Source organism: Hathewaya limosa (genome assembly GCF_030815255.1).
GTDB lineage: Bacteria > Bacillota > Clostridia > Clostridiales > Clostridiaceae > Hathewaya > Hathewaya limosa.
Window position 1 is genome coordinate 115344 of record NZ_JAUSWN010000002.1, and the last position, 57671, is coordinate 173014.

45 protein-coding genes, 13 tRNA genes and 1 other annotated feature (1 of these 59 only partly in view) are annotated in these 57671 nt (G+C 27.6%); of the genes, 15 read left to right on the forward strand and 43 right to left on the reverse strand.

Translation table 11 applies throughout. The annotated features are described in order from the left end of the window. Positions 1 to 1381, forward strand: the 3' portion of a protein-coding gene (locus tag QOZ93_RS01900; RefSeq protein ID WP_307354903.1) for a methyl-accepting chemotaxis protein. The gene continues 623 nt to the left of window position 1, outside the view; only the last 1381 of its 2004 coding nucleotides appear in the window; the start codon falls outside the window, past its left edge; its stop codon occupies positions 1379 to 1381. A gap of 645 nt (positions 1382 to 2026) precedes the next feature. Here QOZ93_RS01900 and QOZ93_RS01910 read toward each other — a convergent pair. Continuing rightward, positions 2027 to 2347 (reverse strand): TfoX/Sxy family protein, encoded by a 321-nt coding sequence (locus QOZ93_RS01910; protein WP_307354904.1) that lies wholly within the window; start codon positions 2345 to 2347, stop codon positions 2027 to 2029. Positions 2348 to 2761: 414 nt separating this feature from the next. Here QOZ93_RS01910 and QOZ93_RS01915 point away from each other — a divergent pair, with 414 nt between their 5' ends. Further along, entirely contained in the window at positions 2762 to 2890 is a 129-nt protein-coding gene (locus QOZ93_RS01915; RefSeq protein WP_307354960.1) for a hypothetical protein, read from the forward strand. Positions 2891 to 3034: 144 nt separating this feature from the next. Here QOZ93_RS01915 and QOZ93_RS01920 read toward each other — a convergent pair whose 3' ends face one another. The 8 genes from QOZ93_RS01920 to QOZ93_RS01955 all read right to left on the reverse strand — a co-directional run bounded on the left by QOZ93_RS01920 (position 3035) and on the right by QOZ93_RS01955 (position 11615). Further along, entirely contained in the window at positions 3035 to 4516 is a 1482-nt protein-coding gene (locus QOZ93_RS01920) for a transposase (RefSeq protein WP_307354905.1), read from the reverse strand. 447 nt (positions 4517 to 4963) lie between these two features. Beyond that, positions 4964 to 6238: a toll/interleukin-1 receptor domain-containing protein gene (locus QOZ93_RS01925; protein ID WP_307354906.1), complete on the reverse strand. Its 1275-nt coding sequence runs from the start codon at positions 6236 to 6238 to the stop codon at positions 4964 to 4966. Next, the gene (locus QOZ93_RS01930) at positions 6195 to 7382 is read right to left on the reverse strand and encodes a hypothetical protein (RefSeq protein WP_307354907.1); all 1188 of its coding nucleotides are present in this window, start codon (positions 7380 to 7382) and stop codon (positions 6195 to 6197) included. Before QOZ93_RS01930 ends, QOZ93_RS01925 begins: the two co-directional genes overlap by 44 nt. Before the next feature lie 266 nt (positions 7383 to 7648). Then, complete coding sequence (gene rlmH, locus QOZ93_RS01935; protein ID WP_307354908.1) at positions 7649 to 8128, reverse strand: 23S rRNA (pseudouridine(1915)-N(3))-methyltransferase RlmH; 480 nt, start codon at positions 8126 to 8128, stop codon at positions 7649 to 7651. A 185-nt stretch (positions 8129 to 8313) separates the two neighbouring features. Beyond that, positions 8314 to 8811 (reverse strand): SEC-C metal-binding domain-containing protein, encoded by a 498-nt coding sequence (locus QOZ93_RS01940; RefSeq protein ID WP_111944247.1) that lies wholly within the window; start codon positions 8809 to 8811, stop codon positions 8314 to 8316. Positions 8812 to 8951: 140 nt separating this feature from the next. After that, complete coding sequence (locus QOZ93_RS01945; protein ID WP_111944248.1) at positions 8952 to 9524, reverse strand: GerMN domain-containing protein; 573 nt, start codon at positions 9522 to 9524, stop codon at positions 8952 to 8954. A 12-nt stretch (positions 9525 to 9536) separates the two neighbouring features. Beyond that, positions 9537 to 10322 (reverse strand): MBL fold metallo-hydrolase, encoded by a 786-nt coding sequence (locus tag QOZ93_RS01950; protein ID WP_307354958.1) that lies wholly within the window; start codon positions 10320 to 10322, stop codon positions 9537 to 9539. Between the two features lie 36 nt (positions 10323 to 10358). Then, complete coding sequence (locus QOZ93_RS01955) at positions 10359 to 11615, reverse strand: UDP-N-acetylglucosamine 1-carboxyvinyltransferase (RefSeq protein WP_111944250.1); 1257 nt, start codon at positions 11613 to 11615, stop codon at positions 10359 to 10361. A 293-nt stretch (positions 11616 to 11908) separates the two neighbouring features. On the opposite strand from QOZ93_RS01955, the gene QOZ93_RS01960 reads away from it, so the two are divergent. Together QOZ93_RS01960 and asnS are read left to right on the forward strand one after the other, a co-directional pair. After that, positions 11909 to 12466, forward strand: a complete 558-nt coding sequence (locus tag QOZ93_RS01960) for a hypothetical protein (protein ID WP_111944251.1) — start codon at positions 11909 to 11911, stop codon at positions 12464 to 12466. A 57-nt stretch (positions 12467 to 12523) separates the two neighbouring features. Further along, positions 12524 to 12765 (forward strand) — a binding site (T-box leader). Positions 12766 to 12856: 91 nt separating this feature from the next. Next, the gene (asnS, locus tag QOZ93_RS01965) at positions 12857 to 14248 is read left to right on the forward strand and encodes an asparagine--tRNA ligase (protein ID WP_307354909.1); all 1392 of its coding nucleotides are present in this window, start codon (positions 12857 to 12859) and stop codon (positions 14246 to 14248) included. Positions 14249 to 14308: 60 nt separating this feature from the next. Here the strand turns inward: asnS and QOZ93_RS01970 are convergent, their stop codons facing one another. Together QOZ93_RS01970 and QOZ93_RS01975 are read right to left on the reverse strand one after the other, a co-directional pair. After that, the gene (locus QOZ93_RS01970) at positions 14309 to 16324 is read right to left on the reverse strand and encodes a methyl-accepting chemotaxis protein (RefSeq protein ID WP_307354910.1); all 2016 of its coding nucleotides are present in this window, start codon (positions 16322 to 16324) and stop codon (positions 14309 to 14311) included. 271 nt (positions 16325 to 16595) lie between these two features. Then, a complete protein-coding gene (locus QOZ93_RS01975; RefSeq protein ID WP_307354911.1) occupies positions 16596 to 18617 on the reverse strand; it encodes a methyl-accepting chemotaxis protein in 2022 nt (673 codons plus the stop codon). Between the two features lie 163 nt (positions 18618 to 18780). On the opposite strand from QOZ93_RS01975, the gene QOZ93_RS01980 reads away from it, so the two are divergent. Next, entirely contained in the window at positions 18781 to 19206 is a 426-nt protein-coding gene (locus tag QOZ93_RS01980) for a DMT family transporter (protein ID WP_307354912.1), read from the forward strand. Positions 19207 to 19356: 150 nt separating this feature from the next. Next, a complete protein-coding gene (locus QOZ93_RS01985; RefSeq protein ID WP_307354913.1) occupies positions 19357 to 20247 on the forward strand; it encodes a selenium metabolism-associated LysR family transcriptional regulator in 891 nt (296 codons plus the stop codon). A gap of 50 nt (positions 20248 to 20297) precedes the next feature. On the opposite strand, the gene QOZ93_RS01990 is transcribed toward QOZ93_RS01985, so the two are convergent. Continuing rightward, on the reverse strand, positions 20298 to 20489 hold the full coding sequence (locus QOZ93_RS01990) for an FmdB family zinc ribbon protein (RefSeq protein WP_111944257.1): 192 nt from the start codon (positions 20487 to 20489) through the stop codon (positions 20298 to 20300). Between the two features lie 229 nt (positions 20490 to 20718). Between QOZ93_RS01990 and QOZ93_RS01995 the strand changes: the two genes are divergently transcribed. Continuing rightward, a complete protein-coding gene (locus QOZ93_RS01995; protein WP_307354914.1) occupies positions 20719 to 21870 on the forward strand; it encodes a S8 family serine peptidase in 1152 nt (383 codons plus the stop codon). 90 nt (positions 21871 to 21960) lie between these two features. On the opposite strand, the gene QOZ93_RS02000 is transcribed toward QOZ93_RS01995, so the two are convergent. From QOZ93_RS02000 to QOZ93_RS02025, 6 genes are all read right to left on the reverse strand, one after another. Further along, positions 21961 to 23199: a competence/damage-inducible protein A gene (locus tag QOZ93_RS02000; protein ID WP_307354915.1), complete on the reverse strand. Its 1239-nt coding sequence runs from the start codon at positions 23197 to 23199 to the stop codon at positions 21961 to 21963. Positions 23200 to 23246: 47 nt separating this feature from the next. After that, positions 23247 to 24089, reverse strand: coding sequence for a hypothetical protein (locus tag QOZ93_RS02005; RefSeq protein ID WP_111944260.1), 843 nt, complete (start codon positions 24087 to 24089; stop codon positions 23247 to 23249). Positions 24090 to 24112: 23 nt separating this feature from the next. Then, complete coding sequence (locus QOZ93_RS02010; protein ID WP_307354916.1) at positions 24113 to 24910, reverse strand: hypothetical protein; 798 nt, start codon at positions 24908 to 24910, stop codon at positions 24113 to 24115. Between the two features lie 3 nt (positions 24911 to 24913). Then, positions 24914 to 25741 (reverse strand): hypothetical protein, encoded by an 828-nt coding sequence (locus QOZ93_RS02015; protein WP_307354917.1) that lies wholly within the window; start codon positions 25739 to 25741, stop codon positions 24914 to 24916. Further along, a complete protein-coding gene (locus QOZ93_RS02020) occupies positions 25741 to 26415 on the reverse strand; it encodes an ABC transporter ATP-binding protein (protein ID WP_307354918.1) in 675 nt (224 codons plus the stop codon). Before QOZ93_RS02020 ends, QOZ93_RS02015 begins: the two co-directional genes overlap by 1 nt. A 112-nt stretch (positions 26416 to 26527) precedes the next feature. After that, entirely contained in the window at positions 26528 to 26905 is a 378-nt protein-coding gene (locus tag QOZ93_RS02025; RefSeq protein ID WP_307354919.1) for a hypothetical protein, read from the reverse strand. A gap of 250 nt (positions 26906 to 27155) precedes the next feature. Here QOZ93_RS02025 and wecB point away from each other — a divergent pair, with 250 nt between their 5' ends. After that, positions 27156 to 28310: a non-hydrolyzing UDP-N-acetylglucosamine 2-epimerase gene (wecB, locus tag QOZ93_RS02030; protein WP_307354920.1), complete on the forward strand. Its 1155-nt coding sequence runs from the start codon at positions 27156 to 27158 to the stop codon at positions 28308 to 28310. Positions 28311 to 28381: 71 nt separating this feature from the next. Here wecB and QOZ93_RS02035 read toward each other — a convergent pair whose 3' ends face one another. After that, positions 28382 to 31306, reverse strand: a complete 2925-nt coding sequence (locus QOZ93_RS02035; RefSeq protein ID WP_307354921.1) for an insulinase family protein — start codon at positions 31304 to 31306, stop codon at positions 28382 to 28384. Between the two features lie 294 nt (positions 31307 to 31600). Here QOZ93_RS02035 and QOZ93_RS02040 point away from each other — a divergent pair, with 294 nt between their 5' ends. Together QOZ93_RS02040 and pgmB are read left to right on the forward strand one after the other, a co-directional pair. Next, entirely contained in the window at positions 31601 to 33928 is a 2328-nt protein-coding gene (locus QOZ93_RS02040; RefSeq protein WP_307354922.1) for a glycoside hydrolase family 65 protein, read from the forward strand. A 13-nt stretch (positions 33929 to 33941) separates the two neighbouring features. Next, positions 33942 to 34592 (forward strand): beta-phosphoglucomutase, encoded by a 651-nt coding sequence (gene pgmB, locus QOZ93_RS02045; RefSeq protein WP_307354923.1) that lies wholly within the window; start codon positions 33942 to 33944, stop codon positions 34590 to 34592. Between the two features lie 39 nt (positions 34593 to 34631). Here the strand turns inward: pgmB and QOZ93_RS02050 are convergent, their stop codons facing one another. The 4 genes from QOZ93_RS02050 to QOZ93_RS02065 form a co-directional block, all read right to left on the reverse strand. Beyond that, complete coding sequence (locus tag QOZ93_RS02050) at positions 34632 to 35939, reverse strand: CehA/McbA family metallohydrolase (RefSeq protein WP_307354924.1); 1308 nt, start codon at positions 35937 to 35939, stop codon at positions 34632 to 34634. Between the two features lie 78 nt (positions 35940 to 36017). Beyond that, positions 36018 to 41366 carry a diguanylate cyclase gene (locus QOZ93_RS02055; RefSeq protein ID WP_307354925.1) on the reverse strand — a complete coding sequence of 1783 codons (5349 nt, stop codon included), beginning with the start codon at positions 41364 to 41366 and terminating at the stop codon, positions 36018 to 36020. Between the two features lie 85 nt (positions 41367 to 41451). Further along, entirely contained in the window at positions 41452 to 42318 is an 867-nt protein-coding gene (locus QOZ93_RS02060; protein ID WP_111944270.1) for a methionyl aminopeptidase, read from the reverse strand. 224 nt (positions 42319 to 42542) lie between these two features. After that, on the reverse strand, positions 42543 to 43403 hold the full coding sequence (locus QOZ93_RS02065) for a DUF6414 family protein (protein ID WP_307354926.1): 861 nt from the start codon (positions 43401 to 43403) through the stop codon (positions 42543 to 42545). A gap of 414 nt (positions 43404 to 43817) precedes the next feature. On the opposite strand from QOZ93_RS02065, the gene QOZ93_RS02070 reads away from it, so the two are divergent. Then, positions 43818 to 44726 carry a DMT family transporter gene (locus QOZ93_RS02070; RefSeq protein ID WP_307354927.1) on the forward strand — a complete coding sequence of 303 codons (909 nt, stop codon included), beginning with the start codon at positions 43818 to 43820 and terminating at the stop codon, positions 44724 to 44726. An 85-nt stretch (positions 44727 to 44811) separates the two neighbouring features. Here QOZ93_RS02070 and QOZ93_RS02075 read toward each other — a convergent pair whose 3' ends face one another. Beyond that, positions 44812 to 45087, reverse strand: coding sequence for a hypothetical protein (locus tag QOZ93_RS02075; protein ID WP_111944273.1), 276 nt, complete (start codon positions 45085 to 45087; stop codon positions 44812 to 44814). A 278-nt stretch (positions 45088 to 45365) separates the two neighbouring features. On the opposite strand from QOZ93_RS02075, the gene QOZ93_RS02080 reads away from it, so the two are divergent. Both QOZ93_RS02080 and QOZ93_RS02085 read left to right on the forward strand, forming a co-directional pair. Beyond that, on the forward strand, positions 45366 to 46340 hold the full coding sequence (locus tag QOZ93_RS02080) for a DnaD domain protein (protein WP_111944274.1): 975 nt from the start codon (positions 45366 to 45368) through the stop codon (positions 46338 to 46340). Further along, positions 46333 to 47322 carry an ATP-binding protein gene (locus QOZ93_RS02085; RefSeq protein WP_307354928.1) on the forward strand — a complete coding sequence of 330 codons (990 nt, stop codon included), beginning with the start codon at positions 46333 to 46335 and terminating at the stop codon, positions 47320 to 47322. The genes QOZ93_RS02080 and QOZ93_RS02085 overlap by 8 nt, the downstream gene beginning before the upstream one ends. Before the next feature lie 94 nt (positions 47323 to 47416). Here QOZ93_RS02085 and QOZ93_RS02090 read toward each other — a convergent pair. The 13 genes from QOZ93_RS02090 to QOZ93_RS02150 all read right to left on the reverse strand — a co-directional run bounded on the left by QOZ93_RS02090 (position 47417) and on the right by QOZ93_RS02150 (position 48686). Further along, a tRNA-Thr gene (locus QOZ93_RS02090) sits at positions 47417 to 47492 on the reverse strand. 6 nt (positions 47493 to 47498) lie between these two features. Next, positions 47499 to 47575: transfer RNA gene (locus QOZ93_RS02095), tRNA-Asp, on the reverse strand. 7 nt (positions 47576 to 47582) lie between these two features. Then, positions 47583 to 47658: transfer RNA gene (locus tag QOZ93_RS02100), tRNA-Val, on the reverse strand. Between the two features lie 11 nt (positions 47659 to 47669). After that, positions 47670 to 47744 (reverse strand) — tRNA-Glu (locus tag QOZ93_RS02105). 53 nt (positions 47745 to 47797) lie between these two features. Continuing rightward, positions 47798 to 47874 (reverse strand) — tRNA-Asp (locus tag QOZ93_RS02110). A 9-nt stretch (positions 47875 to 47883) separates the two neighbouring features. Continuing rightward, positions 47884 to 47959 (reverse strand) — tRNA-Val (locus QOZ93_RS02115). Between the two features lie 11 nt (positions 47960 to 47970). Further along, positions 47971 to 48045, reverse strand: a tRNA-Glu gene (locus tag QOZ93_RS02120). Between the two features lie 54 nt (positions 48046 to 48099). Next, positions 48100 to 48175: transfer RNA gene (locus tag QOZ93_RS02125), tRNA-Thr, on the reverse strand. A gap of 5 nt (positions 48176 to 48180) precedes the next feature. Then, positions 48181 to 48257, reverse strand: a tRNA-Asp gene (locus QOZ93_RS02130). Between the two features lie 7 nt (positions 48258 to 48264). Continuing rightward, a tRNA-Val gene (locus tag QOZ93_RS02135) sits at positions 48265 to 48340 on the reverse strand. Between the two features lie 12 nt (positions 48341 to 48352). Further along, positions 48353 to 48427: transfer RNA gene (locus QOZ93_RS02140), tRNA-Glu, on the reverse strand. Between the two features lie 99 nt (positions 48428 to 48526). After that, positions 48527 to 48602, reverse strand: a tRNA-Val gene (locus QOZ93_RS02145). Between the two features lie 9 nt (positions 48603 to 48611). Next, positions 48612 to 48686, reverse strand: a tRNA-Glu gene (locus tag QOZ93_RS02150). Between the two features lie 385 nt (positions 48687 to 49071). Between QOZ93_RS02150 and QOZ93_RS02155 the strand changes: the two genes are divergently transcribed. Next, positions 49072 to 50316 (forward strand): BaiN/RdsA family NAD(P)/FAD-dependent oxidoreductase, encoded by a 1245-nt coding sequence (locus QOZ93_RS02155; protein WP_307354929.1) that lies wholly within the window; start codon positions 49072 to 49074, stop codon positions 50314 to 50316. Between the two features lie 51 nt (positions 50317 to 50367). On the opposite strand, the gene QOZ93_RS02160 is transcribed toward QOZ93_RS02155, so the two are convergent. The 3 genes from QOZ93_RS02160 to QOZ93_RS02170 all read right to left on the reverse strand — a co-directional run bounded on the left by QOZ93_RS02160 (position 50368) and on the right by QOZ93_RS02170 (position 53639). Then, positions 50368 to 50565: a DUF1858 domain-containing protein gene (locus QOZ93_RS02160; RefSeq protein ID WP_111944277.1), complete on the reverse strand. Its 198-nt coding sequence runs from the start codon at positions 50563 to 50565 to the stop codon at positions 50368 to 50370. A gap of 174 nt (positions 50566 to 50739) precedes the next feature. Beyond that, entirely contained in the window at positions 50740 to 52026 is a 1287-nt protein-coding gene (locus QOZ93_RS02165; RefSeq protein WP_111944278.1) for an adenylosuccinate synthase, read from the reverse strand. A gap of 236 nt (positions 52027 to 52262) precedes the next feature. Then, positions 52263 to 53639: an NAD(P)/FAD-dependent oxidoreductase gene (locus QOZ93_RS02170; protein ID WP_307354930.1), complete on the reverse strand. Its 1377-nt coding sequence runs from the start codon at positions 53637 to 53639 to the stop codon at positions 52263 to 52265. Positions 53640 to 53918: 279 nt separating this feature from the next. Between QOZ93_RS02170 and pgsA the strand changes: the two genes are divergently transcribed. Beyond that, on the forward strand, positions 53919 to 54446 hold the full coding sequence (gene pgsA, locus QOZ93_RS02175; protein ID WP_307354931.1) for a CDP-diacylglycerol--glycerol-3-phosphate 3-phosphatidyltransferase: 528 nt from the start codon (positions 53919 to 53921) through the stop codon (positions 54444 to 54446). Positions 54447 to 54490: 44 nt separating this feature from the next. Here the strand turns inward: pgsA and QOZ93_RS02180 are convergent, their stop codons facing one another. The 3 genes from QOZ93_RS02180 to QOZ93_RS02190 all read right to left on the reverse strand — a co-directional run bounded on the left by QOZ93_RS02180 (position 54491) and on the right by QOZ93_RS02190 (position 57176). Continuing rightward, positions 54491 to 54703, reverse strand: coding sequence for a DUF3006 domain-containing protein (locus tag QOZ93_RS02180; RefSeq protein ID WP_111944281.1), 213 nt, complete (start codon positions 54701 to 54703; stop codon positions 54491 to 54493). A 2-nt stretch (positions 54704 to 54705) separates the two neighbouring features. Further along, positions 54706 to 55677, reverse strand: coding sequence for a 3'-5' exoribonuclease YhaM family protein (locus tag QOZ93_RS02185; protein WP_307354932.1), 972 nt, complete (start codon positions 55675 to 55677; stop codon positions 54706 to 54708). A gap of 134 nt (positions 55678 to 55811) precedes the next feature. After that, on the reverse strand, positions 55812 to 57176 hold the full coding sequence (locus tag QOZ93_RS02190; protein WP_307354933.1) for an LCP family protein: 1365 nt from the start codon (positions 57174 to 57176) through the stop codon (positions 55812 to 55814). Positions 57177 to 57671: the final 495 nt, after the last annotated feature.

Genomic DNA, 57671 nt, shown 5'->3' on the forward strand with positions numbered 1-57671 from the left:
TTCTCTACTTGTAAATTCACTACAAAACGAGAAATCAAATAGTAAAAAAGTCGTTAACTTATCGGAACTTCCTCCTGTAAAAAACTTAATGAATAATCAGTCTGGTAATGGTAAGTTCAAGTTATACGATACTACTGCATTGGTTAATTATAAATCATTTAATAACTCTCAATTAAACTTAATTATAGCAATGCCTTATTCAACTATAACAAACAGCATTTTAAACTACATATTAATTGGTATAGCAATATTATTTTTTATTTTAATAATATCTATAACATTAATAAAAGGTATAACAAATAAAATTACGAATCCAATTACCACATTATCTCAAAACCTTAAGGAGTTATCTGAAGGTAACTTAAACATAAATATTAATGATGATATATTACATACCGGCAATGAATTTTCTGAACTTGGCAAAGGTTTTATAAGCTTCTCATATAAAATCAAACTAATTATAAGTCAATTACAAAAAAACATTAAGGATTTAAATGACTACTCAGGTAAGTTATATTTAATGGTGGATAGTAATCAAGATGCTCAAATATCTATTTCTAATATGATGACTGATGTCAATGATAAAATGAACTCTAACTTAGATTCACTAAGAGAAAATTTAACCATATTAGAAGAGTTCTCTAAAGGTATTGATAATGTATCCGTTAACTTAGAAAGCCTAAATACTATAGTTCATGTTTCAACTACATCTGCAGAACAGGGAGCATCTCATGCTAACAAAACACAAAACATTCTCAATGATTCTGTAAATGATTTATCAACCGTAACTATAAAAATGAAAAAATTAGCTAATATTTCTACTGAAGTTAATTCACTTACTGAAATTATTAATAATATCGCTAAACAAACTAACTTATTAGCTCTTAATGCTGCTATTGAAGCCGCTCATGCTGGAGAATCTGGCAAAGGTTTTTCAGTAGTCGCTGAAGAAATAAAAAAATTAGCCCAGTTAAGTTCATCATCTTCACAGGATATAAACAAACTACTATCTAATATTAAATTAGAGATAACAACTACTTCAGATATTATAAATACTATGAGTGGTAAATTTAAAAACCTTGTGGAAGATACATCACTGACTACTAATCTTATGAATGAAATTAAAGATAAGGCTATAACTTGTCAAAGTTCTGTAGAAGAAATTATAGGCATAATGGAGGAACAAACAGCTGGTATAGAAGAAAGCACTGCATCCTTAAACACGGTCGTTACTTATATACATGAAACTGTGCAATCTTTTGAATGCATGGACAAAAAAATAAAAACTCAATCAGAAAGTTTATCTTCTCTATCTAATTTATCTTCATCGTTAACTGAAATGAGTAATACCATAAAAGAAAATATTGATTACTTTAAATAAACCCGTATAAAAATAAAAAGATAGTAATTTTAGCTACTTGAAATTACTATCTTTTATATTTATTGAAATTAATTATTATAATCTTAAGCTTCTATTAAAACTTCCTTATTATTAATATTAAGTATTGAAATCTTAGCTGTCCCCACTAAGTTCTCCTCTACCATCTTAGCTAAGTCATTTAAAGCATTTTGGAACCTCTTGAATCTTGTTTCATTATATAAAAAATAAACATAACTAATTTGAATAACCTTTCTAGTAAGCTCAACTAAATTGAAATTTCTAAACCATTAACAACTTTATATAGCAAATTAATCTACATAAAAAATACATTCCTATAGTGACAACTAATGTAATCAATCCTGAACAAACTACTAAGAACGCTTTTTGATATGGTCGTTTTCCAGCCTCACATCTCTTTTCAATTTGATCAAGTTTTTTCCCTCGGTAAAAGCTATGATTTCTCTGTATGTTTGAATATCATGAGTTTTCTTTTGCTTTTCAAGGCATTGTGCATAATACATTGTAACTCCAAATAACACTAACTATTAAATCTATTTTACATCCCTACTTTTAGCATGTAGAAGGATTTTTACATGCCACTTTATTGCACTATACGCGTGTATTAAACAAATTGGAATTTGAAAATTACTTTTTCTTTTTTATTTTTGGAGCAGGAAGTTCTTCATACATTTTCGTAATGAGTTGATATAGAAATTCTTTATTATCAACATCTTCAACCCAAAGCATTGGTTTTTCCCCATCATAAGGCAACTCTTCAATTGCTTCTAGCATCAAGTGTCTACTTGCTTTGGTTATCTTAACCAAAAATCTATCATCGTATATTCCACCAAAAATCTTTCCTCGAAAATACAAAATATATTCTCCCATCATTTTTCTAAATGAAATATCATCCAGAGTATCTAATTGTTCAATAATAAAATCTAAATATTCTTGACTAGAAGCCATATCTTATCCCACCTTACAAATTACTATTTGTCTATCACTAAAAAATTATTTTTTTCTTTTATTATAACATATTTTGTTAATTAATCATTACCTATTATACGGTATTTTCACCTATAAAAACAGCCTTAGACAAGTTACATCAATGCCTAAGGCTAAAAACCACATTTACTTATGGTACGGTTCTCCGTATCTATCGTAAGTAAGGTTTTTTCCACTTTATTCCTATGTATATATTGTACATAATTTTGGTATATTTCTAAAGTACAAATATAGAAATTCCGTAGTGGATGGCTACTGGGGTTTTGAACATTTTTTCCCTTGGTATTCCTTATACTGCGCATAAAGATTATTAATCTTTATGTCCCCCTTTGACTATTGGTGGTATTTCATCATAGTTAGAGGGGGATATTGGATATGCTAGAATTAACTATAAAAAGCTTTGTTACTATTTATATTATTAAATTAGTTTTAAAACATAATCTTTTTATTTCTAAATTAGTTATCAAGATTAAATTTCTTGGTATTCATATAGAACTTAATTAGATGATTGCAGAATTGAAAATTAAAAACTGTAGATAATTTTCTACATTATAATTAAAAATGTGAAAAAAAACATCACGACAAAAAGCCTTTTTGGAAAAAGGCATGCGTAGCATTTGAGCTGATATTTAGTTGTGGATATGTTAACTATACTACTATTTTAAGAAATTTGTTTAGACTTCTCATATAAGTAGGTTTATTCATAGCGTAAGCTACGATAACGTTTATAAGTTTAGATATAGCAGTTAAATATAAATCAGCACGCATGGTTATGGTGTTTACTGTTCTAGGTTGTTCAATACATGGGTTAAACTTAAGAGAAGATATACATCTTTCAATAGATGTACGAATTGTATAATTTTCATCCCACTCTTTTGAGTTTCTTTGGACACCGGGATAAAGTCTAAAATCTTTATCAGGATAAACATAAGTCATACGACCACTTTTGTTGTCAGTACAAGGGTTTTCACATGTATGATAACATTTACCTTTTTTATCTCTATGAGATTTTGGACATGTGAATTTAAATCTAAGACTTCTATTTTTACTTTTACAAGATCCTTCGGATTTAAATTCTTCTTTAGTTAGTGGGCAAAGAGGGATACCTTGGGTATTAAATTCTAAATCTCCGATTTTATTATTGGATTGATTACGAGAATTAAGAGGTATAAATACTCGTTTAAATTCTAAATGCTTAAGTAAACCGAAATTATCATAACTATCAAATTCAGAATCACCTAAAAAAGTTTCAAATTTAAAATTAGAATTAGCTTTTAGGTTTTCTAAAAATGGGATAATTACTGGTTTTAGAGAAGCATTATCATAAAAATATTTTTGTTCTTCAGGGGTAATAAAATTTTTTTCATCTAAGGATTTGTAAAAATCTTCATCGAGAAACTTTATATTTAAGGGAATACCCCAGCCATTTGTTAAAAGACCAAATTTGTAAAAGTAGCCGAAATGCCCATTAACAAAATCTAATTTGATATTAGAATTAGCTTGTGCAAATTTAGGCATGTTCTTATATGCGGCAGCATAAGGATTAAAAATTTCTTTCTTTGTAGCTTTAGCATAAGATTTCTGCCTATTGATTTCAGCTACAAGTGTTTTAGGATTATTTTCTTTAACTCTTGGTTTTAAGCCAGAAGTATCGTATATAATCATAGAATTAAGGTTTTTCATAGGTGAATCATTTGGAAGATCATTATTAATGTCTTCACAGATATCAATGACTTTAAGAGCCATTGAGTCAAATAAATTACTAAGATCACTTTCAAATGTAGTTTTAAATCTACTGAAAAATGATTCATCAGGTACTGATTTGTAAAAGCCACAGAATTCTCTTATTTCAGTAGAAAATACAAGGAAAATTGTTAGTAAAACAGTAGTAGGTATATGAAATATTTGCATGATTAGTAGTGCTGATAATACAGAAGAAAGTTCATATTCCCTATCTTTCCCTAAGTCAGAATAATAGTGTTCTTTAAATGAATTAGGAATAAAGGTATTAATATCAAAGTTATGAGCAAGTAACTCAATGAACCCTACGGGTTGTTTAGTAGTCATGTATTTTAATTCAGATACCTGTTCAAAAATATTTAGTTGTTTAATTTTATTAAGACAAAACATGTTTGTTCTCCTTCGCTATGATTTATTATTTTGTGTGGGAACATTTATTATTTCATAGTGGAGGAAAATATAAAAGCCTAACGGCTAAAAAGTTAGGCGAATCAACGATTGTCAAATTTCGCAATCGATTATATAGAACTTAATGGCAAGGAGAAAAAGCACCCATCCGAAAAAGAATAGTGCTTTCATCTCTTAAATTCACATAATAAATTTTATCTAATAGCCCTAAAACAAAATAAATATTCTAAGGATTAGCTTAGTGTTAGCTCACTAAGCTTTTCTTATTTATATTATATGAAATTTTTACAAAAATAAACCTATATGATTTTTTCTATTTAAAAATTTTAATTCTAATAATTTATTTTTCTTTCTTTATTTAATAAAAATAAAAATATGACATTTAGAATTCTATATTATTTATTTTAATATTCAATCAAATGATTCATTTTAAATTTTATTCCATCTACTACTAGTACTATAACTTTTATGGTTTCTAGGATTATATTTTGTATCTTTTAATTCAATAGGAATTTCTTCTCTTCTATTCTCTTGTGAATATATTACTTTGTCTAATAATAATTCTTCTGATAATTCAAAAGAATATTCTATTTTATCTGAATCAATTAATGTTATATCTACTTTAGTAAATTCTACTGGTATTTCTCCATTATTAATAAATCGTGTATATAATGTAATTTCTTGTTTCCCTACAATTTTCTTAACTTTCTCTATTTCCACTTTACATGGAGAATTCTTAAATTTGTCTCTTTCTTTCAACTCTGATACCTTTTTCAAGAATTTATCTCTACTATTTTCCCAAATCGTTGAATTAATTTCTCCAAGATTGAATTTTTCTAGAATTATATCCTTAAGCTCAGTAAGTTTATCCTTATTATCAATTTTAAAACTAATTTTCATTGGATCTATACCTCCCTTAACGCCTGAAAATTCAAAGTCAGGTAATAATAATGTGTAATAATTTTTTGCTCCAATCCATGTTGCTCCCATTTCATTTAGACATGCAGTGCTTTTATAATATTCATTAGATAGAACAAAAAAAACTATTACATCCTCACTTAACTTCTTCTTTAAATAATCATAAATATTCATTCCTAATGGTATGCCATATCCTTCTTTTGAACTGTAAAAAATTTTACTATTTTCACTTTTAGGAATTCCCATATCATGTAATAACTCTACTAAGGGATCTGTATAATCTCTATCTGCATATGCATGACTTATAAATAATCTTTTATCTGTTTTTTCCATTACTATATTCCCCTTGTCTAAATTTTCATTCTTTTTTTTATTTACTATATCACTTAACTCAATAATATTGCTAATATTAAAATTTCCTTCATTATTAAACGGCGAACTTATTTTTCTTTCTTGTTGCATCATAAATTGTTTATTTATTTTATATATGACTGTAGAATGATGTTTAAACTCCTTATAATTAAAAGTAAATTCACATTCTTCACATGTAAACTTGTTCTCATAAATACTTGTATCTATTGTACATTCTTCACCACATTCAGGACATTTTGTTATCTGCTTTTCTATAACAATATCATACTTTTTTAACGCTTTAAAATATTCGCTTGCATGATCATATTCTATTTTAGCAAATCTACTGAATTTTTCACTATCAAGACATTCTAATTCTCTATTCGATAAACTATTTAGCCATTCTTCTAACCTTTGAAATAGCCATTTGTTCATACTCCTTATACTTTCTATATCCATAATTAAAATCCTTTTCTTTAAAATCTCTATAAAAATGCATAAATACATAATCATAACTATTTGTATTGTATTTAACCCTTAAATCTCTATTTTCCAAAATCCAAATAATGTTTATTTCAGATACTTTATTAGAATTTTCAATCGGATCTCTTAGAGCCAAATATGTTTCAGATGCATATATAGAAGCTTTAAAATTTTCTCCCTTAACTTTAGCACTAACATTAGTTCCATCACTAAATCTTAGATATGTTACTATTCCTTCAATATCAGTCATATCTTCACTTTTGAAATTTCTACTACTTAATATATCTGTTATTAACAATTGATCACAATATTTTTTAATAGACTCTTCTATATTAAAAATGTTATTTTTCTTTATTTTAACATCCATATCTTTAATATTTACTTTCTTGCTAACTTCAGTTGAAAAATCTTTTATACTTTTCCCTAAATCTTCACTTCTACTCAATACCATCTTATTATAAAATTGAGTATACAGTGCTTCTGACATATTATATAAAGCTATTTTATGCTTAGTATTATATGATTCAATTTTTATTTCAAATAGTTTTTTTACTATATTTGAATACTTATCATACAAAGTTTCTGGTTTATATTCATCCTTAAATACATTTGTTTTAGGTGAAACCTTAGATATAATAATTTTTCTTACTAAATCTACTTCTATTGGTACATAACTATGTTCTTCTATCATAACTTTCTTATTATTATATATTTGAACCTTGTATGCAAATATCATTTTTATATTATTCACTTCGGAAGTTTCTCTATTATGAGAAATATTACATGCAACTAATTCTAATCTTTCATCTTCATTACTTAAAAGTGTTGTTGCTATTCTATTAAAGTTAGAATTTCCATCATATTTTTTTGAAATAATACTGTCAAGTTTACTTTTGGAAAGTATATCTGAATTAAATGTATATATTTTTTCTACATATACATCCTTCTGTTGACCATAAAAAAGTTCTTCAAATAAATAGTCATTTAATGTTGATTTTTTTAATCTCCTCTGATTAACTAAAGATGCTATATATTCATTTAAATTACTTCCACCTTTATAATCATCTTCTTCTAAATCTTTCACAAATGTTTTCAATGATGATTTAGTAATATTATTAGTTATTAGACCACTTAATACGTAAATAATTTTAATCCCCCCTTAATTTATATCTCAATTTTACCACATAAATCCCATATTAACTATTTTTTCTACATTGGTTATTGCTAAAATTATTCTATCTATACGTAATTATAATAAAAAATTCTTTAAAACACTCACATTCAAGTATTTTAAAGAATTTTTTTTACCTTAATAAAATAATATTAAGTTTATTTTTAACCCAAATTTAGTAAATTCCTCATTTATTTATGGTACGGTTCACCTTTTATTATTCTAAATCCTCTATATATCTGTTCTAATAACATAACTCTAAACAATTGATGTGGAAATGTCATTTTTGAAAAACATAATTTATAATTTGCCCTCTTTAATACCTTTTCAGAGATTCCTAAAGATCCACCTATTACAAATGTTATATTACTTTCACCTTTTACCCCTAACTTTCTTATAAATTCTGCAAATTCTGGTGAAGTTAAATTTTCTCCCTTTAGATCTAATGCCACCACATACATATTATCTTTTATATATTTTAAAATTAAATCTCCTTCTTTTTCTTTAATAGCTAACTCTTCTTTTTCGGATGCATTATCTGGAGTTTTTTCGTCTGGAACTTCTACTATGTTTACTTTGCAATACTTACTCAATCTCTTTGAATACTCTGCTATTGCATCTTTTAGAAACTTTTCTTTTATTTTTCCTACAGTTATTAGTGTTATATTCATTTTTTTAACCTCGTATATATTTTCTGTATATATTTTTTTAATCTTATTTGCTAAATCATTAAGCTAAAAAACACCTAATACATACTATTTGTGTATATATTTTAAATTGAATTCATAGTTAAAAAAGCTCTCTGCAAATTTTCTGCAAAGAGCTTATAAGTATCACATTCAATTAGATGCTTGAATTATTTACCACAGCATTTCTTATATTTTTTACCACTTCCACATGGACATGGATCATTTCTTCCGATTCTAACTTCTTTAACTATTGTCTTAGAATCTCTATATTCTTTTTGGATATCTTTTCTCTTTTCTCTTGAGAAAATACCTTCCCATTGTGGTAATCCAAATAAGTAGTCTGCCTTAGCATCTAACATATTGAAGTATAATTTTTCAAAGTCTATTTCAACGTTTATTTCTGTATCTTTTTCCACGGATTCTAGGTCTAATTCTTTTACAAAGCTTTCATTAAGCCCGTCTAGAATTCCTATAAATTTTATTAATTCTATATCAAATTTAGCAGCTAAATCTTCAACCTTACCTTCTAAAGTTTTAGTATGATTTCCTAATAAATTTGTGTAGAATTTAATTTCTACCTCGCCATATTGCTTCCAAAAAGCGCCTTCTCCTTTAGTCTTTACGAATTCAACTACTGAATCAGTCCATTCTTTATATAAACTCATTCTTTTATACCCCTTTGTTTAGTATTTTTTCAAATATGCTTTATATTAATGAATTATAATAAAAATACATAGTTTTTTCAACCATATATAAATATATTATATACATTTTACATCATATATCTATATTATTCATTAATTATCTATTTACCAATTTTTTTTAGATTAACTTCATTTTTATTAAATGTCTCAGAAATATCAAAATTTCCACCAAGTGTGTCAATGTTTTTATTTTCCACCTGTATCTTTACCTTCTCTACAGACGGAAGTTGAGTTAAGGAACTTGCTATTGCTTTAAGACAAGTCTCCTCTTTCTCAGGTGTCATAGTAACTAAAATTTTATTACTAAAGTTAATAGTTGCTATTTTATCTCTTATAGTAAAACTAATAAGTCTAGTATCTTTAGGTATTACGGGTTTAAGATTGCTCTTTACTGTTGGTCCCTTAATTAATTCTTGAAGGATAACCTCTCCTAATACCTCATCACTATTTAATATTCTATCTTCTTTTGATAGTTCTGATGTTTTTCCATCTTTAGATCCATCAAAATATAATTCTATACCTATTGAGTTTTCTTTTTGCTCCTTTGTTTGTAGTCTTTCTATTTTCTCTTTGGAATTGCTAGCCAGATTATCTTTCTTCTCACATCCACCAAAAATTAATGCAGAAATTATTGATAAAGAGCATACTGACATAACTATCATTTTTTTAGTCATAATTACCTCTCCTTAAAATATTGTTACTTCACTAGGATGATCTCTATGAGTCATGGCTAAAGTTAAGTCTTTACCTATTTTTATCCCATTATCATTTAAAATATTCTCTACAGTTTTATATGCTAAATCAGGATAATTATTAGTTTTACTTAAATGACCTAAAAAAATCTTTTTCATTTTATTTTTTAGTATACTCACTATTGCCTCGCCACAAGCATCATTAGATAAATGTCCTACATCACTAAGAACCCTTCTTTTAAGAGGGTAAGGGTATGGTCCAAATTTCAACATTTCAACATCATGATTGCTTTCTAACAATATTACATCTGCATCTTCAATAGAATTTTTCACGCCATTCGAAAAATATCCTAAATCTGTAGCAATAGAAATCTTTTTATTTTTATTGTATATATTATACCCTACTGGAGATATAGCATCATGAGAAGTTTTATAACTTTGTATACATAGATCTCCTATAGCAACTGAGTCGGTTTCCATAATTTTAACATTCTCTTCTTTAACTTTTCCCAGTTTATCTTTCATACTTTCCCACGTTTCCTTATTGGCAAATATAGGTATGTTGTATTTTCTAGATAATATCCCAGCACCCTTTATATGATCAGAATGCTCATGGGTTATAAATATACCTTTAACATCATTAGTATTTTCTCCAATATATTCTAAAGCACTATCTATCTTTTTACCTGGCAATCCTGCATCTATAAGTATTTTTGTGGTTTCTGAACCAACAAATATGCTGTTTCCACTACTTCCACTATATAAAGGACAAAATATCATAACAAACTCCTTTTCTATTAAACCCTTCAACTGACACTATATATTTTCTCTTCTTATATCTGCTCCAAGGCTTATAAACTTATCTTCTATATGAGGATATCCTCTATCTATATGTTCAATACCAGTAATTTCAGTAATACCGTCAGCGATTAAGCCAGCAACAACCATGGCTGCCCCAGCTCTAAGATCAGTTGCTACTACTTTAGCACCTTTTAATGAAGGCACACCTTCAATAACTGCAGTTCTTCCATTAACATCAACTTTAGCACCCATTTTATTTAATTCTGCTACATGCTTGAATCTTGATTCCCATATACTTTCATTAACTATACTTTTTCCATCAGCAATACAAAGTAAACTACTCATTGGTTGTTGAATATCTGTTGGGAATCCTGGATATGGTAAAGTTTTTACATTTACAGCCTTAAGTCCACAATTTGACTTAACTACTACTGAATCGTCTTCTTCTAATACTTCCACACCCATTTCTACTAATTTTGCAGTTATTGCATCCAAATGTTTTGGAATTACATTTTTAACTCTTACTTCTCCGCCGCATGCCGCAGCTGCGATCATATATGTACCAGCTTCAATTTGATCTGGAATTACACTATAGTTACAACCCTTAAGTTCTTTTACTCCTGTTACTCTTATAACATCAGTTCCTGCACCTTTTATATTGGCACCCATAGAATTTAAATAGTTAGCTAGGTCAACTACATGAGGTTCTTTTGCAACATTCTCCATAACTGTAACACCTTCTGCTAAAGTTGCAGCCATCATTACATTCATTGTTGCTCCTACACTTACAACATCAAAAAATATATTAGTTCCAACTAACTTATCTGCTTTGACCTTAACTGTGCCACCATTAATTTCTACTGTTGCACCTAATGCCTCGAATCCTTTTATATGTTGATCTATAGGTCTTACCCCTATAGGACATCCACCTGGAAGATCTGCACTAGCCTCTTTAAATCTACTTAATAAAGCACCTAATATATAATATGATGCCCTCATTTTACGAACATCTTCAGTGTTTGCATATACTGTTGTAATATTTGTACTATCTATAGTTACTGTATTTTTATTCTTACTAACTTTACATCCTAAACTTTCTAAAATCTTTAAACTACAATGAACATCTTCAATATCTGGAACATTTTCAATTACAGAAACACCTTTGCTGGCAAGTACAGATGAAGGTAGAATAGCAACTGCTGCATTCTTTGCACCACTTATTTCAACATCACCGTAAATCTTTTTACCTCCATTTATAACAAGTTTCTCCATTTCCTAACCATCCTTATCTTATTAATATATTTCTTCTATTTTAAAAAGTATAATTCTCAAATTTTATTCGATATCATAACTTTTATTATATCATAACTTAAGGGATTTTTAATATACTTTTTTATACAACTTTAATTTCATAAATGGTAATTTAATGAAATTTATTATTGAGGATTTTAGTGATAATTATTAATTTTATATCATTTTCATCTTTTTATATTGAAATTCTGTGTAAAAAACCTTATATTAGTATTTAAGTAAGGATATAATTGTATTTATATTTGGAGGTTATAATGAAATATCAATTAGTTGCTCTATTTGATGAGGAATCTCACAATAGAATAGAAAGTATCCAGAAACAGGTATGTAGAAGATATCGCTTATATAAAAGTAATCCTTCTATTTATATTCCTTTAAGTACTATGGTAAATCCAAATCTTGAAAAACTAGATATGGTTGTATCTAAAATACTTAACCCATATAAAAAATTTAAGGTAGAAATAACCAATTCTATATATGTGAATAATGATCATAAACAGGTAGGTCTAATAATAGACGAAAAAGGTTATATATCTAGAATTTCAAGAAACATACTAGAAATATTATCACTTCATGGTTTTAATCTAAACTCCATGACCTGTGAAAATTTAAGTTCTAGTTTAAAAATTCCTATGGCGAACACCAATTATAACGTAAAAAAAGCTTCAAGCCAATCCTTACTTACTGTAAATAAAAATTTACTTCCTGCAGACTATTTAAGTGTCGCAAAAATAAATAGAATAGAGCTTTGGAAGCTAAATGGTAATAAAAAAGATTGCGTTATAAAAAGTTTCCCACTTAAAAACTTTTAGTGTACTTCTTGATTTTTATATATAAAAATGGTTAAAATATAGTTATAATTAATATTTTTAAGAACGATGATGAGAAGAGTAGATATTGGAAGTAGTCAAAGCGAATTAGGGATGGTGTAAGCCTAATACGAAGCCTCTATCGAAGAACATCTCTGAGTTACTAACCGAACTGCTTAATGCATAGTAGGCTTAGTCGGAACCATACCGTTATTTTATGGAAACTGTAATTTTACACAGCATTAAGTGGAGATTTTATCTCAACTTGGGTGGTACCACGGAATATACCTTTCGTCCCATAACTAGGGATTGAAAGGTTTTTTTATTATTAACCACAAAAAATAATTATTAAGAACAATTTATTATTTAAATTATCTATTAGGAGGTAATAATATGGAATCAATATTAGTTAAAAAACTTTATAGAGAAACTGATTCTTATGTAGGCAAAAAGGTTAAAATTTCTGGATGGGTTAGAACAATTAGAGATTCTAAATCATTTGCTTTTATGGAAATAAACGATGGTAGTTTTTTTAAAAACGTTCAAATAGTTATAGATGAAAGCGTATCAAACTTTAAGGAAGTTATAAAACTACCTATATGTTCTTCTTTATCTATAACTGGAACAGTAGTTGAAACACCAGGCTCTAAACAACCTTTTGAAATTAAAGCTGAAGAAATAGTAATCGAAGGTCTTTCTTCTAATGATTATCCACTACAAAAGAAAAGACATTCTGTTGAATACTTAAGAACAATAGCTCATTTAAGACCAAGAACAAATTTGTATTCTGCAGTATTTAGAGTGCGTTCTCTGGCTGCATATGCTATTCATAACTTCTTCTTTGAAAGAGGATTTGTATATGTTAACACTCCACTAATCACTGGTAGTGATTGTGAAGGTGCAGGCGAAATGTTCCAATTAACTACTCTAGATCTTAACAATGTTCCAAAAACAGAAGATGGTAAAGTTGATTATTCTAAGGATTTCTTTGGAAAAGAAGCTAACTTAACAGTAAGTGGACAATTAGAAGGTGAAATCTTTGCCTTATCTCACAGAAACATATATACATTTGGTCCAACTTTTAGAGCTGAAAATTCTAACACAACTAGACATGCAAGTGAGTTCTGGATGATAGAACCTGAAATGGCTTTTGCAGATCTTAAAGATTATATGGATGTTGCAGAAGATATGGTTAAATATATAATTAAATTCGTTATTGAAAATGCTCCCGAAGAAATGGAATTCTTTAACAACTTCGTAGATAAGGGATTATTAGATAGATTAAATCTTGTTTTAAGTTCTGACTTTATTAGAATAAGTTATACAGAAGCTGTTAAATTACTTCAAGAATGTGGTGAAAAATTTGATTATCCAGTAGAATGGGGAATAGATCTTCAAACTGAGCATGAAAGATATTTAACAGAAAAAATATACAAAAAACCAGTATTTGTTACTGACTATCCAAAAGAAATTAAAGCATTCTACATGAGAATGAATGATGATAATAAAACTGTTGCTGCTGCAGACCTATTAGTTCCTGGTATAGGTGAACTTATCGGTGGTAGTCAAAGAGAAGAAAGACTTTCCGTTCTAGAATCAAGAATAGAAGAATTAGGACTTAATAAAGAAGATTATTGGTGGTACTTAGATCTTAGAAAGTATGGAGAAACTAAACATGCTGGATTTGGTCTAGGATTCGAAAGAGCTATTATGTACTTAACTGGTGTAAATAACATCAGAGACGTAATACCATTCCCAAGAACTCCAAAGAACGCCGAGTTCTAATAAAATAATTAATAAATAAAAAGGATATGAATTTTATATAAAAATTCATATCCTTTAATTTTAGTTTAATTTAAACTTGTCTGTCTCTTTTTCTAAAACTATAGATAATTGGGTTAACTTATCTGCAGCATTAGCAATTTGAGAAATAGCTGAACTTTGTTGTTCTATAGATGCTGTAATTTCTTCTGTTGATGATGCTGTTTGCTGAGATACTGCCGAAATATTTTCTATACTATCCAATAGAGTATTTTTAGCCTCATCTAATTCCTGTATACTTCCTGTAACAGCCTTTATTTTAGATGATATCATATCCACTTCTGTTGATATATGTTTGAAAGCTATATTTACATTTTTAACCGAACTATGTTGAATAGAAGATGTTTCTTTTAACTTATCTACAACTTGTACTGTTTTACTACTATTTTGTTGAATACTATTAATAATGTATTTTATATGCTCCGTAGCTTGTTTAGATCCTTCAGCAAGTTTTCTAATTTCATCAGCTACTACAGCAAATCCTTTTCCTGCCTCCCCTGCTCGGGCAGCTTCTATAGATGCATTTAATGCAAGTAAATTAGTTTGTTCTGATATTGAATTGATAGTATCTAATATTTCTCCAATATCGCTTACTTTATTATCTAATCCCTTTATACTAACTCCCACATCATGTATTGTATCTACATTGTCTTCAGTATTTTCTTCTAATATTTTTACAATCTCCATAGTTTCTTTGTTGATATTAACAATCTTTTTAGTATTAATATTGATTTCTTCACTATCTGAAGCTATACAATTTACTTGTGCTCCAAATTCTGTAGCAACTTTTAAAATATTCTCTGTTTCTTCTGCCTGCTCATTTGACCCTTTAGCTATTTCTATAATTGCTCCATTTATTCCGTCTGAAGTAGCATCTGTTTCCTCTGCATTTGAAACTAGAAGACCAGACTTTTCTGCAAGTTGCCCTGATATATCTTTTACTTCTTTAAATAAATTGCCCAAGGATTGTACCATATTGTTGAAATTGTGAGCTATTAACCCAAATTCATCTTCACTTTCAATGTTACATTTTACAGTAAGGTCTCCATTTCCGCCCGCATTAATAGACTCAAGTAATTTATTAATTGTCATATTAAATTTTTTAGAGGCATATACAGCAATGGCAATGGCTACTATTAAACAAATTATGGCTATAATAAAATTTTGAATTAATATTGATCTACTTTGCCTTTGAATTTCATCAAAGTAAACGTTACCTATAAGCGTCCAACCAAGTGATTTTATCTTTGTAAATGTAGCAAGTTTTTCATTAGACCCTATATTATCTTTTAAATTATAAACTATACTTCCTTTATCCTTCGAAGCTATCTCTTTATTAACTTTATCTACATTAAATTTTTTAGATAACATGTCTTTATGTTTATGTGCAATAACAGTATTATCATCACTTAATATAAACGCATAACCTTTTTCGCCTATGTTAATCTTCTGTACAACTGTAGAGATATTTTCCAAACTTAAATCCATAGATACTACACCTAATAATGTGTTCTTACTATCATATATAGGTTTTGATACTGTTATTACATATTGTCCTGTTCCTCTGTCCTTATAAGGTTTAGACCATATAATCTTATTCTCCTTAACAGCTCTTTTATATGATTTTGTTTCTGTTGGTTTATAATCTTGACCTAAATCATCACTCAATGGATAACTGATCATCCTATTATCTTTTGTTCCTATATATAGATAGGTTACATTCTTATGACTTTCTATGTAATTTTGAAAGTCTGCTACTATTGATTTTTCCATATTTTTTTTATTTAGGTTGTTTACAATAAAAGGATCTTTACTAAATTCATCTAAATTTTCTTCATTGGAATTAACAAAATTTTGTATATTATTTTGTAACTGCTCCATTAAAAGAGAATTATCTTTTTTTAGATTCTCTTTTAAAGAAATATTTCCCTTAATGCACGCACTAAAAGTAGAAATAATCAATGGTACAGATATTAGTATAATTGATAGAAATATAATCTTCCTATTCAACGTCCTTTTATACTTTTTCTTACCTTTCATAAAGCTTTCCCCCTTTTGTCCTTATTATTTGTATTGTATTTTGTATTGTATTGTATTGTATTTTTAGATTATTTTAAATTAACTTTATATTTCATTAATTTATTGTAATCTTTTTACATAATAACATTTTGATAATGAATTAACAATAGCATTCTAATCTTTTTTGTTACTTTTCCAACTCATTTGTTTTATATTGTCATAAAAGATTCTTTAGATAAAAATATTCAACAAAAAAGACTATGAACTGAATAAGTTCATAGTCTTTTTTTTGCTAGTCTAGTTTAAATTTATTTATCTCATTCTCTAAATTTTTAGCTAAATTACTTAATTTCTCTGTAGCATTAGCTATTTCTGAAATAGTATAACTTTGTTGTTCAACGGATGCTGTAATCTCTTCTGTAGAAGATGCTGTTTCCTGTGATACTGTTGATATATTTTCCATGCTTTCTAAAATCTCATTTTTAAGTTCTGTGAGTTCCATTATATTTTCGCTAATTACTTTTATTTTACATGAAATAACCTCAACCTCATCAGATATATTATTGAAAGCATCATTTACATTATCCACAGACTTATCTTGAATCGATGATGTTTCACTTAAGGTCTCTACTATTTCCACTGTTTTATTACTTTCTTCCTTAATATTAACTATTATATTTTTTATATTCTCCGTAGCATTTTTAGAACCTTCAGCTAACTTTCTAATTTCATCTGCAACAACAGCAAAGCCCTTTCCAGCTTCTCCTGCTCTTGCTGCCTCTATAGATGCATTTAGCGCAAGTAAATTAGTTTGTTCTGAAATTGAATTAATAGTATCTAAAATACTACCGATATCCCCTATACTACTATCTAAATCTGATATAGTTGCTCCCACTTTATCTATTATGTGTCTACTATTATGAGTATTTTCTTCTAAATTTCTCATAATATCTATAGTATCCTTATTTATGGACACGATCTCTTCTATATTGTCATTAATATCTCTACTTTCTTGTGATATTGAATTTACTTTCTGTCCAAAAGTATTTGATATATTTAATACATTATCTGTTTGTTCAGCTTGATCATTAGCGCCATTTGCAATTTCAACAATTGCTCCATTTATTCCATCAAAAGTGGCTTTACTTTCTTCTGTATTAGCCGCTAACATACTAGAGTCACCACCAAGCTCAACTGAAACATTTTTAATTTGTTTAAATAGCTTATTTAAAGAATCTATCATCTTATTAAAGTTATACGCTATTAACCCAAATTCATCTTTACTTTTTATATCACATGTTGTTGTAAGATCTCCTGTTTCGCCTGATTTAATTGATTTAAGTAATAAGTCTATATTTTTCTTAAGTATCCTTGAAAAATATATAGCTATAAATATTGCAATTACCAAACATACTGCTGCTAAAATTAAATTTTGCACGAATATATTAGCACATTGCTTATTTAAATCATCAAAATAAGAAACTCCTACCAATGTCCAACCTAAAGATTTAATTTTGACGAATGTAGCTAATTTCTCAGCACTGCCGATATTATCCTTTTTGTTGTATAGTACATTGCCTTTAACTTTTCTAACTTCTTTTGTAACTTCCTTAATATCAAATTCTTTACCTAACATTTTTTTGTCTTTATGTGCTAGTATTTTATTTTGATTACTTAATATAAATCCATATCCATTTTTTCCAAAACGTATTTTATCTACAATACTAGAAAGTTTACTTAAGTTTATATCCATAAATACCACGCCAAGTACTTCACTTTTTTCACTGTACAGTGGTATTGATACTGTTGCAACATAAACCCCTGTTCCCTTATCTGGATAAGGTCTTGACCATGAAATCCCACTTTTTTGCACAGGTTTTTTATATGTGCTTGTTTGAGTTGGTTTATAATCCGGTCCTAAATCATCACTACTAGGATAGCTTATCATTCTATCATCCTTAGTACCTATGTATAAAAACTCTACTTCTTTGTGGTTTTTAACATAATTTTCAAAACTCTTTTCAAGTTCTGCTTTCTTTTCCTTTTTATTAACATTATCTTTAATAAATAAATCTTGTGAAATCGTTCTTATATCGTCCTCATAAGATTTAATAAAGGTATCTACGTTATATTGCAATTGCTCAATAACCACCATGTTGTTGTCTGCTAAATTCTTTTTCAAATCACTTCTAAATCTACAACAAGAATTAAATGTAGAAATTGTAAGTGGAATTGCTATCAATAAAATGGCTAAGATAATAATTTTTTTGTTCAAAGTCATTCTGTAATTTGTTTTGTTTGTAACTTTTTTCATTAAATTGTCCTCCCCTAAATTCCCCTTATAATAAATTATAAAATTATTATTGAACTATTTTAATATTTTTTACATTACTTTCTCAAATTGTGTTAAATATTATTGAATTTTAGGGAAACACTAAATACACCGTTAAAAATTTTAAAAATAAGGAGGTTTCTTTATGGGAATAATTTTTTCAATACTAGCAGGATTCTTAATGAGTATTCAAGGTGTTTTTAATACTAATGCTAGTAAAAAAATAGGTCTATGGGAAACAAATTTAATTGTTCAAGGTGTTGCACTTGTTTCCACATTAATTTTATTTTATTTCTTTAGAAACGGAAGTTTCAAAGAAATAAGTTCCTTAAATAAATTATACTTAACAGGAGGAATAATAGGAACATTAATAACTATTACTGTAATGCTTGGTATTAATAAATTAGGTCCTACCTGTTCCATCTCCATAATTTTAATTGCTCAATTGTTAACAGCCGCTATTATAGATGCCCTTGCTTTATTTAACACAGAAAAAATAGCATTTGGAATAAACAAATATATCGGGATAATAATGATGTTAATTGGGATAATTATTTTTAAATGTAAATAGATAGTTTAATTTAAGTAAATAATCTTCCATATTTTTCTTTTTGTCAAGTGCAAATTTTCAAATAATTATAGCTTTTATAACTAAAACCTATTGATATTTTCTATAATTAACCTCATAATATAATTGGATAATACTTTTAGGGGGATAATTATGGATTTTAAACAAATAGAAGCTTTTGTTAGTGTAGCCAAGTTTAAAAGTTTTTCTAAAGCAGCAAATACTATATTTTTATCACAACCAACTATTAGTTCTCATATTGCAAGTTTGGAAAAAGAACTAAGCATACAACTTTTCGATAGAACATCTAAAGAAGTAAACCTAACTCCTGCAGGTGAATCCTTTTTAGATTATGCTGTTGATATTATAAATACTAGAAATCATGCTATAGTTGCATTATCTGACTTTAATAGTAACATTTCTGGTAAATTAAATCTTTCTGCTAGCACTACTCCTTGTAATTCTATTGTGCCAAAACTTATGCAAAAGTTTAGTGTTAAATATCCTGATGTTACATTCAATGTAAATGAACAAAATTCAGGCAAAATTATAAAAGCTATTATGAATCTTGACTGTGAAATCGGTATAGTTGGCAGTTCTATAAATCATGATAAGATTACAACTTATAAATTGTTAGAAGATGAATTAATATTAATATCTCATTCTAATTTAAATTTACCTTCAGAAATAGAATTAAAAAATCTATTAAAATATAAATTTATTTTTAGAGAAAAGAGCTCTGCAACTAGGGCCACTTTTGAATCACTAATTAGTGAAAAATTAGATATAAACAAACTTAATGTACTATGTGAAGTTAATAATCTTGACACATTAATCCAGTTTGTAAAAACTGGTATGGGTGTTTCCATTGTTTCTTCAAATGTATTTAAAAATTTTGCTTTTGATAGTAATCTATCATGCAGTAAAATAAGAGACTTAAGTTTAAAAAGAGATATTTATTTAGTAACAAATTCTCGAAGAACATTAAGTCCTACGGCTAAGGCATTCTTTACTATGTGTAAGGAAGACTTTAACCTTAAATAATAGTTTTATTACATAGTAAGGAGATAGGAATATAACTATCTCCTTTTAATTTAGTGACATCCAGAACATCCTCCACAATTTCCATTACACTTTCCTTCACACTTACCATAAAACTTTCCCTTATATAATCTTTTTACATTAACGCTATTACATTCTGGACATTTTACCTCTTCATTAGAATTTTTTACTATTTCAAAAAATTCCTTTTCACAATCATTACATTTAAAATCAATTAAAGGCATTGAGAACACTATCCTTTCATTAACATAAATATTATAACTATTAATTTAAATTTTATCATAATTTTTTTAACATTTCTAATATAAAAACTATACTATATATGAAGTAGCCTTTTTAATTAGTATGGAGGAAATTATGTTTAATTTAAAAAATAAACTCAGCCCCAACTTGAAATATGCACTTGATAATTATTTATACGAAAAATATAGGGTCATTATAAAATGTAGTACATTGCTTGAACGCATTGAAAAAAAAATATCTAATTCAAAATGCGAAATTATACGAACCATTCCTAGCCTAAATTGTACTTGCGCTCTCATTAATAGACGACTAATTGAAAGATTAATCGAATATCCTCAAGTATCTTATATAGATTTTGACACTTTTGCATTTTCTATCCCCTGCGATGTAACTGAAATTAATTTAGAAAAAGAAAATTTATACCTTTCAAAAGTAATTGATACAAACAATAACTTTGAATTAAATGGTAAAAATGTTACTGTAGGCCTTATTAGTACAGGTCTTTATCCTAACAAAGATCTTATTAAACCTGAAAATAGAATTATAAAATGTATAGATCTCATTAATGGTTTTTCACATGCTTATGATGACAATGGTATGGGAACATTTGTGGGTGGAATTATTGGTGGAAACGGCTTTTGTTCAGAAGGAAATATTAAAGGTGTAGCACCTAGATGCCATTTTTATTCCATAAAAGCATTCAATAAAAATGGCAAAGGTTATATAAGTGATATATTATATTCTCTTTACTTATTAGAAAAAGATTTAATAAATTTTAATATAAAAATTATCTATTTACCCTTTGAACTCTTCCAAAATGATAAATTTATCCTAGATTTATTTCAAGAATCATTTAATGTATTGGCTAATAAAGGAGTAACCTTGATTGTACCATCTGGTAGTAATGAAGGTTCAAAAAATACAATAAAAGGAATTTCAACACTTAATAACATTATATGTGTTGGTGGACTTTCTTCAATAAAGCCATCAGAAATGTTCAAATTTTCTTCTTGTGGTCCATGTTATAGAAAAAGAAAACCTGATTTTTTAGCTCCTTGTTGTAATATATATACATTATTTATGAACATCAATTATATCCCTGAAAAAGATAACATAAAATTATATGCCCCTCACCTTTCCACAAATTATGTGAAAATAAATTGTTCTGCCTGTGCTGGTGCATATTACGCCGGTATTTGTGCTTTACTATATGAACATAGAAATGATTTAACCATAAAAGATATATACTCCCTATTAAAACTTAGCTCTACTGAATTAGATATGCCAAAAGAACTTCAAAATCATGGGATGGTATATGTTAAAGACCTTACTCTCCCTAAAGCTACTAAAAAGAAAGTTTAGATATTGTATGTATTCGTTTTTTTCAACTATAATAAAAAAACAGACTACATTTAAAAATAAAATATAGTCTGTTTTATAATTTTACATTTGTTAATCTTCTTTTATTAATTCCCTTCTAAGCATATCTAAAAGATACATGGAAGCTTTTTTTCTAATTAGATTTCTATCTCCTGTTAAGTTAAGTTCTTTACTGCTAATCTTTCCTTTGTAATAGACTCCAATATATACAAGACCTACAGGCTGTTCCTCAGTTCCTCCTCCTGGTCCTGCAATTCCAGTTGTAGAAATTCCTATATCTGATCCTGATGTTCTAGCTACGCCTTCCGCCATTTCTTCTGCCACCTGTGAGCTTACAACAGTATATTTTTTTATTGTTTCTCCATTAACACCTAATCTATTTATTTTAGACTCTTCTGTATAAGTAACAAATCCTTCTTTTAAAATTCTAGAAATTCCTGGATACTCAACTAATAACGAAGTAACCATTCCCCCTGTGCATGATTCTGCTACCGCTATAGATAAATTTTTATCTACAAGTTTTTTAGCCACAACTTTATCAATGGTATCTTGTCCTTCACCATATACATTATTGCCTAATCTATTTCTAATTTCTTTCTCCATAGGTGCTATTAATACTTCACCCTCAGTCTCATCTTTACATCTAGCTGTCATTCTAAATGTAACTTCACAATCCTTAGCATATGGAGCAACCGTTGGATTTGTTTGTTTATCTATAATATCTCTAATTGTATACTCTGCTCTACTTTCACCAATTCCAAAAACTCTTATAACCTTAGAATAAAGAATTTCGTGTGAAAACTTTCTAAGATAAGGCATAACGAATTCTTCAAACATTGGTCTCATTTCCCTTGGTGGACCAGGCATTAAAATGAGCATCTTTTTATCATCTTCTATGATACACCCTGGTGCTGTTCCATGATCATTTCTAAGAACAATACAATCCTCAGGCATATACGCCTGTTTTCTATTATTTTCTGCCATATTTCTTTTTAGTCTATTAAAATGTTCTTCTATTCTTTTTAAGCTTTCTTCATGTAAAACTAACTTTTTATTAAAAAAGCTACTTCCTATTTCCTTTGTTAAATCATCCTTGGTAGGCCCAAGCCCTCCTGTAGAAATAACTATATCTGCTCTACTAAATGCTAGCTTATAAGCTTCTTTTAGTCTTTCATTGTTATCCCCCACTACTGTTTGATGATACACATTTATTCCAAGTGATGCTAACTTTTTAGATAAATACTGAACATTTGTATTTAATATATCTCCTAATAATATCTCAGTGCCAACACATAAAATTTCAGCTTTCATATAACTGACGCCTCCTAAAACATTTATACAACATATCCCTAAAGTTATTATAACCCTAAGTTAAACTTTCTTAAAGCAAGCCTATACGAAATCGCTGATATTCCTACTAATAACACCATCCAATAGATTACAACATAAATTAATTTGGTTGATTCCATAAACAATACAGGTCCCATCATATTCATAGGATTTATGTATTGCATAGCATCTAATAAATCTGGACCTATAATATAAATAATCTCTGACCCTAGTATATATATTAACCAAGGTGCTCCAATAACAGAAAATGAATTCTTAGAAATACTAGATGTTAGTACACCTACTACGGATATAACCGTAGCTATTAGAGATAGTATTATCATTGTTAAGCCTATATAAGCAAAAGGGCTTCTTACAAATAATTCTCCATTACACTTAGGTGCTATTTCTTCTATTATGGACATCTTAGTTGGCAAATAAAATGGAGTAGAGATTACACTATATATAAAAGCTAATATTTGAAATACTAGTGAAAATACAAATGCTATTGATGCTATCGCTGTAGTTTTATAAAAAATATATTTTTTATAGTTGATTCTAGTAATGGAGAATTTTAAAAAACTAGTTTTATAATCTAGAAATAAAGAATCTCCTACTACTAATAATATAATTAGAGGGAAAACTAAACACATAAAACTTTCTAATGGATTTCCCATAGTATTTAAGAAATTTATAAAACAATTAGATTGCTCTAAAATCTGATTTTTTGAATAACTAGGATTGATAGGTACATTTAATTTATACCTAGTTGATATATAAATAAATATGCTCATAAACATTACTAAAGCCATTAACATTCTATGGCTAAAAAATGTTCGTTTAAATTCTATTTTTAAGAAACGTTTATACATATGATCTATTCTCCTCACATTTACTATTTTAAATCCTTTTTTAATAGTAAAAAAATACTAGTTAATATGCTTATAAAACTAATAAAAATATTGAACATAATTTGAGAAACATATTCTTTCAGTCCCCCATTTAAATCTAAAGTTGATGCAAAACTTATAGGTGAAAACATCCTTGATATAAGTTTACTATTATAGGCTACTTCTAATATTAGTAAAAATATCATTATAAATAGATGGCTTCTATTACTATTAAATAATATTCCTATACTATTTACTAAAGTAACTACTGCAAAAACACCTGTAGTTAAAATGATAAATACAGTAAACTTTAACATTAAAAATGAGTTGTTAAAATTTAATATATTAGGATAATAACATCTAGTATATTGACTTATATAATTTGCTTTTCCAAGGACAATCATAGAAAGAATGTCTCCTTCGATACAAATTAGAATACTATAACTTAAAACTATAATAAATATTGTTATAACCTTACCTAACCACCATTTTATTTTAGATTCTACTCTAGTCAACATCATAGTATCAAATCCTTCTTTGAATCCCATAACATCTTCACATATTATAAATATAATACTAACCTTCAAAATCCACTGTACATATGGTCCTAATAAAAATATCCTATTACTTCCACCACACACTCCTAAAAATCCATCTATTCTAGTAACCTCTATAATTCCTTCTTTAGAATTATTGTAAACATTAACTATGCTTAGAATTATTACTAGTTGAATCATAAAAAATAAATATAAATTTCTTTTTTTTAAACATAAACCTAATTCATTAAAAATTAACCCCTTCATTCTTTACTCCTCTGAACTTAAACACATTTTTTTAACCCGTATACATCCCATAGCAATACATATACTAATTAAAACAACTAAAAAAATCGTTGAATATTGCACGGTGAATATATTGGGTACATCTGAAACATCCTTAATTACCACATACTTATGATAAGGTATATGAAAATAAATAGAAGATTGAGAAAGCACAGATATAGGAAGTCTCTTATGACTATTAAATATTGTATGATGAGATTCTACTATAAAAAGAAATAGTATTATGTAGTTATAAATTGAATGCCTTAAGACCAAGGACATTATTATCATGAAAGTACCCATAAACTGTAATTCTAATACCATTAATCCATATTGCTTAGCTAAAAGACCTAAAACACCTTCACCTGATTTAATAGCTATATACACTATATTATAATTACCACCTGCAAAGGGCATTCTATATAGCATTCCTATGGAAACTAATATTATAAGACAAAGTAAAATAAACAAGTTAGATGTTAAAAGTATAATTATTACCTTGGAAAGAAAATATTCTACTCTATTGTTTGACCTAGATAGTATAAAATTTATATATCCTGCTTTACAATCACTAATAATTATATCTGAGATTAAATATACATATAATATAGGAATCACTAATATAAAAATTATAGGTTCAGATAAACAACTAAATACAAAATCCCATATTTTAAGTTTACCTCCACTAGGTACATTAAAGACATCTGGTATAATACGCCTTAATAAAATAAATATAAAAAATAATATTAACGTTACTTTAATCCACTTTTTCCATCTAACCTTAAAATATGTAATTATACTATATTTAATCATTATAAGATCTCCTCTTTATTAACTCCTTCTTCAATATTAAGTGTTTTGTTACTTATTTTATATACCTTATTACACAAATAACTTATGTCTTCTTTATTATGTGAAACAATAATGAAAGTAGTACCTCTCTTTGAAAACTTCTTTACAATATTGAAAAACATTTGAACACCCTCATCATCTAGTGCATTTGTAGGTTCATCAAAAAGAATTATTTCTGGATCTTCCATTATTGCCTGTGCTATACCTAATCTTTGACGCATACCAAGAGAATACTTCCCTACATGTATTTTACTATTAGGATCTAATCCCACCCTAGTCATAGCTTCTTTTATCTGTTCTTTATCAACTATATTTTTTATTAAAGCTAACATAGATAAATTATCAAGTCCAGAAAATTGAGATAAAAATTTAGGTGTTTCAATTAAAGCTGACATATTCCTAGGCAAGTTTCCTAACATCCCACTTAAAACCTTTTCATTAAATACCATAACATCCCCTTTATCAACGTGTATAAGTCCTAAAATTATTCTAAGCAAAGTAGTTTTACCACAACCATTTTTTCCGACTATACCAATTACATCACCCTTATTTATTTTTAAGTTTATATTATCCAAAATAATTTGTCCTTTAAAACTTTTAGTAACATCTTTTATATTTATAATATAATTTTCCATAACATTCACCACCCTAAAAATAATATTTTATATAAAAAAACACTGTTTTTAATGATTCAATACTTTAAAAACAGTCTTATTAAAGTTAGATAAAAATTTTTAACACTGTAATTTATGGTGCCCAACCTAAAACACATCTAGCTGTACAATAGTTTATTGTAGATGTCTTAAACTCAGTTTTTAATGTATCTACAGTGACTGCACCTGTGTTATGGCGTTTTACATCTCCATGACCACCACGATGTTTTGTATAACTACTTAGAACAGCGTTACCATTACTTACTATACGACCATATATATCGTATTTCGAATCTGCTTGTGTTTTTTGTACACTGCAAGTAGCCTTTCTTGCCACTGTTCTCCACAAACCAGTTCTAGGTAATGGTATAGTAGAACTATACCAGGATTGATAAGAAGCAAATACTGCTGGGATAGAAATGGCTGTCACTATAACTGTACTTATTAAAATTTTACTAATACTTTTTTTCATAATCAACTCCACTTTCACTGTCTATTATACAGAATATTTTAACTATTTGTACTAATTTTCATAAAATAGGCAAAATTAGTATTAAAAAACATATTCTTATTAAGAAACACGTTTACGATATCATAGGCATCCTTAATATTATAAAAAAACAAGTTAGCATTTAATATTGATAATATACCTTATATAAGGTAACATTATTTTCATATAATACTTTTTAAATGCTTTATAAATATTATAAGGATGTGATTCAATGGATAAGATTAAAGTAATGGCTATCTTTGGTACTAGACCTGAAGCTATTAAAATGTGTCCTCTTGTCAATGAACTAAAAAAAAGAGATGAATTCGATTGTAAAGTATGTGTAACTGCTCAACATAGAGAGATGTTAGATCAAGTATTAGAGGTCTTTAACCTTACACCAGATTATGATTTAAATATAATGAAAAATAAACAAACTCTATGTTCAATAACAACAAATGTATTAAATGGACTTAATGATATATTTATAAAAGAGGAACCTCAGTTAGTACTGGTACATGGAGATACAACTACAACCTTTGCAGCTAGTCTTTCTGCATTTTATAATAAAATAGCTGTAGGACATGTAGAAGCTGGGCTTAGAACATATAACAAATATTCTCCATTTCCTGAAGAAGCTAACAGAGTTTTAACTGGGCATATTGCAGACCTACATTTTGCTCCTACTAAAACCTCCAATGATAACTTGTTAAAAGAAGGAATAAAAGATAATAATATATTTATAACAGGCAATACTGTTATTGATGCTATGCAAACAACTGTTGAACAAAATTATACATTTGAAAATAAAGAATTAAATTCTATAGATTTTATAAATAAAAAAGTGATAATGGTAACAGCTCATAGAAGAGAAAATTGGGGAGAACCATTAGAAAATATATGTTATTCTTTAAAAAATATAGCTGAAACAATGGATAACGTAGAAATTGTTTATTTAGTTCATCTTAACCCATTGGTTAAAGAAACTGCTCATAAGATTTTAGGTAACACTAAAAATGTACATTTATTACCACCATTGGCTCTAAAAGAAACTCATAACTTAATGAATAAATGTTATTTAATAATGACTGATTCAGGTGGAATTCAAGAAGAAGCACCACATCTTGGAAAACCTGTATTAGTTCTTAGAGATACTACGGAAAGACCTGAGGCAGTTGCTGCTGGTACTGTTAAGGTTGTTGGTACAGATAAAGAAATCATAATAGATACGGCTAAACTTTTATTAACTGATGAAGGTGAATATACCCAAATGTCTAATTCCGTTAATCCTTATGGTGATGGCAAGGCATCTGAGAGAATAGCTGATGATATTCTATATTATTATGGATATATAAAAAACAAACCAGAAGATTTTAATACTATATAAAATAAAAAAACTAAGATACAAAATATTTATGTATCTTAGTTTTTACTTTAACACAACTTTATTTGAAAAAATTATTCAAATAAAGTTACTAGGTTATTAAATAACTCTTTATTTTCTTTAATTTTATTCTCATTACCTAATACACAGTAGAAGTTTTGTTTCATTAATTCCTCGAATAACTTGCTTAGTTCTCTTATCTTATCAACATTAGTGTTTAAGACCTCTTCTCTTTCTTTTTGGATCTGCTCAAACTTTAAACCTTTAATATATTGTGATAATGCTTTTTCACCCTTCATTGCTGGTGATAATGGATAATCTAAGTTACTTATAGTTCCAATTATATATTTGGTCATTTCTCTTTCAGAGGCTTCAAAATTCTTTAAATATCTTTCTGTATTGTTATATACATCTAGAGTATATTCTATATTAGGATCTCTATAAGATGAGAATCCAGCATTTCCACCTCTTGAAAGTCTTGTAGAACATCCATATGCTCCACCCTGAACTCTAACTTTATTCCATAAATAATCTAAACTAATTATAGTTTTAGCTACAATTAATGTACCTGAATAATTGAATCCTAGTTTATTTATATTAAATCCCTTAGCTACATATTGAACATTAGCTGGAGTTAATAATCCTTCATTCTTAGGTTCAACTTTAAAATCATACTTAACTTCTTGTAAAACCTGATCACTTAATGAATCTGTTAATTCACTTAAACTTTGTTCTGCTGCATTAAATTCTGGATTCTCTCCAACTACACCTATAATCAAATTGTTTTTATTAAAAATAATTCCACTTGCTTTTTCTAGATTATTTTTAATTTCTTCTTTCTTAGTATCAAAATTTTTATCTAATTCAGCTAAGAATTTATAGAAACTTATTCCTATTACCTCTTCCATATATGCTCCAGCTGGTGAGAAGTAAGAAATTAATCTATTAAATGCTACAGTATGACCCCTATCTAGGATACTCATCTCTATTCTTGATTTTAATTCTCTTATAAGTTCATGCAATCTGCTATATTCATCAAACTTAGAAGAAGTTATTACTTCACTTAAAATCTTCATAAGTTCTGGCACTTTATCTGTTAAAGCTTTTGCTCTTATAGAGAATTTTCTATAATATTTATCTACATCTTTATTGTCAACATAAGCCTCTGCACCAAAATCTATACCACCTGTATTAATATTTATTTCATTTGCAAGTTCCATAAAGTTTTTGTTTTCTGTACTAACTTTACCTAGGATATATCCTAATAAGCTGGCATAAGGAACTAAATCCTTTTCTAAGGCACCTATATCAAATACGGGCATTATATATGCTATTTTATTTGTAAATGTATTAGTTTTAAGTATCTTAACCCCATTAACATCCTTAACTTCTGTATCAAGTTTTGTTGCATTTTTTTCTATATCATCTATTGATAATAATGGAATTGTTTTAAGTGCTTCTTCACTGTCTGGTGTATTCTGTCTTTTTTTCAATCTAGCTGTATTTTCTATTATTTTATCTAATTCTTCATCACTTAGAGAGTCTTTTATAGTTTTAAGTTTCTCCACTAATTCTTTTTGTTTTTTATCCCCCAAACCTTTTTCAGGTTTTAAAACTAATAATGTACTATGAGCATTGTTTAAAAGATATTTTTTTATTAATTGTTCAAAGTATCCATTTTCAGCTTTTTCTCTTATAGTTTTTATTAATCTATCATATTGAATAAATAAGAACGGATCTCCATCATATAACCAGCTATCCATGGCAATCATTGAGTTTAATAATCCTTTTGGATATCCTGATTCTCCTTCTCTTAATTTGAATTCTGTAATATTAATGCATGCTTCTATTAACTTCTTATCAATGCCTTCATCAACTAATTTTTGTAATGTATCAAAAACGATTTTCTCGAACTCGTCTTTCTTTTCTGGATTTGAATTTTTAACAACTACGCTAAACACAGGTTGAATAATAGAACTATCAAAAAATCCAAACACATCTTTTCCGATTTTTGAAGATATTAAAGCATTTTTAAGTGGTGATGCTGGATTTTCTAATAATAGATATTCTAATATATCCATTCCTAAGTGATCTATATCATCTTTTGAAGTTCCTGCTACAAAGTTTAAACTTAAGAAAGTTTTATCTTTTTCATCTTCTTCTGCTGACAATGAATAAGGTACTTCAAGTTCTTTCCTTTCCATATAAGGTTTTTGTAAATCAATTTTTGAATCTACAACCATTTTATCAAAGTCTTTTAGATATTCATCGTCAATAAACTTTAATTGATTGTCTAAATCTCCATTACCATATAAAGTTATATAACTATTACTTGGATGATAATATTTTTTATGGAATGCAACAAATTGTTCTTGAGTCAAATTTGGAATAAACTCTGGATCACCACCAGATTCATTAGAATATATAGTATCTTTAAATAATGATTCTTGTATTTTTCTAAATAGGATTCCTTCTGGTGAAGAGAACGCCCCTTGCATCTCATTATATACAACACCTTTATATGTTAGAGGTTCTTCTTTATTCTCTATTTCATAATGCCAACCTTCTTGCATTAATATTTCTGGTGTATTATGAAGATTTGGATAGAATACAGCATCCAAGTATACATTCATTAAGTTCATAAAATCCTTATCATTAGTACTTCCAACAGGATACATTGTTTTATCTGAGAAAGTAAATGCATTTAAAAATGTATTTAAAGATCCTTTTATTAATTCTACAAAAGGCTCTTTTGTTGGAAATTTTCTAGATCCACATAAAACTGAGTGTTCTAATATGTGAGGAACTCCTGTATTATCATAAGGTGGTGTTCTAAAAGAAACTGTAAAAATTTTATTATCATCTTCATTTTGTATAGAAAGTAGTCTTGCACCACTTTTTTCATGTTCAAAAATTCTTCCTACACCCTTTAATTCTTCTATTTGTCTTTCTTCTATTAATTTAAACCCATGATACGTATTGTTTAGTAAAAATTTCATTTCCCTTAGCTCCTTTCGCATATACAAACTTATCTTTTATATACAATTATATTTATCTTATTTTATACCAAAATTATGAATTAGGAAAGAATAGTTCAATTATTATTATTTACTTCTATTCTTATTTTTACACAAAAACTCTTACTTTAGATATTATCATATATAAGAATAAAATTGTATATTTTTTCTAAAAATTTTAAATTATAAAATTATTTCACCTTAATCTATTCATTTTTTAATATTAAATATAGTATAATATTTTTAATTTGAATTGTGGTAAAAGGAGAATTTTAAATGATAAAGGATAAATTTTCTGAAAATATAAAATATTTTATGAGTGATGACAATTGGCTTATTATCCAAAACAAATATGTTCCTAAAGATAATTTAATATATGAAACAAACTTTGCATTAACTAATGGATATATGTGTACTAGAGCCTCATATGAAGAAGAAACTAAGATTTCTTTACCTTGCACTTATATAGCCGGTGTATATGATAAATCAGAGGCTTTTATGAGAGAACTTGCTAATACACCTAACTGGCTTCCTTTAAAACTCTATGTAGAAAGAAATTTATTAGGAATTGAAGACTGTGAAATTTTGGAGTTTCTACGAGTTTTAGATATGAAAAAATCCATTTTATTTAAAAAACTTAAGTTAAGAGACGCCAATGGTCGTGAAACATTGATAGAAGGATATAGATTTATAAGCAAAAATAATCTTCATAGGGCTGCTATAAGATTCTTTATCACTCCATTAAATTATTCTGGTGTCATGGAAATGGAAAATATAATAGATGGAACAATACTAAACTTTAAAGATTTCCCAAGATTTAGAGTAAAACATTTAAAAACATTGGAAGTATCTAATTTAAATAATAAAGGATGTTATATAGAAACTTCTACTAAAGATCATAACTTACACATTGGTACTGGTTCTGTGGTTAAGGTATATAAAAATAGTGATACACAAAATATTATAAAAAATAGAAGATACTCAAGTTTTGGTGAGGTTTCACTTGAATTCATGGATTTTGATGTTAAAGAAAATGAAACTATAGTAATTGATAAATTTGCATCCATATATACAGAACGAGATATTCCAAGCACCGATATTAAGCTAAATGTAGAAAAGGAGCTTTCTGATTTCATTATTACAGGTATAGATCAAGAACTTAAAAATCATATTAAAATATATGAAAATATGTGGTATGTTGCTAATGTAGAAATTGAGGGTGATAACCTTATAGATAAAGCGCTTAAATTTAATATTTTTCATTTAATGAGTACATCTAATAAGTTTGACGAACATGTAAGTTTAGGTGCAAAGCTTCTTCATGGAGAGGAATATGGCGGACATGCTTATTGGGATACAGAAATTTTTATGTTACCATTCTTTATATTTACTGATCCTGAAACAGCAAAAGCATTATTAAAATATAGATATAACCTATTAGATAGTGCTAGAGAAAATGCTAAATTAAATGGATATAAAGGCGCTAAATATCCTTGGGAATCTGCCGATGATGGTACAGAACAATGTCCTGATTGGACTATTGAACCAGATGGTTCATGTTACAGATGCTATGTAGCAAAATATGAGCATCATGTTACTGCTGACATAGCCTTTGGTATTTATAATTATTACAAATTAACAAATGATATAGATTTTATACTTAAATATGGTGCAGAAATATTACTTGAAACAGCACGATTCTGGGTATCTAGATGTACTTATAATAAAGTTTTAGATAGATATGAAATATTAGCTGTAACAGGTCCTGATGAGTGGCATGAACCAGTTGATAATAATTTTTATACAAATTATATGGCTAAATGGAATATTAAAAAGGCACTTGAAATACTTAATATGTTAAAAGAAAATTATTTCTCAGTTTATATGAATCTTACAAATAAAATATCATTAATTAAAGATGAATTAGCAAACTGGGAAAATGTACATCATAAGCTCTATATTCCTTTTAGTAAAAACAGTAAACTCATAGAACAGTTTGAAGGGTATTTTAAATTAAAGGATTTTACTATTAATGAATATGATAAAAATAACATGCCAATTATCCCTAAAGAAGCTCTCTCCTATGGAATACATAACACTTCTATAAATAAGCAAGCTGATGTTATTATGCTTATGTTTCTATTAGAAGAAGATTTTGATGAGAAATCAAAAAAAATAAATTATGATTACTATGAAAAAAGGACATCTCAACGTTCTTCACTAAGTCCTAGCGTATTTTCTATTATGGGGTTAAAAGTTGGGAATAATTCTATGGCCTATAAATATTTGAAACGTTCTGCTCTAGTTGATTTAAATAATAATCAAGATAATACTAGAGAAGGAATTCATGCAGCTTCAGCTGGTGGCACATGGCAATCAGTTATTTTGGGATTCGCTGGTATGAGTATTAATAAAAATGGAATCCTTTGTTTTAACCCTTGGTTTCCTGATAATTGGACAAAAATTAAGTTTAAAATTTATTATAGAGGTCAATTGTTAGAAATTACTTTAGAGAAAACAGAAATAAAGGCTAAAATACTTAAAGGAAATCTTGATAAACTTAACATAAACTTTAAAGGACATAATGTTATTATTACAAAATAGGGGGTAATGCTTTATGACTATAAAGGCTGTTATTTTTGATTTAGATGGTGTCATTGTTACTACTGATCACTTTCACTATAAAGCATGGAAACAATTATCTGATGATGAAGGAATCTACTTTGATAAAGAAATAAACCAAAGACTTAGGGGAATTAGTAGAATGGATAGCCTAAACATTCTTCTAGAAAAAAGCTCTAAAACTTACTCCAAAGAAGAAAAAAAAGAATTAGCTGAAAGAAAAAATAATTATTATAAGAAACTTATAAAAACCTTAACTCCTAAAGATATATTACCTGGGGTTAAAGATTTAATAGAAGCCTTAAAATTAAACAATATAAAAATCGCTATTGGTTCTTCTAGTAAAAATTCACCTGCTATACTTCAATATATAGGACTTTATGAAACCTTTGATGTCATTATTGATGGAAACCAAATATCTCATAGTAAACCTAACCCTGAAGTATTTTTAAAAGCTGCTAAAAAACTAAGAATAGATCCTAAAGACTGCCTAGTTATAGAAGATGCTAAAGCTGGCGTTCAGGCTGCCATAGAAGGTGGAATGAAAGTTCTAGCCGTAGGATTTGCGGCAACTTGTTGTAAAAAATCTACTCTTTGCAAAAAAGATCTTACACAAATTTGTATAAAAGATATGTTAAATATATAAATAAAAAAGCTTCAATTTAAAACATTGAAGCTTTTTTATTTAGTAAAATACGGGTGAACTAAAAGCTAATCTATTATGTTCTAAAATTACTTTTAACAAAATCCACCCTTTTTCCTTTTTTAATTTATATTTTATATTACTTTTATATGATTTTTTATTTACAGGATCTCTAAAAATACATTCTCTATTATTAGTTATAATTTGAACTTCCTTAATCTTATTTTTCTTATCTTCTAAAAATATCTCCATATTTATGGTATCATCCTTTTTTATATTTAGAATACTTCCCATTGGATAATTATTTATAGAAAACTTTAAGCATAAAGAAGGACTTTCTGTAGAATATGTTCTTCTATTTTTTAGTGCATTAATAAGATGATCTTCCTTTAACTTACTCATCAAAACTCCTGTTAAATTATCATCTTTTCCCCAATTTTCCTTATGATTATCCTGTGAATTTAAAACACCTAAAATCCATCCTTTATCTAAAAGTGAATACACGGTCTCTTCATATCTATTATATTTACCACTTAAACTTCCATTGCAAATCTCTATAAGACATACATATTTATCTAAATCCTTATAGGGTTTTACTTCCCGTATTGATTTATTGGGATGGTTTAGACTTCCTACTATATTTTCATCCTTTACATAATCATAAAACTTATCTATATCTTTTAAATTTATATTTTTATATTTAGGCAAATTAAGTATATTTACATGCCCATAAAACTTTGTACTAAGTTCACAGCCACACATTGGTAAGAATCTTTTATTCTTTTTTAAAAATAGCTTTTTTTCATATTGTATTGAATTAAATACATCTAGTTCCTTTATCTTTTTAAGATGCGAAAATTTTGTTCCAACCTTACCACTTGCTCGATTTTTTAAAGCTCTATAATGTTCCGTTATTATTAAAAAACTTACCCCTTCTTTTTTAGCCATTTCATAAGCATCACTTGGTATTCCCTTCCCCCCAGAATAGGCTGTATGACTATGAGGTACTCCTAAATAACACTTATAATTTTCATGTTCTATTATATTAAATTGCCAATCTATACTTTGTTCCTTATTTCCCATCAAATATTTAACCGAAACTCTATACACTCCTCTCTTTAAATCCTTTCTAGGTGTATATTCTATGCCATTACTTGTTATTATCCCCGATATTACTTTACCATTTATACTCATTCTAAAAGAACTATAATTAACATAATCCTCTTTGTTATTCTTTAACCTAAAAATTACATCTGGTTTTCGAAAAAATAAGGAGGATCTATCTTTAGGTTCTAAAATATAGTTCTGTTCATTAGCTATAGAAAAACTTTTTTTCTTCTTATTTTTCAAATAAATCAGCTCCCTAAAGAACATTAAGATCTCTCCTTATATATTATTTTTTTATTTATATTTTGTGTTATATTTCAACTATACTATTTGTACAGCATCCATTATTATTGGCGTTATAACACTACTTAATAACTCAATCATATTAAAATCTGAACAATCAAATTCTTTTTTACTTATAGGGACACTTAAATAAATTATTCCTATAACATTTTCAGCATATATTATAGGAATAACAATTAGAGAATTCCAACTAGGTATATTTGTATTTTCATTATATTGTTCAATGAAATCCCAATCTATTAAGAAAGTTCCCTTCCTGTTCTCTATAACTTTAATAACTATGCTTTCATTAAACACAAATTCACTAATAGTTTGTGGCATTGTAGCACTTAGTCCATACTCTTCTATAATTTGTTTATTCTTTATTATAAATAAATATCCCTTATCACTTTTCGTAAGATCAATCATTTTTTCTAATATGTTGTTAATTTTAAATTTAATGTCTATATCTTTCTTTACTAATTCTAATAACTCCAACATATTAAATATAGGATTATCATCTTGGAAGAAACTTTTAGATATAAACCTAGATAATGAATTTGTACATTTTACTGTATTATTAAAACTATCATCCCAAGTTACAACACAATTTCTTCCTCTTTCCTTTGCCAAATATAATGCCTTATCTGCCTTATCTATTAATTCACATACATTAATACTATGTTCTGGATATGAAGCTACTCCCATACTTACTGTTATTTTTCCTTTTTCTTCAACTAATATGCTATTCTCTATATATTTCCTTAACTTTTCTCCAACCTCATACGCTGAATTTTTATCTACACCTGGTAAAACTACTAATAATTCTTCTCCCCCATATCTCCCCAAAATATCATCTTTACGAAGACTATTTTTTATAATGTTACCACATTGAGCCAAAACCTTGTCTCCTACTTGGTGACCATAAAAATCATTTATGTGCTTAAAATGATCAAAATCTATCATCAACACAGAAAACTTATAGTTATAGATTGAAGAATTTTCCACTATATCTTGTAAACTCATATCTAAATATTTTCTTGTTAATGCTCCTGTAAGTCGATCATAAAAAGCTCCTTTTTTCAAATTTATTTTATCTAAAATAATATAAAGTAAGTTATTTATTTTAGTCCATTTTCTAGTTTCCTTTGGTAAGAATGACTTTAATATACAATCAATCTCTATAAATACATAACCTAATAGGGAACTTATATTTGAACTATTTTTTCTTCTATCATACTTTAGATTCTTTTCTTTATATTTTTCTGGAGATATTATTGGCATACATATTCTAACCAAATCTTTCTTTATATCAAATTCTATACTCTTTCTACTTCTACATTTATTTAATAACTCTTCACTTAATTCATCTAAAGTCATATCCGAGCTATTACTTGTAATAACTTTAAACCCACTTCCATTATTACAGACGATCATACTTCTTGTAGCCAAAGTTATATATGCTATAAATTTATTTATGATGTTTAAATTTTCATAATCATCATCCTGAATATATTCAAATATATCATTTAAATTCTTTATTTTTAAATCAGGATAAAAATTATAAATATCCCTAGCTGCCATTATAAATTTATAATCTTTTAATTCAGGTTTATACTGCTCCCCTTCCATTTGCAATAACTCATATAAATTTTTTCTTATGTTTGTTTTACCTTCTATTTTTATTGTTAATCTAATAAAATTATCATAACTTTCCTGTAAATTATTTGCAAAAACATATGAATTCATATATTTTTTAGGTATATCCGATAATAATTTTCTTACGTTTTTATACGCTAAGAAATAACAAACAACAGCCTTTTCATATTCGTTTTTTTCATTATAAATATTGGCAAGTTCTATAGCTACTTTATAAAACAATTGTTTAAAATTATTTTTTTTACACATCATAAGTACATTTTTTAGTATATACTCTCTCTCATCTAAGTCATCATATAAAAAGCTACTTAAAAAATTCATTTTTATGTTTACTAATGTAGGAACCTTATTATAAAAAAGTATTTCTTTATTTTCTCTGATAAAGTTTTTCATTACCCCATATTGTTTATTATTTATTAATAAGACACATATGAAAATAACAATATCAATCTTATTATTTACTATAATATTTTTATTTAAAATATCGCAAACATTTCTAATACATTTTTCCGTATTTTTATTATTAATTATTCCTATACACTGCTCATATACCTGAGAATATAACTTTAATATAGATTTATCTTCATTTACTATTTGTCTAAATATATCTATAAATTCTATAGCTTGTTCAAATTGTCCGAATAACAAATTAAACTCTATTATTGCAAGATATTCTTCAACCCTATTTCTTGATTTCCCTAAACTCATTTCCTTTGTTGTATATAAACTTATTTCCCTAAAACTATTATATGCTTCTCTATAGTCCCCATTTCTTATACTAACCCTACAACAGATAATATTACAATAAACATATTCATATGTTTGTTTATCCTTGATTAGATTTAGTGCATCTTTTATATTTTTTAATGCATGTCCATATTGATGAGTAAGTAAATACAGTGATCCTAAGTTACTTTTAGTCCTAATTTTGGATACAATTGAACTACTATTTAAAACTACATATTCAGCCATTCTTATACATTGTATTGCTTTTGTATAATCTTGCAGAAAATCACCATATATTACTCCTAAATTCGTATATGCTTTATGTAAAGCTCTGTAATTTCTACCTAACCTACTATAATTTATGCTTATCTTTAAACTGTATATTGCCTCCTCTACCATTGATAATTCCATATACGTATATCCACGTAAATTATAAATTTCTCCCTTTAAGTCATTAAAATTATCTTCACTTAATTCTAATGCCTTATTACATACTTCCAAACTTGTTTTATATTCATTTTTAAAAGAATAATAAAGACCCTTTTGATATAAAAATTGAACATTTCTTCTAGTATCTTTACAACTTTTCATATACTCTTCTAAAGAAGATATAATAGACTTCATACTACTACAATTTTCATTAACAACATATATCTTCATTAAATTGGTTAATATCATTATATTATAATTATTATCTTTTGTTTTTCTTGAAATATTAAATGCATTTTTTAAACATCTCTCAGCCTTAGAAAATTCACCTTTCTCAATATATATTTTTCCCATATTATAATATATTTCTGCTTTTCTACCATCAACTTCATCCCTCTTATACAAATCAACACTTTTTTTCAAATATACTAATGCCTCATTGTTTCTTTTTTTATTGATTAATATTAAACTCTTTTCCATATAATACTGAGTAAGTTTTGCTCTATCTTTTAGTTGTTCTAACTGAAAAATTAATTCATCTAATACACTAACATCATCCTTGTAAAATAGCTTTTCTAAAGCTTTAACTATAACTTTATGACTGATTTCTCTACGTTTAAAAGATAAACTATAATAAAAAATATCTTTTAAAAACCTATTATAAAAATTAAATAAAATATCCTTGTTAGTTTCTATAACATGTATTATTCCTTTTTCTTTTAATCGCTCTATTATATTTTCAAATTCAGGTTTATTAAAATTTAAAATATACATTAAATTTGAATAAGATATAGGTTTATAAAAGAGACTTATTTTACTTAATATATCCTTCTCTTCGTTACTAAGAGTATTTATTTTGCTAATTATGATTTTTTTTACATCTAAAGGTATAACAAGTTCCGAATCCTTATAATTAAACTCCCAGTCTCCATTTTTACTTATAACTATTTTTTTCTTTATATATAATTCCTTTATGATTTCCTCAGCTATAAGTGGATTTCCTTTAGCAATAGAATTTATACTTTTCACTTTTGCTATATTCCCATTAACTATAAAAAGCTTGTTATATATAATACTTTCTATGTCTGTATCTGATAATTCTCTTATTTTTACATAATTCACCTTAAAATATTTATCACAAGAAATAGATTTTAAAACCTGAGCATGTAATTTATCATCATCTGTAGATGCCAAAACAAAAAATATTCTATCACTAGATGAAGATATATACTTTATTGCATATCTGGTAAATTCATTAGTTTTATGAAAATCGTCTAATATGATCATTACCTTCTTAAATTTATAGGCTTCATTAATAAAAGCTCCTATTCTATTAACTATCCTAAACTTCTCTTTTTCCTGCAAAAGTATTTCCTTATCCAAACAATTATCTGTTATATAAAAAAGCTTCTCTAACTCTTTTCTATACTTTTTTATGATCTCTAAATCACATTGTTTTAATATTTGCTTTATAACAAAAGAAAGATATGCATCTTTTCCATTATTACAGGCTGACTTAAACTCTAAATTATCATATACAATTTCTCCATTTATTATTAATTTTCTTTTTATACCATTTAATAATTTAGTTTTTCCTATTCCTTTTTCTCCATGAATTAAACATATATTTTTATCAGCTTTCCCTTTTTTAAATTGCTGAAAAAATTCTTTCACATACTTGATTTCTCTTTCTCTCCCAACTAACTTACATATTGAATTTAGTTTTTCCAGTTCTTCTTTTCTAAACTTAGAAAAATTTAAATTTAAACTATTATTTATATCAACTATTATTTCACTTACATTATTGTATATTGGTCTATTTACGCCAATCATTTTCATACATATGTGACGTAATTTGGTGAAAAAATACGTGTTTGTATCCTTGTAACCCTTATACGGTTTGCAATTGATTATAACCTGTTTTAATATATTAACATTAAATTCTCTAATTATAAGACTATATAATAATATGCCTAAAGCATGTATATCTTTTTGAAACATATTATTCCTTTTTTCATTACACTTATCAAACAATTCAACCTCAACTTTGTAATCCATTTCCTCCTTATTTAATTTACTTGTAATAATATCTCTTAAGATTAGTTTAGGTCTTTTATTTATAATACATAAGCTAATATTTTTAAAACATATTCCATTATGAGCAATCCCTTTAATATGAAGATAATTAACAGACTGGAGTAATTCAATAAATAGATATAAAACTTCATTATCAGAATAAGTTTTTAATTTATCAAAATTTTGTTCCTCATAATTTTCACATATATAAAATAAATCTGGAGTGTTTAAACATTTATCATTTACTTCAATTATATTGTTATAATGATATATTTTTGTTATATTTTCAGTTTCTACCATAAGTAGGGTAAAAATTTTTTCTTTATAAAAACTTTTAAGCTGTTTTGTTATATTTTTTTCCTTTATTATAGTTAATCTTTGAACTTTATTATTATTTAAAATATCCTCTATTAGAACACTAGAATAATAATGTTTCTCTTGTATTTGTTTTAATATTTTGAATCTTTTATTTATTATCTGCTCATTTATATCAACCATAATATTCTCTCCTATTTTAATCATAATAGGTAAACTAAAACTTTAATATATAAAAGGCACAGTCCTTTACCGTGCCTTTTATGATCTAAGTTAATATTTCATATCCTGTTTCTGTAACCACTATTGTATGTTCCCATTGAGCTGATAATGAACCATCTATTGTAACAGCAGTCCAATCATCTTCTAAAACTCTTGTTTCAGCTCTACCTAAATTAAGCATAGGCTCAATTGTAAATACCATACCAGGTAGTAATATCATTCCTTCACCTGATCTACCTACATGTGATACAAATGGTTCTTCATGAAATTTAACTCCAACACCATGTCCACCGTACTCATAAACAACTGAATATCCTTTTTCCGCGGCAAAATTTTGGATGGCTTCTCCTATATGTCCTACTGTATTAAAAGGTTTTACCTGTTCAATCCCTTTATTTAAAGCCTCTAATGTATCATTTACTAAATTTTTAGCTTCATCTGTAGCCTCTCCAACTATATACATCCTACTAGCATCAGCATAATAACCATCTAATATAGTTGTAACATCTACATTAACAATATCTCCATCTTTTAAAATAGTGTTTTCATCGGGTATTCCATGACATACAACATCATTTATAGAAATACATACACTCTTAGGATATCCACAATAACCTAATGGTGCCGGTACCGCTCCATGTCCTATAGTATACTCATGTACGAAAGTATTCAGTTCCTCCGTACTAACCCCTGGTTTTATTTTATCTCCTACTAAATCTAAGATATCATGTGTTATAACTCCACTTTTTCTTATGCCTTCAATTTGTTCTTTCGTTTTTATTATATCTTTTGGGATTTTGCATCCTAATTCTCTGCTTAACTTTTTAAGCATTTCATCTTGTTCCATGTGGCATTTTTTATATTTTAATCCACTTCCACACCAGCAAAAATCATTTCGTTTTATATTTTTCATATTAAATAGTTTAGAATCTTTCCTAAACTAAATGTCACCTCCAATTTATACAAATTTTTACCATAAACAAGTTAGTTATTTTTATTATATTCTATTAAAATTTCAACTTATCATTAATCGGTCATATGCTTATTACTATTATAAACCATTTAATAACATTTAAACAACATTAAATATAAAATACCATATTACCTCTAAATTCTTATCTTAATTTATATTTTTATTTAAACTAATATGGCTAATGGAATTATATTTAATAACACCTGTATAAGATCATAAAACAATAAGGTTTCCGGAATATTTGGTATGCTTACATTTGGTGCCATATTTTTTAATTCATCAAAAACATTATTTAAAGACTTTTCATTCATATATTTAAAAAAATTATTATAATATAAATCACAATTATTCATTTGCTTACCTTGTACACTATTAGCTACCTTACCTACAACCGTAACAGGTCCTTCAAAAATATGATTCATATTTTCTTGAAAACATTCCTTCTCTAATTTTAAATATGCTCCCGTATTTCCATTATAACAATTTTTCATAATAACATTTGTTGATGGACTATCATTATATTTATCTAATGCATTTTTAACCCCCTGCATAAAACAAGTTTGATTTAACTTATCTGCTTTTTCTGGATTTACATAAGACATATGATTTACTGTTCCCTCCATATCTTTAAACCATTTAATCAAAGGATCTTCCGAAAGTTCACAATTTAACTGCACATAATCACCTTTATTAATTTTGGGAATCTTGTCATTATTATTAGGGTTACATTGTTTAAGTAAATTATGTTCATTTAGTATTTTCATTAAATTAATAAATACGCTAATTTCTTTAATTTGAAATTCTAAGGTTTGTGACTGTGACAATTCATTAAGTACTTGTAATGATACATCTCCTTGAATATATTGTCCTTTTATAATTTCACTTAGTGGAGTATTTACACCTAATGTTACTTGTTTTTTTATACTTTCTGTTTCAGTAATAGAAAATTCAGCGATTAATATAGTAAAAAGATTACTTACCATTCTAGAATTTAAATATAATGGTATACCTGTTATTCCACTCATACTCATTCTCCTAATCATGCTAAAAGTTACTTATATTATTTATATTATAAATAGAAAATTTTAAAACATTTTTATTTAAGTATTGAATGAACAACAAAAATCTGTTAAAATTAAATTAATAAATGTTGATAACTTGTTGATAACCTATGAATAACTTATGGATAACATGTTATTAATGTGAAATTATATAACCAACTATAAGATATCAACATAAAATCAAAATAAAACCAATATATGACATACAGTGAATAGATCCCTCTCTGTATGTCCTTTTTTTATTTTTTTGTAAAAAATCAGTTACATTTATATAATTAGATATAATTTACTTTGTTTTAATAAATAAATATTATAAAATATTATTTATGACTCTTAAACCTACTATTTTTCAAAAGATAAATTTGGAGGAAAAAAATAATGTATAATTTCTTCGCATTAATCATAGGTGGAATGCTAGCAACTATGATTTATTTTAATGTAACACTTGCTAATAGTTCAGGTATGCTGTTATCTACTCTTATAATAAATTTAGTTGGACTTTTATCCGCTATAATCTTTGTAAGTTTTTCAAAGGAAAAAAAAATGGTGCTAAAAAATATACCACTATACTTCTTTTTAGGTGGCATATTCTCAATTTTCGTTGTATTGTCAAACAACTTTTGTTTACCTATACTAGGTATATCACTTAATACCGCGCTTTCATTATTAGGACAATCCGTTACATCTTCCCTAATAGATAACTTTGGGCTATTTGGATTAGAAAAAATTCCTTTTAATAAAAATAAATTTCCTGGATTTTTATTAGTTCTTATAGGTATAATAACTTACATATTTGCTAAAGGAACATCAAATAACTCTTGTAGTGGACTACTTATGTCTGCAGCTATTTTTATATGTTTGCTCACTGGGGCATTAATAGTAATTAGTTTAGTTGTTAATTCTAACCTTGCAAATAGAATAGGAATATTACATAGCTCTCTTATGAACTACATAATCGCTTTCAGTTGTTTGGTTATAATATGTATATTCACCCCTAAATTTAGCCTTACAGGTAACTTACATATACTTAAAGGAATTCCCTTTTGGGCATACCTAGGTGGCTTATTGGGAGTGCTTATTATTGCTCTTTCCAATATAGTTGTGCCTAAAATTCCAGTAGTATATGCTACATTATTTATGTTTATAGGTCAACTATATACTAGTATGGTTCTAGAATTTATTTCTGATGGTAATTTTTCTACTACAAAATTATTAGCAGGAATACTAATAACTATTGGAATGATTTTTAATTTGTACATAGACAAAATAAAATGGATAAAAAATTAATTTAATTTAAAAATTGTAGGTTTATTAAGTATAATAAAACATCCTTTAATAAAAGATACTTTTTCTTCATTAAAGGATGTTGTTCTTATGTATTTATTTTAAAATCTACTGTATCATGATAAGCTGAATTTTTTTGTGCATTATCAGCCTTATTATCAGGAATTTTAGTTGTAAATATAGAAATTGTAGCAGTAATTACATATGCTACCCAAACTACGATAAAAAGCCTACATAGTAGCTTTGAAATTCCTTGAAATGTTTCATATTTTAAAATTAAAATACCAATACCTATAATTAATGTTATAATAGTACCATATAGGCCTACCTTATATAACACATTTAAAAAAACATCAAAGGCCATAATATCTTCTCCTCTTTAAATTCTTATTATAAACATTACTATTATATTATTATCGTCTATTTCTATATCAAGTTAATATATAAACTATATGTTTAACTTACATTTTATTTCCAGTTATTTGAAATTATGTTGTGGTTATTATATAATATATATTTATACACTACACATCAGGATTATTTAATAAATATTTGATAAAAATAACTAAATCAATAAATTTTAAACACATAGTTTATATATTATAATTAAATTAATAAAATTTAAATAAAAAGGATGATTAAATGAATACCTTTATGTTCAACAATAAAAATATAAAGTACACTTGTGTTAATAATATATTTATAGATAAGTATATGGCAAAAGCTCGTGGAGAATATGTTAAAATCTATCTCTTAGGATTAAAATATTCTATGAGTGGTGAAATTGGCGCATCTTCTGATATAATTGCTAGCAAATTAAACCTATTACAATCAGACATTTTAAATGCCTGGAATTATTGGAATGCTGAAGGTGTAATAAAAATGACTGCCTTAGATAATAAGGGCAATTACTCAATAGAATTTCTAGATTTAGTTGAATCAAATGTAGAAGAAGAATCTATAAACTTGTTACAAGAATTAGATAACAATTCTATAAAGGAAATGTTACAAGATATAGAAAAGTTTCTTGGAAGACCTCTATCTTCTAAAGAAATGACAATGTATCTTAGTTGGCAAAAAGATTTTAATTTTTCTCCTGAAATTATTTTACTTCTTATACAATATTGTGTATCCAAAGGAAAGACTGATTGTAGATACATTGAAAAAGTTGCTATATCATGGCATGATAAAAATGTACGTAGTATAGATGACGCTCAGAGTGTTATTAAAGCTCGTGAAGACCGATGGGTTAAGATAAAAAAAATATTAACTTACTTAGGTTTCCAAAATACTGAAATTATGAAACCTCAAGAACAACTTATAACTAAATGGATAACCACTTATAATTTTCCTTTAGAAATTATTTATAATGCATGTGATATATGCTTCCAAAGAATTAATAAATGCGATTTTAAATATATAGATGGGATTTTAAATAGTTGGTTTAAAGATGGTATAAAATCATTAGAGGACATAGAAAAACAAAGAAAAAGAACATCCAACTATAATAAAAATGCTAAAACTGTAAGCAAAGGTGCCTTTGGAAACTATGAGCAAAGAACTTATAATTTTGAAGAATTAGAGAAAAAATTATTAGGATGGGATAATAATGATTAAGAAATACAATTCTGAAATTACAAAGATATATGACGATCTTCAAAAGAATGCAAAAACTCAATTAGAACAGCGTAGAAAAGAAATTTCAAAAACTTTACCTGAGGTTATACAAATTGATAATAAAATAGCTAAATTGTGTATAGATGTATCTATAAATACTCTTAAACAGATAGAACATAGAGACTCATACCTTAAAGGACTACAAGATCAAATAACTGATTTAAAAATGAAAAAATCTGAGTTATTAGTTTCTAAAGGATATCCTATGGACTATCTTTTAATAAAATATCAATGCAGCAAATGTAAGGATACTGGTTACATAGGAACAACAAAATGTGAATGTTATAAAAAAAATATAGTAAAACTTCATTATTCCAATTCTGATTTAAAAGATATATTAAAAACACATAATTTCTCAAGTTTTAGTTTAGATTTATATGATGATTTTAGAATTGGTAAGGAACCTCTTACCCCAAGAAAAAACATGCAACAAATTCTATTTAAAGTTAAAAATTTTATAAATAACTTTCCTCACTCTAAAGAAAATTTATTTTTTTATGGAAATTCTGGGATAGGCAAAACTTTTTTATCCTATTGTATAGCCAAAGAACTTATGGATAGAGGACATTTCGTAGTATATAGAACCTCAGATGATTTAGTAAAGGAACTTAAAGAAATACGATTTAAAGACAATTATGAATTAGAAGATATACTTTTGAGTTGTGACTTATTAATAATAGATGATTTAGGTACAGAACCATTAAATGATATTAGTAGAACTGAACTATTTAACATAATAAATAAAAGACTATTAAAAAATAAAAGTATGCTTATTTCATCTAACTTGCCCTTAGAAAGTATCCTTCAAAACTATACAGAAAGATTAACTTCTAGATTGTTAGGTAATTTTACATTATGTAAATTTTATGGTGAAGATATAAGAGTAAAGTTAAACTTAAGAAAAAATCCTCTTTCATTATAAAACAATAGCCATTTACACATATTCAAGTAAATGGCTATTTTATCTTTATATTTTACATAAAACGAAAAATCCTAAACAAAATTGTTTAGGATTTTGGAGCTGGCAATAGGAATTGAACCTACAACCTGCTGATTACAAGTCAGCTGCTCTGCCAATTGAGCCATGCCAGCAAAAAATGGCGACCCAGAAGGGGATCGAACCCTCGACCTCCGGCGTGACAGGCCGGCACTCTAACCAGCTGAGCCACTGGGCCACTTTTATGGTGGGCACAACAGGGATCGAACCTGTGACCCTCTGCTTGTAAGGCAGATGCTCTCCCAGCTGAGCTATGCGCCCATAAAAGTAAATGGTGACTCCTAGGGGAATCGAACCCCTGTTACCACCGTGAAAGGGTGGTGTCTTAACCGCTTGACCAAGGAGCCATATTAAGTTTTAAAAAGTATATTATCACTTTTAAAAGTGTAATTTTAAAAAATGGCGACCCAGAAGGGGTTCGAACCCTCGACCTCCGGCGTGACAGGCCGGCACTCTAACCAACTGAGCCACTGGGCCACTTTTTTATGGTGGGCACAACAGGGATCGAACCTGTGACCCTCTGCTTGTAAGGCAGATGCTCTCCCAGCTGAGCTATGCGCCCATAAAAATAAATGGTGACTCCTAGGGGAATCGAACCCCTGTTACCACCGTGAAAGGGTGGTGTCTTAACCGCTTGACCAAGGAGCCATATTAAGTTTTGAAAAGTATATTATCACTTTTAAAAGTGCATTAAAGAAAATTTGGAGCTGGCAATAGGAATCGAACCTACAACCTGCTGATTACAAGTCAGCTGCTCTGCCAATTGAGCCATGCCAGCAAAAATGGCGACCCAGAAGGGGATCGAACCCTCGACCTCCGGCGTGACAGGCCGGCACTCTAACCAGCTGAGCCACTGGGCCACTTTTATGGTGGGCACAACAGGGATCGAACCTGTGACCCTCTGCTTGTAAGGCAGATGCTCTCCCAGCTGAGCTATGCGCCCATAAAAGTAAAATGGTGACTCCTAGGGGAATCGAACCCCTGTTACCACCGTGAAAGGGTGGTGTCTTAACCGCTTGACCAAGGAGCCATATTAAATTTTAACAGTCTCTAATATCTTAACACACTTTTTTAGTTTTTGCAACATTTTTTAATGTTTTGAGTTTACTCACCATTATAGGTTAGTTTATGGTGGGCACAACAGGGATCGAACCTGTGACCCTCTGCTTGTAAGGCAGATGCTCTCCCAGCTGAGCTATGCGCCCATAAATAAATGGTGACTCCTAGGGGAATCGAACCCCTGTTACCACCGTGAAAGGGTGGTGTCTTAACCGCTTGACCAAGGAGCCATATTGGCTTCTTTTCTTTAGTAAACTTGTTTTGTTGCATTTATCAAACTTGCTTTCCGCTCCGTCCGACAAGGTATATAATACCGAAAAATCTCCCTTATGTCAACATATTTTTTACTTTAATTTTATTTTTTTAATAACTAATTATATAATATTACCTCTAAGGCCTTGATAACTCTAAGCTTAATTATATTAAGGCATTTATAATTTTATTTTGCTTAATTATTAAATTCAATACAATTTCCCTATATTTTTATATGATTATTTATATTTTTTAATTCATGAACCTAAATTTTTATTTATTACTTTTCTTTTAGTGTATACTATATACTATAGAAATCAAAAAAATTATTCAAATTTTAAATTTAAGGATGGTAGATTTTTAATGATTAAAGACTTAATAATTGTAGGTGGTGGTGCCTCTGGTTTAATAGCTGCAATTACAGCTAAGGATCTTGGTTTAGATGTGGCTATTTTAGAAGGTACAGATAGAATTGGAAGAAAAATTTTAACCACTGGTAATGGAAGATGTAACATAACAAATGCAAATATAGATATTTCAAGGTATCATAGTAGCAATAAAAATTTCCCAAAACAAATACTTAATCAATTTTCTGTAGAACAAACTATCAACTTTTTTAATTCCATTGGACTTCCTACTTGTACCTTAGAAAATAATAAAATGTTTCCCTTATCACTACAATCTTCTTCAGTTGTAGATATCTTAAAACTTTCTGTAGAGGAAAGGCAAATACCTATTTATTTTGAATGTAAAGTTAAATCCATAGACGTTAAAAATAAACAATTTGTACTACATACCAATAATGAAGCTGAAGAAAAGTTTGTATGTAAAAAGGCTTTATTATGTACTGGAGGCAAATCTTATATTGGTACCGGTTCCGATGGTAGTGGATATATACTTGCTAAAACTTTAGGTCATAAAATTATAGACCCTATACCTTCCTTGGTTCAAATTAAACTTCACCATAATAAATTAAAAGCTTTATCTGGAATCAAATTTCAGGGTTCTTGTGAAATATGGGTTGATGATAAATCCTATAAAAAAACCTCTGGTGAAATTTTATTTACTGATTACGGAATATCTGGCCCACCAATTTTACAATTAAGTAGAATAGCATCTTTATATACCAATAGCAATCATAAAGTTTCTTTATCTATTGATATGTTTCCTAATTTATCACTAGATTCACTAAAAGAGTTTTTAGAAAATCATTGGGGAATGTTTGGTTATAGAAGTATTCATAATTCATTTTTAGGTATAATCAATAAAAAACTAATTCCTACTTTCTTAAAAGAATGTGGTATAACTGATATACACAAGGAAGCATACTATTTGGAATGGGATGAAAAATGTTCTATATTTAAAAACTTAAAAAATTGGAATTTTGAGGTATCAGGTACAAACTCATTTAGAGAAGCACAGGTTACTGCCGGTGGAATTGACACTACCGAGGTCAACAACATAACATTAGAATCAAAAATCATTCCTGGTTTATATATTGCTGGTGAAGTACTAGATGTAGATGGAGATTGTGGTGGTTTTAACTTACAATGGGCTTGGTCATCTGGTAACACAGCCGCTAGATCAATCCATTTATCTTTAAAATAAAATAAGAATGTATATAAGGTATTATAACTTTATATACATTCTACTATATAACTATTTCTCTACACTAGCATTTAAAGCCTTGATTAATTCATCTAAGTCCATTCCATGAACCATAGCTGCCTCTTCAATTGTTTCAGCTTGAGCTGATGGACAACCAACACATCCCATACCAAATCCCATTAATACTTCTATTGTTTCTGGATATTCCCTAACGATTTCTCCGATAGTCATATCTTTATTTATTTTCATGTTTTTCTCTCCTTTAACCATAAACTATTTAATTTATTAAATTCTTTTTTATTATAACTCTTTTTACATATTTTTAGTATAGATAATATTAATTAATAAAGGCATATATATTAACCTTAAAAATATAAAGAGTTAACAAATTAAATGTCAACTCTTTATATTTTAATTAATTTATTAAATTTCTGATATTCTCATAGTTTGATCTCTTTTTGGTCCTACTGAAACTATAGAAATCTTAGTATCTGTTAATTCTTCTATTCTCTTTAAGTATTTCTTAGCATTTTCTGGGATTTCATCATAACTTCTTGCATCTGCAATGCTTTCATCCCAACCTTCGAACTCTTCATAAATCGGCTTACATTTCGCTAAATCATCAAGGCTAGCTGGGAAGTAATCTATAACTTTTCCATCTAACTCATATCCTACACACATTTTAACTTTATCTATTCCAGCTAATGTATCCATTTTAGTTATTGCAAAGCTAGTAAGTCCACAAACTCTAGCTGTAGTTTTTAATATTACTATATCTAACCAACCACATCTTCTAGCTCTTCCTGTAGTAACTCCATATTCATGTCCTACTGTTCTTATATGTTCTCCCATTTCATCAAATAATTCTGTTGGGAATGGTCCTTTACCTACTCTTGTTGTATAAGCCTTACCAATACCTACTGCATTAGTAATCATTGTAGGTCCTACACCAGCTCCTGTACATACTCCGCCAGCTACAGTATTTGATGATGTTACATATGGATATGTTCCGTAATCTATATCTAGAAGCATACCTTGGGCACCCTCAAATAAAACATTTTTATCTTTTTTAACGGCATTATAAATCTCAACTGAAGTTTCTTTTACAAATGGTTTTAATCTTCTTCCGAATTCAACATACTGTTCATAAACTTCATTAAAGTCTAATGCAGTACCACCAAATATATCTACAATCATCTTATTTTTAATTTCTAAATTAGCTTCTAATTTTTCTTTTAATACCTTTGGATCAATGACATCACAGATTCTTATTCCACTTCTTTCAACTTTATCTGTGTAACAAGGACCTATACCTTTACCTGTAGTCCCTATATCATTTTTTCCTCTCCACTTTTCTTTAGCGCCATCTAATAATTTATGATAAGGCATGATAACTTGAGCTCTATCACTAATTAAAAGTCTTTCTGGAGTTACATCTACTCCTAATCCTTTTAAATAATCTATTTCTGTGAATAAAGCTTCTGGATCAATAACTACACCATTTCCAAGAATATTAATTTTATCTTCATACAATATACCTGATGGTACTAAATGTAATTTATATTCCTTTTCACCAACAACTACTGTGTGTCCTGCATTATTTCCACCTTGAAATCTAACTACTACTTCTGCCTCTTCTGCTAAGTAATCAGTCATCTTTCCTTTTCCTTCGTCACCCCATTGAGCTCCAAGTACTATAAAAGCTGCCATATTGCATTCCTCTCTTTCATCATAAAAGATTTCTTATTTTATATATTAATTATGTTCTCAATAAACTTTATTTATGTAATACATACCTTTTAATCTTATCAGAATATTAAACAAATATCAATATATAAAACGAATTATATTATATTTTTTTTATATATTGTTCGTAATTGTAGTATTTTAAATAAAAAAGCTTACCTTGTAACATGTCTTGGTAAACTTTTTTATTTACTAAAATATTAATATTGTTTTAATAAATTTTGAGCAACATATATTCCACTTGCGGCAGCTTGAGATAATGAATGTGTTACTCCTGAACAATCGCCTAAAATATATAAATCTTTAATGCTTGTCTCTAAATTTTTATCTACTTGTACTGCACAATTATAAAATTTCACTTCTACTCCATATAATAAGGTATCTTCATTAGCGGTACCTGGTGCAATTTTATCTAGTGCATAAATCATTTCTATAATATCATCTAATTGTCTTTTTGGTAGAACTAAACTTAAATCTCCAGGGGTAGCCTTTAAAGTGGGTCTTGTAAAACTTTTATTTAAAGTCCTCTCTGTACTTCTATGACCCTTAATTAAATCTCCAAATCTTTGAACCAAAACTCCTCCACCCAACATATTACTAAGTCTTGCTATTGATTCACCATATTCATTACTATTTTTAAACGGTTCTGTAAATTTATTAGATACTAATAAAGCAAAATTTGTGTTTTCAGTATGCAATTCAGGATTAGAATAACTATGTCCATTTACAGTTATTATTCCATTTGTATTCTCGCTAACAACCTCTCCATGAGGATTCATACAAAATGTTCTAACAAGATCAGAATGACTTTTTGTTCTATATACTATCTTACTCTCATAAACATCACTTGTTATATGTTCAAATACATCCGCTGGTAATTCTATGCGCACTCCTATATCAACTCTATTACTTTCAGTTTTTATATCTAATTTATCACATAAGCCTGAAGTCCATTTAGATCCTGAACGACCCGTAGCCAAGATTAATTTTTCACCTATATATATATCATTTTTAGTTATAACTTTAAATATGCTTTTTTCCTCATTCTTATTAACATCTATAACTTCTGTGTCAAAAATTATATTAACCTTATTTTTTAATTCATTATACATTCTAGTTAATATTTTTACATTTCTATCTGTTCCTAGATGTCTAACCTTTGCATCTAATAAATGTAAATCATATTGAATTGCCTTTCTTTTTAATTCAGAATTTGTAGTAGAATATAACCTTGCATCACCACCACCCAAACTACAAAGTATGGAATCTACATAATTCATAAGCTCTAAAGCATGTTTTTCTCCTACATATTTATATAATTCCCCACCAAAATTATTCGTAATATTATACTTTCCATCTGATAGTGTTCCTGCCCCACCATAGCCATTCATTATATTGCATATATCACAATGAATACAATTCTTTATCCTATCACCATCTATAGGACAATGTCTTTTTTCTATACTATGGCCTTTCTCTATAATTAAAACTTTTAAATTTTTATTTTTTCTTGTAAGTTCATAAGCTGTAAAAATCCCACTAGCACCTGCTCCAACAATAATAACATCATATTGCATTACAACTACCTCCTACAACATTCGTATATTTAATTTTAAAATAAAGAATTTTTTGATTTTAAATAACCACCGCTTATTATACTATCAAACCTAATCCTAAGTATCAAGAGCAATCACGAATATTTATAGTAAATTTTTTATTAATATTCGTGATATTGTATTTAATAATTTATATCCTTTAAATATATCCTTTTTTAGCACTTTTAATGTTATAATTTTCATATATAATATATAAATGTACTTTATAATATTATGATTGTTTTTAAAGGAGGTAAACTGATGAATATACCTAACATTTTATCTATAATTCGCTTGGGGTTAATACCTTTATTTATATTCTTATTCTTTTCTGCATATACAAATTCTTTAATATATGCAATAATAATATTCTTAATCTCAGGTATAACAGATGTGTTGGATGGATATATAGCAAGAAAATTTAACTTAATAACTAAATTGGGAACAGTTCTAGATCCTTTAGCAGATAAACTTATGTTAATTACGGTTTTACTTTGTTTGGGTATAAAAAGCTATATTCCTCTATGGTTACCTATTATTGTTATTATTAAGGAAATTTCAATGATATGCGGTGGTTTCTTCTTATATAATAAAGACACTGTAGTTCCTTCTAATATATTTGGCAAATTAGCTACATTTTTATTTTACGTTTCAATATCTATTTTATATTTTAATAATAAAATAGGATTATATATGTTATATGCTTCTTTAATAGCTACCTTGATAGCATTTATTAGCTATTTAACCAAATACATTGAGCTTAGGAAATATGAAAATAAGGGAAAATAAAGTTAATAAAAAAATAAAACCCAAATTTTAAAATCTGGGTTTTATTATCTCCATAAATCTTCTAGCAACTTTTCTATTTCTTTTTGTTTTTTTAAAGTTTCATCTTTATCAATAAATATTTCTTTATTAATTATATTTATAACCATCTGTTCTTTTGCATCCTTAGGAAGTTCTGATTTCTTTAAAGTAATAATATTTCTATCCTCTAGTTCTATGATAGCAAATTCTCCTTCAAATCTATCAATTATACCTTTCATATTTATTGCTCCTTTTTTAGTTTACTTCTATAAATACTTAAATTATCTAAGGACCAAATTTTTTCTGAGAATTTTCCCTCTTCTGTTTCACTTATAGCTTTTTGCATATCGTACATTCTAGCATCCATTATATCTAGATGATGTAATAATTCTGCCTCTGGAATCATCGGTTTCTTAGGACTTCCATACTCCGCTTCATAATGATGTGATAAAATCATATGTTGAAGTAACATAGATACTTCTTTATCTGCTGCCACCTTTTCTGCAGCTACTTCTACCTGTCTAACCCCCATTATTATATGTCCTAATAATTGTCCTTCAATGGTATACTCATCTACAATTCCTAATTTACTAGAACTCATTTCTCCAATTTTAGCAATGTCATGCAGTATAATACCTGCATATAATAAATCAGTATTTATAAATGTATATATTCTACTTAGTGCTTCTCCTGCCTTTAACATTGTTGTTGTATGATATAGTAATCCTGAACGTATAGAGTGATGATTTGATTTTGCAGCTGGATAATACATTATAGCTACATCCACTTGATCTAATATATATTCAACTATATTTTTTATATCTAAATTCTTTATTTTATTTTTAAATTCCAATACTTCTTCAAACATAACCTTAGGATCTATGGGTGCTACAGGTATAAAATCCTCTGCATTAACTTCTTGTTCCTCTGATATTGGATCAATTGCATCTATTTTAAATTGTAATTTACCTTTCCATTCAACTATATTTCCCTTCACATTAACTAGCATGTTTTCTTTTATAATATTATCTTGACCTGACCTACAATCCCAAAGTTTAGCATTCACAACCCCTGTTTTATCCATTAAATTAATATCTAAAAACTTAGCATTGCTCCCATTAGTTAACCTACAAGTACAGTTCTTAACAAAAAAAACTCCCTGTACTTTATCACCTTTTTTTAGCTCACTTATAGTTGTTTTGCTTTCTACCATAGAATTTATCTCCTTAAAAATTATTACTTATTTATAATTATTTTAACCCTTATATGATAATTATACAAACCAAAAAATAAAAAGAGTTATCAAATTTTATTTAATAACTCTTTCACATATTTTATTTATACACCTTATTTTCCTTGAGCTGCAGGTTGTTGAGCAGGCTGCTGCTCTGGTTGAGTGTCCGGCTTTGGCTCTGGTTTTGGTTCCGGTTTTGGTTCCGGTTTTGGTTCCGGTTTTGGCTCCGGTTTTGGTTCCGGTTTTGGTTCTGGTTTTGGTTCCGGTTTTGGTTCCGGTTTTGGTTCCGGTTTTGGTTGTGGAACATAATGATTAGGTTTATTATAATTCTCCTCATCATTATCATCATGTTTCTTATTTATTGACTTTTTAGTATCGATATTATCTTGATATTTTCTATCACTTTCATTTCTATCCACATTTACATCATTTCCAGAATTACTATTTCCTTGTCTTTCACCTTCATATTTAAATTGAGGATATTTATTTTCATCATATGAAATATCTTCAAATATGAAGTCATGTAAAACCTTTTTATTATCTTCCAAATCCATTACATGAACCCAACCTACTCTTCTATTTACAATTAACCCTTCACTTAATTTATCCGTTGGTATTTGTAATTTTTGTACATCAAAATTACTATCTTGTTTTGAACTTATATCTACAATTGTATATGCAAATTTTAATGCATCAGCTATACTTACATTTGTTTTTAAGTACGGTAATAATTTATCGGCAATTGAAGGATATTTCATCTTTGAAGTTTGAGGAAGTTTAGATATTAACTGTTGTATTACTTCTCTTTGTCTTCTTGCTCTATCATAAGTTCCATTTCCAACATGTCTCATTCTTGAAAAAGCCAGCGCTTGTTGTCCATTTAAAAGTTGCTTTCCTGGTTTTTGTATGTATATGGCATCTTTTTTAGATAACTTGGAATTATCTTCAATCTCAAGATCTATACATCTATTTAATTCCTTCACTTCAGCTTCATTTTTTACTTCTAGTTCTACGCCACCTACACCGTTTATTAGCTCCTTAAAACCATCAAAATCTATAGTAGCATAATTGTCTAATCTAACATTGAAGTTTTCTTCTATAGTTTTTCTTAAAAGCTCGATACCACCATAACCATATGCATGTGTTAATTTCTGTTTCCCATGTCCCGGTATATCTACGAAGGCATCTCTCATTAAAGATGTTAATTTTATTTTCCCATGAACATTATCAATAGTTAATATAGTTAGGGCATCTGAGTGACTTGGATCCCCTGTACCTCTTGTATCAATTCCGATTAATAATATGTTAGATATTCCATCAACACCTTTATATTTATTGGGATCTCTATCTTGTGATTTATTCTGATTATCTCCTACATATATCTGGTTATATTTTTGCCATAAATATAGTCCGCCGGATATTACTATTGCAAAGATTATAACTAACGTAAGCAGAATCGCTTTCTTCTTCTTAGACAAAACATATCCTCTCCTTTTTTAAGTTTCATTAACCTTGAAGTCACAATATAAAATCTTATCTTATTATTTTCTTTTACTTATACTATTATATATTATATAGTTACTCATATTAAGTTACAATTCTATTAATTTTTAAAATTTTTTTCATATGATTAACTTTTTATTGAAATTGTTATCTGATGAATATTATAAAACTTTTTGATAATACTATAATTAAACTTATTTATACAAATTACTGGAGGTAAATCAAATGAAAAACCAAAAAGAAATGAAAAAAAATAAGATGGAAAATTGCAAAACATCAGATTGCAAATCAAGCAAACAACCAAAAAGAAAAAAAGATATGAATCCTGAAATGAAATAAATTTAATGTTAAACAAAAAACTACTGTAATAAACTTTTATTACGGTAGTTTTTTGTTTGCATGATATAATTTATATAATATATCTTTTACTTAAAAATTATATAAAAACTTAAAAACAAATAACACCTAAG

Coding starts and splice junctions, on each gene's coding strand:
- QOZ93_RS01950 (WP_307354958.1), bottom strand. CDS start 10,322: ATGATATTTTGTCCTTTATATAGTGGAAGTAGTGGAAACAGCATATTT.
- QOZ93_RS02015 (WP_307354917.1), bottom strand. CDS start 25,741: ATGATTAAATATAGTATAATTACATATTTTAAGGTTAGATGGAAAAAG.
- QOZ93_RS02070 (WP_307354927.1), top strand. CDS start 43,818: ATGTATAATTTCTTCGCATTAATCATAGGTGGAATGCTAGCAACTATG.
- QOZ93_RS02160 (WP_111944277.1), bottom strand. CDS start 50,565: ATGAAAATAAATAAAGATATGACTATCGGAGAAATCGTTAGGGAATAT.
- QOZ93_RS01960 (WP_111944251.1), top strand. CDS start 11,909: ATGAAATATCAATTAGTTGCTCTATTTGATGAGGAATCTCACAATAGA.
- QOZ93_RS02085 (WP_307354928.1), top strand. CDS start 46,333: ATGATTAAGAAATACAATTCTGAAATTACAAAGATATATGACGATCTT.
- asnS (WP_307354909.1), top strand. CDS start 12,857: ATGGAATCAATATTAGTTAAAAAACTTTATAGAGAAACTGATTCTTAT.
- QOZ93_RS02185 (WP_307354932.1), bottom strand. CDS start 55,677: ATGGTAGAAAGCAAAACAACTATAAGTGAGCTAAAAAAAGGTGATAAA.
- rlmH (WP_307354908.1), bottom strand. CDS start 8,128: ATGAATATAACACTAATAACTGTAGGAAAAATAAAAGAAAAGTTTCTA.
- QOZ93_RS02035 (WP_307354921.1), bottom strand. CDS start 31,306: ATGAAATTTTTACTAAACAATACGTATCATGGGTTTAAATTAATAGAA.
- QOZ93_RS01920 (WP_307354905.1), bottom strand. CDS start 4,516: ATGTTTTGTCTTAATAAAATTAAACAACTAAATATTTTTGAACAGGTA.
- QOZ93_RS02180 (WP_111944281.1), bottom strand. CDS start 54,703: ATGAAAGGTATAATTGATAGATTTGAAGGAGAATTTGCTATCATAGAA.
- QOZ93_RS02060 (WP_111944270.1), bottom strand. CDS start 42,318: ATGAAAAATATAAAACGAAATGATTTTTGCTGGTGTGGAAGTGGATTA.
- QOZ93_RS02065 (WP_307354926.1), bottom strand. CDS start 43,403: ATGAGTGGAATAACAGGTATACCATTATATTTAAATTCTAGAATGGTA.
- QOZ93_RS02165 (WP_111944278.1), bottom strand. CDS start 52,026: ATGGCAGCTTTTATAGTACTTGGAGCTCAATGGGGTGACGAAGGAAAA.
- QOZ93_RS01915 (WP_307354960.1), top strand. CDS start 2,762: ATGCTAGAATTAACTATAAAAAGCTTTGTTACTATTTATATTATTAAA.
- wecB (WP_307354920.1), top strand. CDS start 27,156: ATGGATAAGATTAAAGTAATGGCTATCTTTGGTACTAGACCTGAAGCT.
- QOZ93_RS02010 (WP_307354916.1), bottom strand. CDS start 24,910: ATGAAGGGGTTAATTTTTAATGAATTAGGTTTATGTTTAAAAAAAAGA.
- QOZ93_RS02155 (WP_307354929.1), top strand. CDS start 49,072: ATGATTAAAGACTTAATAATTGTAGGTGGTGGTGCCTCTGGTTTAATA.
- QOZ93_RS01910 (WP_307354904.1), bottom strand. CDS start 2,347: ATGGCTTCTAGTCAAGAATATTTAGATTTTATTATTGAACAATTAGAT.
- QOZ93_RS01990 (WP_111944257.1), bottom strand. CDS start 20,489: ATGCCTTTAATTGATTTTAAATGTAATGATTGTGAAAAGGAATTTTTT.
- QOZ93_RS01985 (WP_307354913.1), top strand. CDS start 19,357: ATGGATTTTAAACAAATAGAAGCTTTTGTTAGTGTAGCCAAGTTTAAA.
- pgmB (WP_307354923.1), top strand. CDS start 33,942: ATGACTATAAAGGCTGTTATTTTTGATTTAGATGGTGTCATTGTTACT.
- pgsA (WP_307354931.1), top strand. CDS start 53,919: ATGAATATACCTAACATTTTATCTATAATTCGCTTGGGGTTAATACCT.
- QOZ93_RS02020 (WP_307354918.1), bottom strand. CDS start 26,415: ATGGAAAATTATATTATAAATATAAAAGATGTTACTAAAAGTTTTAAA.
- QOZ93_RS02170 (WP_307354930.1), bottom strand. CDS start 53,639: ATGCAATATGATGTTATTATTGTTGGAGCAGGTGCTAGTGGGATTTTT.
- QOZ93_RS02080 (WP_111944274.1), top strand. CDS start 45,366: ATGAATACCTTTATGTTCAACAATAAAAATATAAAGTACACTTGTGTT.
- QOZ93_RS02025 (WP_307354919.1), bottom strand. CDS start 26,905: ATGAAAAAAAGTATTAGTAAAATTTTAATAAGTACAGTTATAGTGACA.
- QOZ93_RS01945 (WP_111944248.1), bottom strand. CDS start 9,524: ATGACTAAAAAAATGATAGTTATGTCAGTATGCTCTTTATCAATAATT.
- QOZ93_RS02040 (WP_307354922.1), top strand. CDS start 31,601: ATGATAAAGGATAAATTTTCTGAAAATATAAAATATTTTATGAGTGAT.
- QOZ93_RS01970 (WP_307354910.1), bottom strand. CDS start 16,324: ATGAAAGGTAAGAAAAAGTATAAAAGGACGTTGAATAGGAAGATTATA.
- QOZ93_RS02055 (WP_307354925.1), bottom strand. CDS start 41,366: ATGGTTGATATAAATGAGCAGATAATAAATAAAAGATTCAAAATATTA.
- QOZ93_RS01925 (WP_307354906.1), bottom strand. CDS start 6,238: ATGAACAAATGGCTATTTCAAAGGTTAGAAGAATGGCTAAATAGTTTA.
- QOZ93_RS02075 (WP_111944273.1), bottom strand. CDS start 45,087: ATGGCCTTTGATGTTTTTTTAAATGTGTTATATAAGGTAGGCCTATAT.
- QOZ93_RS01980 (WP_307354912.1), top strand. CDS start 18,781: ATGGGAATAATTTTTTCAATACTAGCAGGATTCTTAATGAGTATTCAA.
- QOZ93_RS01955 (WP_111944250.1), bottom strand. CDS start 11,615: ATGGAGAAACTTGTTATAAATGGAGGTAAAAAGATTTACGGTGATGTT.
- QOZ93_RS02005 (WP_111944260.1), bottom strand. CDS start 24,089: ATGTATAAACGTTTCTTAAAAATAGAATTTAAACGAACATTTTTTAGC.
- QOZ93_RS01940 (WP_111944247.1), bottom strand. CDS start 8,811: ATGAGTTTATATAAAGAATGGACTGATTCAGTAGTTGAATTCGTAAAG.
- QOZ93_RS01975 (WP_307354911.1), bottom strand. CDS start 18,617: ATGAAAAAAGTTACAAACAAAACAAATTACAGAATGACTTTGAACAAA.
- QOZ93_RS02000 (WP_307354915.1), bottom strand. CDS start 23,199: ATGAAAGCTGAAATTTTATGTGTTGGCACTGAGATATTATTAGGAGAT.